General features: G+C 67.1%; 54 protein-coding genes (2 of these 54 cut by a window edge). 14 read left to right on the top strand and 40 right to left on the bottom strand.

What is annotated here, in order from left to right:
- From flgA to J8I82_RS14495, 3 genes are all read left to right on the top strand, one after another.
- Window positions 1-713, top strand: the 3' portion of a protein-coding gene (gene flgA, locus J8I82_RS14505) for a flagellar basal body P-ring formation chaperone FlgA (protein ID WP_209758546.1). It extends 64 nt beyond the left edge of the window; 713 of the gene's 777 nt are visible here — the last part of the coding sequence; its start codon lies beyond the left edge, outside the window; the stop codon is at window positions 711-713.
- A 184-nt stretch (window positions 714-897) separates the two neighbouring features.
- Window positions 898-1206, top strand: a complete 309-nt coding sequence (flgM, locus tag J8I82_RS14500) for a flagellar biosynthesis anti-sigma factor FlgM (protein ID WP_209758544.1) — start codon at window positions 898-900, stop codon at window positions 1204-1206.
- A gap of 7 nt (window positions 1207-1213) precedes the next feature.
- On the top strand, window positions 1214-1675 hold the full coding sequence (locus J8I82_RS14495; protein WP_209758543.1) for a flagella synthesis protein FlgN: 462 nt from the start codon (window positions 1214-1216) through the stop codon (window positions 1673-1675).
- Window positions 1676-2810: 1135 nt separating this feature from the next.
- Here the strand turns inward: J8I82_RS14495 and J8I82_RS14490 are convergent.
- The 7 genes from J8I82_RS14490 to J8I82_RS14460 all read right to left on the bottom strand — a co-directional run bounded on the left by J8I82_RS14490 (window position 2811) and on the right by J8I82_RS14460 (window position 11658).
- A complete protein-coding gene (locus tag J8I82_RS14490; RefSeq protein WP_209758540.1) occupies window positions 2811-3239 on the bottom strand; it encodes a flagellar protein FlhE in 429 nt (142 codons plus the stop codon).
- Complete coding sequence (locus tag J8I82_RS14485; protein ID WP_209758538.1) at window positions 3239-3955, bottom strand: RNA polymerase sigma factor FliA; 717 nt, start codon at window positions 3953-3955, stop codon at window positions 3239-3241. The genes J8I82_RS14490 and J8I82_RS14485 overlap by 1 nt, the downstream gene beginning before the upstream one ends.
- 102 nt (window positions 3956-4057) lie before the next feature.
- The gene (locus J8I82_RS14480; RefSeq protein WP_209758766.1) at window positions 4058-4852 is read right to left on the bottom strand and encodes a MinD/ParA family ATP-binding protein; all 795 of its coding nucleotides are present in this window, start codon (window positions 4850-4852) and stop codon (window positions 4058-4060) included.
- 11 nt (window positions 4853-4863) lie between these two features.
- Window positions 4864-7230 carry a flagellar biosynthesis GTPase FlhF gene (flhF, locus tag J8I82_RS14475; protein ID WP_209758537.1) on the bottom strand — a complete coding sequence of 789 codons (2367 nt, stop codon included), beginning with the start codon at window positions 7228-7230 and terminating at the stop codon, window positions 4864-4866.
- Between the two features lie 10 nt (window positions 7231-7240).
- Window positions 7241-9322, bottom strand: a complete 2082-nt coding sequence (flhA, locus tag J8I82_RS14470) for a flagellar biosynthesis protein FlhA (RefSeq protein ID WP_209758535.1) — start codon at window positions 9320-9322, stop codon at window positions 7241-7243.
- On the bottom strand, window positions 9319-10461 hold the full coding sequence (flhB, locus tag J8I82_RS14465) for a flagellar biosynthesis protein FlhB (protein ID WP_209758533.1): 1143 nt from the start codon (window positions 10459-10461) through the stop codon (window positions 9319-9321). Before flhB ends, flhA begins: the two co-directional genes overlap by 4 nt.
- 372 nt (window positions 10462-10833) lie before the next feature.
- Window positions 10834-11658 (bottom strand): PDDEXK nuclease domain-containing protein, encoded by an 825-nt coding sequence (locus J8I82_RS14460; protein ID WP_209758531.1) that lies wholly within the window; start codon window positions 11656-11658, stop codon window positions 10834-10836.
- 29 nt (window positions 11659-11687) lie between these two features.
- On the opposite strand from J8I82_RS14460, the gene J8I82_RS14455 reads away from it, so the two are divergent.
- Window positions 11688-12035 carry a P-loop NTPase family protein gene (locus J8I82_RS14455; protein ID WP_209758529.1) on the top strand — a complete coding sequence of 116 codons (348 nt, stop codon included), beginning with the start codon at window positions 11688-11690 and terminating at the stop codon, window positions 12033-12035.
- 403 nt (window positions 12036-12438) lie between these two features.
- On the opposite strand, the gene J8I82_RS14450 is transcribed toward J8I82_RS14455, so the two are convergent.
- The 19 genes from J8I82_RS14450 to J8I82_RS14360 form a co-directional block, all read right to left on the bottom strand.
- Window positions 12439-12729 carry a hypothetical protein gene (locus tag J8I82_RS14450; protein ID WP_209758526.1) on the bottom strand — a complete coding sequence of 97 codons (291 nt, stop codon included), beginning with the start codon at window positions 12727-12729 and terminating at the stop codon, window positions 12439-12441.
- A gap of 653 nt (window positions 12730-13382) precedes the next feature.
- Window positions 13383-14018 (bottom strand): protein phosphatase CheZ, encoded by a 636-nt coding sequence (gene cheZ, locus J8I82_RS14445; RefSeq protein WP_209758525.1) that lies wholly within the window; start codon window positions 14016-14018, stop codon window positions 13383-13385.
- Between the two features lie 18 nt (window positions 14019-14036).
- Entirely contained in the window at window positions 14037-14423 is a 387-nt protein-coding gene (gene cheY, locus J8I82_RS14440; RefSeq protein WP_209758523.1) for a chemotaxis response regulator CheY, read from the bottom strand.
- A gap of 92 nt (window positions 14424-14515) precedes the next feature.
- The gene (locus J8I82_RS14435; RefSeq protein ID WP_209758521.1) at window positions 14516-15589 is read right to left on the bottom strand and encodes a protein-glutamate methylesterase/protein-glutamine glutaminase; all 1074 of its coding nucleotides are present in this window, start codon (window positions 15587-15589) and stop codon (window positions 14516-14518) included.
- A 21-nt stretch (window positions 15590-15610) separates the two neighbouring features.
- Window positions 15611-16294, bottom strand: coding sequence for a chemoreceptor glutamine deamidase CheD (gene cheD, locus J8I82_RS14430; RefSeq protein WP_209758519.1), 684 nt, complete (start codon window positions 16292-16294; stop codon window positions 15611-15613).
- The gene (locus tag J8I82_RS14425) at window positions 16294-17217 is read right to left on the bottom strand and encodes a CheR family methyltransferase (protein ID WP_209758517.1); all 924 of its coding nucleotides are present in this window, start codon (window positions 17215-17217) and stop codon (window positions 16294-16296) included. Before J8I82_RS14425 ends, cheD begins: the two co-directional genes overlap by 1 nt.
- Before the next feature lie 32 nt (window positions 17218-17249).
- Complete coding sequence (locus tag J8I82_RS14420; RefSeq protein ID WP_029049986.1) at window positions 17250-17744, bottom strand: chemotaxis protein CheW; 495 nt, start codon at window positions 17742-17744, stop codon at window positions 17250-17252.
- 34 nt (window positions 17745-17778) lie between these two features.
- Window positions 17779-19848: a chemotaxis protein CheA gene (gene cheA / locus J8I82_RS14415; protein ID WP_209758515.1), complete on the bottom strand. Its 2070-nt coding sequence runs from the start codon at window positions 19846-19848 to the stop codon at window positions 17779-17781.
- Between the two features lie 73 nt (window positions 19849-19921).
- On the bottom strand, window positions 19922-20893 hold the full coding sequence (gene motB, locus J8I82_RS14410) for a flagellar motor protein MotB (protein ID WP_209758513.1): 972 nt from the start codon (window positions 20891-20893) through the stop codon (window positions 19922-19924).
- Window positions 20894-20918: 25 nt separating this feature from the next.
- Window positions 20919-21782 carry a flagellar motor stator protein MotA gene (gene motA, locus J8I82_RS14405; protein WP_209758511.1) on the bottom strand — a complete coding sequence of 288 codons (864 nt, stop codon included), beginning with the start codon at window positions 21780-21782 and terminating at the stop codon, window positions 20919-20921.
- 119 nt (window positions 21783-21901) lie between these two features.
- Window positions 21902-22507 carry a flagellar transcriptional regulator FlhC gene (gene flhC / locus J8I82_RS14400; protein ID WP_209758509.1) on the bottom strand — a complete coding sequence of 202 codons (606 nt, stop codon included), beginning with the start codon at window positions 22505-22507 and terminating at the stop codon, window positions 21902-21904.
- The gene (gene flhD, locus J8I82_RS14395; RefSeq protein WP_022537455.1) at window positions 22504-22821 is read right to left on the bottom strand and encodes a flagellar transcriptional regulator FlhD; all 318 of its coding nucleotides are present in this window, start codon (window positions 22819-22821) and stop codon (window positions 22504-22506) included. The genes flhC and flhD overlap by 4 nt, the downstream gene beginning before the upstream one ends.
- A gap of 528 nt (window positions 22822-23349) precedes the next feature.
- Entirely contained in the window at window positions 23350-24084 is a 735-nt protein-coding gene (locus J8I82_RS14390) for a DUF4088 family protein (RefSeq protein ID WP_209758507.1), read from the bottom strand.
- Between the two features lie 58 nt (window positions 24085-24142).
- Window positions 24143-26005: a methyl-accepting chemotaxis protein gene (locus J8I82_RS14385; protein ID WP_209758505.1), complete on the bottom strand. Its 1863-nt coding sequence runs from the start codon at window positions 26003-26005 to the stop codon at window positions 24143-24145.
- A 39-nt stretch (window positions 26006-26044) separates the two neighbouring features.
- Window positions 26045-27706 carry a methyl-accepting chemotaxis protein gene (locus J8I82_RS14380; RefSeq protein WP_209758764.1) on the bottom strand — a complete coding sequence of 554 codons (1662 nt, stop codon included), beginning with the start codon at window positions 27704-27706 and terminating at the stop codon, window positions 26045-26047.
- 128 nt (window positions 27707-27834) lie between these two features.
- Complete coding sequence (locus tag J8I82_RS14375; protein WP_209758503.1) at window positions 27835-28332, bottom strand: chemotaxis protein CheW; 498 nt, start codon at window positions 28330-28332, stop codon at window positions 27835-27837.
- A gap of 117 nt (window positions 28333-28449) precedes the next feature.
- Entirely contained in the window at window positions 28450-28857 is a 408-nt protein-coding gene (locus J8I82_RS14370; RefSeq protein ID WP_209758501.1) for a response regulator, read from the bottom strand.
- 214 nt (window positions 28858-29071) lie between these two features.
- Window positions 29072-31036, bottom strand: coding sequence for a putative bifunctional diguanylate cyclase/phosphodiesterase (locus J8I82_RS14365; protein WP_209758499.1), 1965 nt, complete (start codon window positions 31034-31036; stop codon window positions 29072-29074).
- A 126-nt stretch (window positions 31037-31162) separates the two neighbouring features.
- Window positions 31163-32944: a methyl-accepting chemotaxis protein gene (locus J8I82_RS14360; protein ID WP_209758497.1), complete on the bottom strand. Its 1782-nt coding sequence runs from the start codon at window positions 32942-32944 to the stop codon at window positions 31163-31165.
- 552 nt (window positions 32945-33496) lie between these two features.
- Here J8I82_RS14360 and J8I82_RS14355 point away from each other — a divergent pair.
- Window positions 33497-33805, top strand: coding sequence for an H-NS histone family protein (locus J8I82_RS14355; RefSeq protein WP_209758495.1), 309 nt, complete (start codon window positions 33497-33499; stop codon window positions 33803-33805).
- A gap of 81 nt (window positions 33806-33886) precedes the next feature.
- Here J8I82_RS14355 and galE read toward each other — a convergent pair whose 3' ends face one another.
- Together galE and J8I82_RS14345 are read right to left on the bottom strand one after the other, a co-directional pair.
- The gene (gene galE, locus J8I82_RS14350) at window positions 33887-34906 is read right to left on the bottom strand and encodes a UDP-glucose 4-epimerase GalE (RefSeq protein ID WP_209758493.1); all 1020 of its coding nucleotides are present in this window, start codon (window positions 34904-34906) and stop codon (window positions 33887-33889) included.
- Window positions 34907-35077: 171 nt separating this feature from the next.
- Entirely contained in the window at window positions 35078-36115 is a 1038-nt protein-coding gene (locus J8I82_RS14345; RefSeq protein ID WP_209758492.1) for a tyrosine-type recombinase/integrase, read from the bottom strand.
- A 240-nt stretch (window positions 36116-36355) separates the two neighbouring features.
- On the opposite strand from J8I82_RS14345, the gene J8I82_RS14340 reads away from it, so the two are divergent.
- Together J8I82_RS14340 and J8I82_RS14335 are read left to right on the top strand one after the other, a co-directional pair.
- Entirely contained in the window at window positions 36356-36784 is a 429-nt protein-coding gene (locus tag J8I82_RS14340) for a nuclear transport factor 2 family protein (RefSeq protein ID WP_284183073.1), read from the top strand.
- 70 nt (window positions 36785-36854) lie between these two features.
- Window positions 36855-37850: an NAD(P)H-dependent flavin oxidoreductase gene (locus J8I82_RS14335; RefSeq protein WP_209758490.1), complete on the top strand. Its 996-nt coding sequence runs from the start codon at window positions 36855-36857 to the stop codon at window positions 37848-37850.
- A gap of 75 nt (window positions 37851-37925) precedes the next feature.
- On the opposite strand, the gene J8I82_RS14330 is transcribed toward J8I82_RS14335, so the two are convergent.
- A complete protein-coding gene (locus J8I82_RS14330; protein ID WP_209758488.1) occupies window positions 37926-38486 on the bottom strand; it encodes a PadR family transcriptional regulator in 561 nt (186 codons plus the stop codon).
- A 350-nt stretch (window positions 38487-38836) separates the two neighbouring features.
- Here J8I82_RS14330 and J8I82_RS14325 point away from each other — a divergent pair, with 350 nt between their 5' ends.
- Window positions 38837-39064, top strand: coding sequence for a hypothetical protein (locus J8I82_RS14325; RefSeq protein WP_209758486.1), 228 nt, complete (start codon window positions 38837-38839; stop codon window positions 39062-39064).
- Window positions 39065-39183: 119 nt separating this feature from the next.
- Here the strand turns inward: J8I82_RS14325 and J8I82_RS14320 are convergent, their stop codons facing one another.
- Together J8I82_RS14320 and J8I82_RS14315 are read right to left on the bottom strand one after the other, a co-directional pair.
- Entirely contained in the window at window positions 39184-40326 is a 1143-nt protein-coding gene (locus J8I82_RS14320) for a hypothetical protein (protein WP_209758484.1), read from the bottom strand.
- Between the two features lie 109 nt (window positions 40327-40435).
- Window positions 40436-40981, bottom strand: a complete 546-nt coding sequence (locus tag J8I82_RS14315) for a GNAT family N-acetyltransferase (RefSeq protein WP_209758482.1) — start codon at window positions 40979-40981, stop codon at window positions 40436-40438.
- A gap of 265 nt (window positions 40982-41246) precedes the next feature.
- On the opposite strand from J8I82_RS14315, the gene J8I82_RS14310 reads away from it, so the two are divergent.
- On the top strand, window positions 41247-41483 hold the full coding sequence (locus tag J8I82_RS14310; protein WP_209758480.1) for a hypothetical protein: 237 nt from the start codon (window positions 41247-41249) through the stop codon (window positions 41481-41483).
- Between the two features lie 9 nt (window positions 41484-41492).
- On the opposite strand, the gene J8I82_RS14305 is transcribed toward J8I82_RS14310, so the two are convergent.
- Together J8I82_RS14305 and J8I82_RS14300 are read right to left on the bottom strand one after the other, a co-directional pair.
- Complete coding sequence (locus tag J8I82_RS14305; protein WP_280906962.1) at window positions 41493-42854, bottom strand: MFS transporter; 1362 nt, start codon at window positions 42852-42854, stop codon at window positions 41493-41495.
- A 76-nt stretch (window positions 42855-42930) separates the two neighbouring features.
- A complete protein-coding gene (locus J8I82_RS14300) occupies window positions 42931-44676 on the bottom strand; it encodes an IlvD/Edd family dehydratase (RefSeq protein ID WP_209758478.1) in 1746 nt (581 codons plus the stop codon).
- 225 nt (window positions 44677-44901) lie between these two features.
- Here J8I82_RS14300 and J8I82_RS14295 point away from each other — a divergent pair, with 225 nt between their 5' ends.
- The gene (locus J8I82_RS14295) at window positions 44902-45858 is read left to right on the top strand and encodes a LysR substrate-binding domain-containing protein (protein WP_209758476.1); all 957 of its coding nucleotides are present in this window, start codon (window positions 44902-44904) and stop codon (window positions 45856-45858) included.
- Window positions 45859-45871: 13 nt separating this feature from the next.
- Here J8I82_RS14295 and J8I82_RS14290 read toward each other — a convergent pair whose 3' ends face one another.
- The 5 genes from J8I82_RS14290 to J8I82_RS14270 form a co-directional block, all read right to left on the bottom strand.
- On the bottom strand, window positions 45872-46429 hold the full coding sequence (locus J8I82_RS14290) for a DUF3016 domain-containing protein (protein ID WP_209758474.1): 558 nt from the start codon (window positions 46427-46429) through the stop codon (window positions 45872-45874).
- A gap of 87 nt (window positions 46430-46516) precedes the next feature.
- Window positions 46517-47692, bottom strand: a complete 1176-nt coding sequence (locus J8I82_RS14285; RefSeq protein ID WP_209758471.1) for an L-rhamnonate dehydratase — start codon at window positions 47690-47692, stop codon at window positions 46517-46519.
- Between the two features lie 90 nt (window positions 47693-47782).
- Window positions 47783-48814, bottom strand: coding sequence for a 4-hydroxythreonine-4-phosphate dehydrogenase PdxA (locus J8I82_RS14280; protein WP_209758469.1), 1032 nt, complete (start codon window positions 48812-48814; stop codon window positions 47783-47785).
- 23 nt (window positions 48815-48837) lie between these two features.
- Window positions 48838-49806 carry a Bug family tripartite tricarboxylate transporter substrate binding protein gene (locus J8I82_RS14275; RefSeq protein WP_209758467.1) on the bottom strand — a complete coding sequence of 323 codons (969 nt, stop codon included), beginning with the start codon at window positions 49804-49806 and terminating at the stop codon, window positions 48838-48840.
- Between the two features lie 146 nt (window positions 49807-49952).
- Entirely contained in the window at window positions 49953-50900 is a 948-nt protein-coding gene (locus J8I82_RS14270; protein ID WP_209758465.1) for a LysR substrate-binding domain-containing protein, read from the bottom strand.
- Between the two features lie 155 nt (window positions 50901-51055).
- Here J8I82_RS14270 and J8I82_RS14265 point away from each other — a divergent pair, with 155 nt between their 5' ends.
- Window positions 51056-51985, top strand: coding sequence for a dihydrodipicolinate synthase family protein (locus J8I82_RS14265; RefSeq protein WP_209758463.1), 930 nt, complete (start codon window positions 51056-51058; stop codon window positions 51983-51985).
- Window positions 51986-52005: 20 nt separating this feature from the next.
- Window positions 52006-53580 carry an aldehyde dehydrogenase (NADP(+)) gene (locus J8I82_RS14260; RefSeq protein ID WP_209758461.1) on the top strand — a complete coding sequence of 525 codons (1575 nt, stop codon included), beginning with the start codon at window positions 52006-52008 and terminating at the stop codon, window positions 53578-53580.
- Here J8I82_RS14260 and J8I82_RS14255 read toward each other — a convergent pair.
- Together J8I82_RS14255 and J8I82_RS14250 are read right to left on the bottom strand one after the other, a co-directional pair.
- Window positions 53577-54503: a LysR family transcriptional regulator gene (locus J8I82_RS14255; protein ID WP_209758459.1), complete on the bottom strand. Its 927-nt coding sequence runs from the start codon at window positions 54501-54503 to the stop codon at window positions 53577-53579. The two genes, J8I82_RS14260 and J8I82_RS14255, sit on opposite strands and share 4 nt — an antisense overlap.
- Before the next feature lie 123 nt (window positions 54504-54626).
- Window positions 54627-55115, bottom strand: a complete 489-nt coding sequence (locus J8I82_RS14250; RefSeq protein WP_209758457.1) for a SixA phosphatase family protein — start codon at window positions 55113-55115, stop codon at window positions 54627-54629.
- Window positions 55116-55302: 187 nt separating this feature from the next.
- On the opposite strand from J8I82_RS14250, the gene J8I82_RS14245 reads away from it, so the two are divergent.
- Entirely contained in the window at window positions 55303-55962 is a 660-nt protein-coding gene (locus J8I82_RS14245; protein WP_209758455.1) for a dienelactone hydrolase family protein, read from the top strand.
- 116 nt (window positions 55963-56078) lie between these two features.
- On the top strand, window positions 56079-56401 hold the beginning of the coding sequence (locus J8I82_RS14240; RefSeq protein WP_209758452.1) for a phytoene/squalene synthase family protein. It continues 727 nt past the right edge of the window; only the first 323 of its 1050 coding nucleotides appear in the window; the start codon lies at window positions 56079-56081; the stop codon falls past the right edge of the window.

Genomic DNA, 56401 nt, shown 5'->3' with positions numbered 1-56401 from the left:
CACTGCTGGCGGCATGCCTGCTGTGCCTTGCCGGAGCCATCGGCGCCGCGCCGGCGCAGGTCACGACGGTCGCCATGCAGGCACCGGCCGCGAGCCCCTTCACTGAAGATCCCGCACGCGTTGCCGTGGAGCGCTTCCTGCTGCAGCAGACCGCCGGCCTGCCGGGCAAGGTCAGCGTGCAGGTGGCGCCGCCATCGGGCGGCCGCGCGCCGGAGTGCATCTCGCCCGACCCGTTCCTGCCCGCCGGTGCATCGCCGTGGGGCCGGGTCTCGGTCGGCGTGCGCTGCGGCGGCGAACGGCCGTGGGTGCGCTATATGCAGGCGCGCGTGTCGGTGCTGACCGACTACTACGTCGCCGCGCGCGCGCTGGGCCCGGGCGAACCGGTCAGCCAGGCCGATATCGAAGTGCGCCAGGGCGACCTTGCCACCTTGCCACGCGCGGTCATCACCGACCCGGCACAGCTTGCCGGCGCCATCGCCGCCAACCGCATCGCCGCCGGCTCGCCCATGCGCGCCGACCTGCTGCGCAAGGCCATCGCGGTGCGCCAGGGGCAGACCGTCACGGTGTCGGTCGAAGGCGAGGCGTTCCAGATCTCCAGCGAAGGCAAGGTGCTGGCCGACGCCGCCACCGGCAATACCGTGCAGGTTCGCCTGCGCAACGGCCAGGTGGTCAACGGCCTGGTACGCAGCGGCGACACGGTCGTGCTGCAATAAGCACTTCCGGTCGTCCGATCGTGGCTGACAGCCGGATTCAGATGGCACCGCCGGCATGCGAAAATGCCGCCGGTCCTGCCGTGCGGCGATATGGAGCACACCCTGGGGCCCACTCCTGGGGCACGTTCCCTAAAGATTTGCCCGCCGCGGCCGTAATGCCATAGGAAACCAGCAAGGAACGCCCGTGAAGATCAACCATTCCACCTCGTCCCGGCCCGCCGACGCGCCCGCAGGCGACGCCGCCGCCCGGCCCCAGCCCGCCCCGGCCAGCGCCGCCACGCCGTCTTCCGGGCTGAGCGTCAGCCCGCTGGCCGCGCAGGTGCGCGAGATCAGCAGCCGCCTGACGCAGGAAACCGACGACGATATCGATACCGCCAAGGTCGAAGAAATCCGCCAGGCCATCGCCGAAGGCCGGATCAAGATCGACCCGGGCAAGATTGCCGATGGCCTGCTCGCCAGCTTGCGCGAGCTAGGCCAGGCCGACCCACAATAGCCAAATCATGAGCCAAAGCCTGATCCAGTCCCTGCAGCGTGAAACCGAAGGCGTTGAAGCTTTCGGGCAACTTCTTGCGGAAGAGCGCGATGCCATCAAGCGCGGGGATTTCACCGCGCTCAGCGAGTTGCTGACGCGCAAGGTGGAAGTGGGTCAGGGGCTGTCGCGGCAGGTTCGGACGCGCGAGGCGCAGATGCAGGCGCTTGGCCTGCGAGCCGGCGCGGACGGGCAATTGCTTGGCCGGCAGATCGACGCCGGCGTGGCGGAGGCCTGGCGCAAGCTGATCTTTGCTGCGCGGGTGACGCGCGATGGCAATGCGCTGAATGGCGCTGTCATCAAGGCGCATCTCGATTTCACGCAGGAGGCCATTCAGGCGCTGCGGCAGCATAGTGGGGGCGATGCCGGGTTGTATGGGAAGGATGGGAAGGCGGCGGCTGGGGTGGGGGGTGTTAGTCTGGCGGCTGGGTGATTCGGTCTTATCCTTACGGATTATTGGCATCTGTTTTATGTGCCTTGCGGCTGGGCATCTGGCGGGTATTTGATATGCCCTGTTCCGCCCTGAAGGGCGGGTAACTCTTTGTCCGAGCGACAAAGAGTCACCAGAAAGCGCGTTCACTGCCCTGGGCGGGCGGCCACTTTTATCGTAGTTGGCGACGGCTTTCGTACGGGGCTTTGCTTCGTTGCAGGGCAAGACTGCCTGCCGCCGTGGCGCGCCACCGTGGCTCGGAATTGACGCAGTATTTGAACGAGCCCGGAGCTGTGCGTGGCCCCTGCTGCTGGCCGCAATGTAGGAACGCCTACGGCTGCGCTGCGCGCGGGCCCGAGTTGGGCTGCCGGGCTCAGCCATATAGCTATCGCTGGCGGGGTCCGCGACCTGCTCGCACGAATTGACTGGCTTCACTTCGTGGGGGCTCCGGCCCTCACCCCCGGCCCCTCTCCCGCAAGCGGGCGAGGGGAGCGAACAAGCGGTCGGCGGCAACTCCTGGGCTCATCGGCGATAGCGCCAAGCGAGCGCAGCGACGCGTTCCGTGCCCGGGTCCCTAACCTGAGATGCTGCCGGTGCTGACGAGGTCTGTGACCTGCCTGTGCGACTTGGCCGGCTTCGCTTCGTGGGGGCTCCGGCCCTCTCCCCCGGCCCCTCTCCCGCAGGAGGGAGAGGGGAGCAAACAAGCGGTCAGAACAGGCTGTTGGGTTCACGGCCGATAGCGCCAAGCGAGCGCAGCGACGCGTTCTGTGCGCGGACCCATGCCCGGAGATACTGCCGGCGCGCAGCGCAGCCGTAGGCGTTCCTACATTGCCGCCAGCGTCAGGGGCCACCCACAGCTCCGGGCTCGTTCAACAATCGCATCAATCCCAGCCACCGTGGCGCACCACGGCGTCAGGCAGTCCTGCCCTGCAACGAAGCAAAGCCCCGTACGAAAGCCCCCGCACACCACGATAAGAGTGGCCGCCCGCAGGGCAGTGAACGCGCTTTCTGGTGACTCTTTGTCGCTCGGACAAAGAGTTACCCGCCCTTCAGGGCGGAACCGGGCATATCAAATATCCACCAGATGCCCACCCGCAGGCACATAAGTCAAATGCGAAGCCGCAAGGCGCAAAAAATCCTACCGAAACCCAACAACCACCTCATTACTCCCACCCTGCAAAACCGGCACCAAACTCCCCCGCCCCGGCACCCGAAACGCAAACACAAACCCCTTGGTAGCGTCATCCCCGGAAAACGCGGAAGTCCGCCCCTCGGCCTGAGGCAACATCACACACCGCTGCGCATTGCAGAGATAAGCCTGCAGTTCCAAAGGCGGCGTCTGAGCGAAGCGATATCGCCACCTCACCGAAGTAATCACCCCTTCAGCCTGCGGCAAAACCCCCACCGGCTGAATAGGCGCGGAAACGACCCGCTGCCCCCGCCCCTGCAACGCCGGCCCATTGACCGACCCGGTCCAAGCATGCCGCGTCCCGCCTTCATTCGCCGCCCAGCCACAGGCAGACAACGCCATAAGCGCGAGACTGGCGCCGCGCGCCACGCCGGCCATCACAACAACCCACGCAACTGATTGCGCAACCGCGTAATCGCCTGCCCCCGGATCTGGCACACCCGTGACTCGGTCACATCCAGCACCGCGCCGATCTCCCGCAGGTTCAGCTCCTGGTCATAGCACAGCGACAGCACCAGCTTCTCGCGCTCGGGCAGCCGGTCGATGGCGCGGATCAGCGCCTGGCGCATGCCGCTTTCCATCAGCACCGTCAGCGGATTGCCGTCGTCGCTGCCGCCGAGATGGCGGTCGAGGAAATCCTCTTCGCCGGAGCGCTCGAAATCTTCGTAATGGAGCAACTGGCAGCCATAGACCTCGTTGAGCAGGACCTGGTATTCGTCCAGCGGCATTGCCATCGCCTCGGCCACCTCGGAATCGAGCGGCGTGCGTCCGAGCTTCTGCTCGAGCGAGCGCTGGGTGCGTTCGATGCGCCGCGTGAACTGGCGCAGGCTGCGCGACTGCCAGTCGTTGGCGCGCACCTCGTCGAGCATGGCGCCGCGGATGCGCTGGCTGGCGTAGGTCTCGAAGCGCGCGCCGTGGGTGTCTTCATAGCGCTTGGCGGCATCGAGCAGGCCGATCATGCCAGCCTGGATCAGGTCGTCGATCTGCACGCTGGCAGGCAGCTTGGCGGCCAGCTGCAAGGCGATGCGACGCACCAGCTGTGCGTGTGCCTTGACCACATCGGCCTGGTCGAGCTTTCCCTGGATCGTGTACATGGTGCAATTCTCGTGAATGCTGGATTGCTGGACCGGCGCGTCATGCGGCGTGCCGGCTGGCTCAGGGTCTGGTTCGTTGGTGAGGCATGGTTGGGGCGGCGCTCATGCCGGCACCGGCGTCGCGGCAGGGGCTGGCACCTCGGCGCGCAGCGGCCAGCCGCCGATGCTGCCGGCGGTGCGGCGCAGCGCGCTGGTCGCGGGCGCGGCCGGGAAAGCCTCGACCACGCAGCGGCCGAGCTGCACGCCGCGCGCCACCAGCGGGTCGGCCGGCAGCCAGCCGGCGCACAGCACTTCCACACCGAGGTACTGGCTGCCGGTGCGCACCAGGTTGCCCAGGATCGCCTGCACGGCGGCTTCGGCGGCGGCCATGTTGACCACCAGGTGGAAGCGGCGCCAGGCGTACAGGTGGTGCAGGCGCTTGATGCAGGCATAGGCGGCGGTGATCGACGCCAGTTCCGGGCGCATCACGATCACCACGTTGTGCGCGCTGCCGGCAAAGGGCGACAGCGCGCCGTCGGCATCGGCCGTGGCATCGACCAGCACGCTGCGGAAGGCCGACAGCGCCGCGGCCGGCACCTCAAGCCCTGCGCGCTGGCGGCCAGCCGGCAGCACTGAAACCGCCCCGCCGGTGCCTACGCCCACCGCGGCTTCCAGCGGCAGGCGTCCTTCCTGCACGTCGGCGAGCGTGCCGGCCGGGGTCGCGCCGGCAAGCCTGGTGGCGCGCGCCGTGGCGGGGTCTTCGTCGAGCAGCAGCACGCGCTCGCCCTGCATCGCCAGCGCGTGCGACAGGCCCAGCGCCACCGTGGTGGCGCCGGCACCGCGCTCGCTGGCGACCACGGCGATGCGGCGCGTGGTGCGCGGCGCCAGCATGCGCCGCAGGCTTTCTGCCTGGTCCATGGCGAGGGCGCTCACTGCAGGGCTCCCAGGGTATCGACCACCATCGCATCGGCCGCTTCCACGGCAGCGTCAGGTGCCACAGCCGCGCGGCCGGGATAGTTCTCCAGTACGTCGAGCAGCGCCAGCATGCGGCCCATGCCTTCATTGAGCACGGTGCCCGGCACCGCCGCACCGGCACGCACGGTGCGGCCGGCCAGCCGCGCCAGGAACGCCGGCGCGGTCGCGGTTGGCGCGTGTTCGAGGCGCAGCACCGACAGGCCAAGCTGCAGCGCCGCGAGTGCGGCACTGGCGGCGTGGCCGGCTTCGGCGTCCTGCGCGAAATGGTCGGCGGCATGGCGCAGCGTGCGCAGGCGGGTTTCGGCCGTGTCCGACCATGGCGTCCAGTGCGCCACCTGCGCCGCGTCCGGCGCCAGCACCGGGTCGCACAACGAATAGCGGGTATCGAGCAGCTCGCCGCTGGCGCGATCGACCAGGCGCACCACCACCAGGCAGGCATCGATCCCGCCTTCCGGGGCGCCCTTGCCACGCGCGGGGCTGTCGGGCACGCGCACGTCGGCGGTGGCGAGCCAGCGCACGGCGTCGCGCTCGCGCACGACGGCGTCGCCGACGGCGTGGAAGGTCAGCGTATCGGCGAGCGCATCGAGCTTCCAGGCGGCGCCTGCGCTGATCACGCGCACGGTCTTGCGCGCGCCCGCGATCCAGCGTTCTCCCGCCTGCTGCCAGCGCGCCAGCGTGGCGGCGGACGGCGTCGCGTCGACCAGGTTGACCACCTTGCGCGCGGCACTCATGGCCGCGCGCAGGTTGGCGGCCTCGGCATCGGCTTCGCCCAGCGGCTGGCCGGCGCGGCCGGCGGCGGTGACGGTGGCGGCCAGCGGCGTGCCGTCGCGGTCGCCCAGCCACAGCGTGTGCTGCAGCGGCTGCGGCGCCCGGCGGCCGGGCACGCTGACCGGCAGCGTGGCCGCCAGCGCCAGCACGTACTGGTCGCAGGCACGGTTCACGTCGCGGCAGACCGCTTCGCGCACCTGCTGCGCCATCGCGCGCAGCGCGGTATCGCCCGCGGTGCGCTGCTGCCACAGCGAGCGCGCCAGCTCGAAGCCCAGGCCCGCGTTGTTGAGCTCCGCGACGCATTGGCCAAGCGCGTCGGCGCTGTCGGTCAGCGAGCGCAACACGTCCTCGGCACTGCCCTTCCCACCGTTCCCGGCCTGCTCGTCCGCGACCGCCTGGCGGCGGCGGGCGGCATCGGCATCGGCAAAGACCGAGCCGCGGCGCGGTGTCAGGAAGGCGCGTTCGACCAGCGCGGCGCTGCTGGCCAGCTCCAGGTGCTCGGGCACGCGCTGGCCGGTGGAGGCGTAGAACACCGGCAGGCGGTGGCGGATCACCACATCGAGCACCGAGCCCAGGTGCGTGGCCTCATCCAGCTTGCTGATGATGCAGCCGTCGATGCCGCCGTCGTCCGGCGCGGCATCGTGGCGGTAGGCATGCACGACTTCATTGAGCGTGTCGCCGTGGCTGGCGCCGTTGAGCAGCAGCACGCGCTGCACTGGCGCGGGCACGCCGGCCAGCATGGCGATCTGCTCCGACAGGCTGCGGTCGCGCTGGCTCATGCCGACGGTGTCGATGATGACCAGGTGCTTGTCCTTCATCGCCGCCAGCGCGAAGCGCAGGTCGGCGGCGTCCTTCACCGCATGCACCGGCACGCCGAGGATGTCGCCATAGATGCGCAGCTGCTCATGCGCGCCGATACGGAAGCTGTCGGTGGTCAGCAGCGCCAGCTTGTCGGCGCCGTGGCGCAGCACGAAGCGCGCCGCCAGCTTGGCGGTGGTGGTGGTCTTGCCCACGCCGGTGGGTCCGATCAGCGCCAGCACGCCGCCCTGCGCGAACAGGTGGTCTTCGTCGCCCAGCACCGGCACCTTGCTGGCCAGCTCCTTGCGGATCCATGTCATCGCGGCGGGACGGTCGTAGCCCAGCGGCAGGCGTGCCAGCAGCGTACGCGCCAGCTGGCCGGAGAAGCCGGCTCCCACCATCCATTCGAACAGCGATTCGCGCAGCGGGTCGCTGGCGGCAACGCCGTGGCCCGCGGCGGTGGGCGCATTGCCGATGCCGGCAAGCTGGCGCTCCAGCATCGCGCGCATCGACTGCAGCTCGCCGCGCAGGTCGCCAATGGCTGCGGGCTCGGCCGCCGGCGCGGGCGGCACGGGTGGCACGTAGGCCTGCGCGCTGGCCGATACGCTACCCAGGTCGGCATCGCGCATCGCCACGATCTCGACACCGCCCTCTACGGTACGGTTGGACAGCACCACGGCATCGGGGCCCATGGCTTCGCGCACCTGGCGCATGGCTTCACGGCCGTTGGCGGCGACAAATTTGGCTACGCTCATGGTTATCTCCTCACGCGCCGATCATGGCGGTGATGCGGATATTGCGGTTGTCAGGCACTTCGGCGTGCGACAGCACCCTCAGCTGCGGCAGCGTGCGGCGCAGGAAGCGCGCCATCAGCGGACGCAGCTGCGACGGCACCAGCAGCACCGGGTCCAGCCCCATCTGCTCCTGGCGCGTGACCGCACCCTGGGTCTGCTGCAGCAGCGCATCGGCCAGGCCTGGCTCGATGCCGCCGCCGTTGGTCAGCGCGTGCGACAGCACCCGCTCCAGGCCGGCATCCAGGCCGATCACCTGCAGGTCGGCGTTGTTGGGGAACAGCTGCTGCGTGATGGCGCGGCCCATGGCCACGCGCACCATCGCGGTCAGCTCGTTGGGGTCGCTGATCTTGGGCGCGTGCTCGGCCACCACGTCGAGAATGGTGCGCATGTCGCGGATCGCCACGCCTTCGTCGAGCAGGTTCTGCAGGATCTTCTGCAGTGCCGTCAGCGAGATGGTCTTGGGCACCAGGTCTTCGGTCAGCTTGGGCGCATCCCTGGCGATGCGGTCGAGCAGCGCCTGCACTTCCTGGCGGCCGAGCAGTTCGGCCGCATGCATGTGGATCAGGTGATTCAGGTGCGTGGCGACCACGGTGCTGGCATCGACCACGGTATAGCCGTAGGACTGCGCCTGCTCCTTGATGCCCGCATCGATCCACACCGCCGGCAGGCCGAAGGCGGGATCGCGCGTGGCCGCGCCCGGCAGCGTGCCGCTGACCTGGCCCGGGTTGATCGCCATCCACTGCCCCGGCATGGCTTCGCCGCGACCGATCTCGACGCCCTTGAGCGTGATGCGGTACGCATTGGGCTTGAGCTCCAGGTTGTCGCGGATATGCACGACCGGCACCAGGAAGCCGATTTCCTGCGCCACCTTCTTGCGGATGCTCTTGATGCGGCCGAGCAGTTCGCCGTCCTGCGCACGGTCGACCAGCGTGATCAGGCGATAACCCACTTCCATGCCGAGCGGGTCGACCAGCGCGACGTCGTCCCAGCTGGCTTCGGCCGATTCCTGCGCCACCACGGGCGTGCGTTCCTCGCGCTGCCTGACCTCCTGCTGCGTCGCCGCCTTGCGCGACAGATAGCGGCCCATCCAGACCAGCGCGCCGGACAGCAGCAGGAAAGCGAAATGCGGCATGCCCGGGATGATGCCCATCAGGCCCATGATGCCGGCGGTCAGGTACAGCACGCGCGGGTTGGAGAAGAGCTGCCCGGTCAGCTGCTCGCCGACGTCCTGCTCATTGGCCACGCGCGACACGATCACGCCGGCCGCGGTGGAAATCACCAGCGCCGGGATCTGCGCGACCAGGCCATCGCCGATGGTCAGCAACGTGTAGTTGTGCACGGCGGTGCCGAAGTCCAGGTCGTGCTGCACCATGCCTACCACCATGCCGGCGGCGACGTTGATGAACATGATGATCAGGCCGGCCACGGCATCGCCGCGCACGAACTTGCTGGCACCGTCCATGGCGCCGTAGAAATCGGATTCCTGCGCCACTTCGGCGCGGCGCTTCTTGGCCGCGGCTTCGTCGATCAGGCCGGCGTTGAGGTCGGCATCGATCGACATCTGCTTGCCGGGCATCGAGTCCAGCATGAAGCGCGCGCCCACCTCGGCGATCCGGCCCGCACCCTTGGTGATGACCATGAAGTTGATCACCACCAGGATCGCGAACACCACGATGCCGACCGCGAAATTGCCGCCCACCAGGAAGTGGCCGAACGCTTCCACCACCTTGCCGGCGGCGTCCGGGCCGGTATGGCCTTCGAGCAGCACCACGCGCGTGGACGCGACGTTCAGCGACAGGCGCAGCAGCGTGGTAAACAGCAGCACCGCGGGGAACGCGGCGAAGTCCAGCGGCTTCTGCGTGTACATGCTGACCAGCAGCACCATGATCGCCAGCGCGATATTGAAGGTAAACAGCAGGTCCAGCACGAAGGCCGGCAGCGGCAGGATCATCATCCCCAGGATCATGATGATCAGCAGCGGCCCGGTGAAGGCCTTCATCTGGCCGGCCGAGCGCAGGCCAGGCAGGTTCAACAGCGAGCTCAGAGCGTTCATTCGCGGCTTTCCGGTACAGCGAGTTCATCAGGCACCTGCAGGTCCGACGGAGCTTGCGGCTGCGGGCCCTGCGAGTAGTGCCAATGCTTCAGTTGGTAGACCCAGGCCAGCACTTCGGCCACGGCGGTATAGAGTCCTGCGGGAATCTCGTGGCCCAGCTCTACGTGGCGGTGCAGAGCACGCGCCAGCGGCGGCGCCGACATCAGCGGCACGCGGTGCTCGGCGGCCAGCGCGCGGATGCGCGCGGCGACTTCACCGGTGCCCTTGGCCACCACGCGCGGCGCGCTCATGCGGCCTTCCTCATAGCGCAGCGCCACGGCGAAGTGCGTGGGGTTGGTCACCACCACGTCAGCCTTGGGCACCTCCGTCATCATGCGGCGGCGCGCCATCGCGCGCTGCTGCTGGCGGATGCGGTTCTTGATATGCGGGTCGCCCTCGCTCTCCTTGAATTCCTGCTTGACCTCTTCCTTGGTCATGCGCAGCTTCTTGAAGAACTCCCAGTACTGCCAGGGCACGTCGATGGCCGCCACCACCAGCAGCGACAGCGACACCACCAGGCAGCAGTACAGCACCAGGTCGACCATGCGCAGCAGCGCCTCCTGCACCGGCGCGTTCATCAGCGCGATGGCTTCCGGCAGGCGCTGCCACAGCACCCAGGCGCCGACCGCGCCCACCAGCAGCGACTTGGCCACGGCCTTGAGGAGCTCGACCAGCGAATGGGCGGAGAACATGCGGCCCAGCCCGGCGATCGGCGACATGCGCGAGAACTGCGGCGCGAACGCCTTGGCCGAGAACACCCAGCCGCCCAGCATCAGCGGCGCGGCCAGCGCGGCAGCGCCGAACAGCAGCAGCAGCGGCAGGAAGGCGAGCAGGCTGTCCCACACCATCAGCGCGAAGCGCGACAGCATGCGCGAGGTATCGAAGGCGGTTTCCCGCTCGAAGCGCAGCGCGCCCTGCATGACCTGGTTGAGGCTGCGGCCCATATGGCCGCCCAGCGTCCACAGCCCGACGACGCCGGCGATCAGCATGATGAACGTGGCCAGCTCGCGCGAACGCACCACCTGCCCCTCCTCGCGCGCCTTTTCCAGGCGCCGGGGTGAGGCGGGTTCGGTTTTCTCGAGATCGCTTTCTTCGGACATCCACGCTCCGTGCGAAGCGGCAAGCCGCTATTCGTCAGGAGGGATTATCGAAGCGTGGGGGGGTTCCCATTCATGGGAAAAGGCGGGGGAATTGGGTGTTGTTTGGGAAATGAGGGGTGATAGGGGGGTTAACGGCGGGGTGGTTGGGGGACTTTAGGGGGAAAGTGGAAAAACCGTCGGCTGGCGGGTGCCTTGAAGGAAGCCACTGCCCGTCGTGACGAACTCCTCTGGCCAGCGCTGTGCTTGCCTATCAGGCATCCTCAGCGAACCTGCCTTGGCAAAGGTTGCGCGAGCACGATGGAGGGGCGGTCTTCTGTGGGCCCGTGGGGAGACGACACCGATGTAGTAGCTGAGGATGGTCCGCGGCCAGCCTCACCCTGGATCGCCATGCTCCGGCCGTACGTCCAATTCCAGTTCTTGCGTCAATATTTCGACGCTCGGCAAGCTTTCCTGGAGTTCGGCAGGGAGTTCCGCAACAAACTGGTACTGAGCGACACCAATAGGATTGCCCATGCCGCGTAGCGCGTACTCCACCACCAACCGATTGTGCTCCTGGCATAGGAGCAACCCAATGGTTGGATGGTCGGCCTCGGTTTTCCTCTGCGCATCGACCGCGGATAGATAGAAACTGATTTGACCAGCATACTCTGGCTTAAAGGCGCCAGTCTTCAGTTCAATGACGATATAGCAGCGCAGCTTGAGGTGATAGAAGAGCAGATCAAGATAAAAGTCGTCGCCTCCAACTTCAAGGTGAACCTGTCGACCGACGTAGGCGAAGCCGGCTCCGAGCTCGAGAAGGAAGCGAGTTATATGATCGACCAGCGCTGCCTCCAGGTCTCGTTCGGTCGCGTCGGCACGCAAACTCAAAAAATCGAAAACGTAGGGATCCTTGAGCGTGGCGCGGGCCAAATCAGACTGTGGCAATGGCAACTGAGCAGCAAAGTTATTCGGCGCCTGCGCTGCGCGGTCGATCTGCCGGGTCTCGATCTGCGCCAGGAGTATTGCTCGGGACCAGCCATGGGTTAGCGCCTGTTGTGCATACCACTCGCGCTGCTCGACCGACTTGAGCTTCTGTAACAGCACCTGGTTGTGCCCCCAAGGCAATTGTCCAACAAGCTGTTGGACAATTGTCGGGTCTGGCCACGCCTCCGCGAAGGCGCGCATTGCCATCAGGTTGGAGCGCGACAGACCGCTCATATCAGGGAACGCGTTGCGCAAAGTCTGCGTTGATATTCGACTACGTACAGGCGCTGGCCGCAGTCACTGCTCCGCTCAATCCGTTCGTCCTTTACCTTTGGCAGGAGGATGTCGAAAAAGCTGTACGGACTGTCTGTGCGGAGCGTGGCGCCGAGTGGATCGAATATCAGATGAACTGGAAGCTCGCGGCCCCTTACTGCGTGCGCAGGGGTTACAAGGGATTAGAAGGGCTTATTCTCCTATATCGCGATTACCGTCGAATCACCGATGATTTGTTTCGCCAGCTACCATTAGCCAAGCTCGCGATTGAGAACTCTGCAAGGGACTGGCCAGCCTATGAGAGGCAAATTCTGCGCGAGTTGCGGCTGCCGGGTTGATTAGGTCATGGTGTCGACGCCAATTGATACGGTCATTTTGTGCAGTCATTGTATGACTGTCGATGCCGAGTAGACTCTTCCAACGACCGCTTATCGGCAATGTGTATGTCTCTTGAGGGTCCTTCTGCGACCCTCAGTCCCCACAAATCGGCAATGAACTTTCTTTTTCGAGAAAATAGCCAGGACGGGTCGAAATAACCGGCCCGTTTTCCGATCTGGCGCCCATCAGCAAACGTGCCTGGGACAGCGATCTTGCCTATGAGCGCTCGCCTGTTGTCGTTCTGACTGGATAGCGCCTCAGCCCCCCACCTCGTCAACAAACCGCCCGCTGGCGTCTGCCCGAAGATCAAATCGCCCAGGATGGGGCGGCAGCCGATTGCGCGGCTGCGCACCTGGCCCAACGTCAATCAGCCTGCAATACCTGGCCATGTAGTGCGGCCAGTTCACTCAACACCTGCGTCTCGTGTGCCAGGCTGGCCACGAGGGAAAGCAAGCCCTCCCAGGTCCCCTGGTCGAGATCCACCAGACCCAGGCTCGAGGCACCACGATCGCTGGCCATGAGCAAGAGCCCATGAAGCTGCGCCGCACGCTGCACAGCAAGACTCAGCGGATTCTCCCCCGGGCTGTGGGCGGTCACGAGCATGTCGGCGCCATTGTGTTCCGCTGTGATGCCGTGATGGCTATGGCTATACATGGCGCACCTCCGCATACGCGGCTAGCGCGCGCTGCTGCATTGTGCAGGTACTGGAGATTGCCAATCGCCCAGAATGGGCAAGTAAGGACTGAAGCATAGGAATTCCCCCCTATTCATACAGGTTCAGTCCCGCCCCCCGGTGCGAATCGGGGTGGGCGGGCGCAAGGCAGGGTTAGCAGACCGGGAAAGAGCCGAAAGCCGGCGAGCCCGAAGGCTCCCCTGCCAGGGCCCGCCCAAAGAAGGGGCGTGCGCAGGCACAGCGGACGTAAGGGTACCGCCAGAAGACGAACGTTCGGCTCTCTCTCCGGGCTGCTAAACCCGGTCGCCACGACGCAGCGACAAACCCAGTATGAAGAGGGGCAGCAAGCGCGAGTAGGGGCAAACTCTTAAAAAACCTTCATCGCCGGATTGCCGGGATGAAGCGGTGCGCAGGTGTTGATGCGGTTGACTTCGTGGATGCGTCGGCCCTCTCCCCCGCCCCTCTCCCGCTCGCGGGAGAGGGGAGAACACATGCGGGAGTAGGCAAGCTGTTGGGCTCGCGCGCGACAACGCTGTGCGAGAGCAGCAATGCACTCCGTGCCCGAGCCCAAGACTGAGACAGGGCGTGCGCGCAGCGCAGCCGAGGGCTTCCCACCACCAGCCCAACCAAAACCTCAGAACCCCAAACTCGCCAACAAATCATCCACCTGCGCCTGGTCCGACACCACGTCCGGCTTCCCCTCCGGATTCACCTGCGGCCCGTTCATCAGCGTCGACGGCGCCTGCACTTCCACGCGCCGCTCGGACGGGACATTGTCGATCAGCACCTGCAGCAGTTCCTGCTCCAGCGTGCGGATCATGTCCATCATCTTCTTGATGACCTGCCCGGTCAGGTCCTGGAAGTCCTGCGCCATCATGATGTCTAGCAGGTGGCTGTTGGTAGCGCGGGCCTGACCCGGCACCTCGGACAGGAAGGCGCGCGTGTCGAGCACAAGCGAGCGGGCGTCCGCCAGCTCCACCGGCTGCTCGAACCAGCCTGCCCAGCGCTTGTCCAGCGTCTCGGCCTGCTGCTCGATGTGGGACTGGATCGGCTGCGCCAGTTCGACCGCGTTCAGCGTGCGCTCGGCGGCCTGCTCGGTCATCGCCGCAATGTAGTTGAGCCGGTCGCGCGCATCGGGAATGGCCTGCGCGGCGCGCTCGATCTCCTTGTCCAGGCCGAGCTCGCGCATATTGTCGCGCAGCATCCGCGTCAGGTTACCGATGCGCAGGATCAGTTGCTCGGCTGAATCGTTGCTCAGCGTCGGAGTCATGGCAAGGGCTCCTTTGGATCAGCCGGCGAGCTTTTCGAAGATCTTGGTGATCTTCTCGTCCAGCGTGGCTGCCGTGAACGGCTTGACCACGTAGCCGTTGGCGCCGGCCTGGGCCGCGGCGATGATGTTTTCCTTCTTGGCTTCGGCCGTCACCATCAGCACCGGGATCTTGCCGATATTGGCGTCGGCGCGGATCGCCTGCAGCATCGACAGGCCGTCCATGTTGGGCATGTTCCAGTCCGAGATCACGAACTGGAAGCTGCCGTCCCTGGCCTTCTCCAGGCCGGCGGCGCCGTCCTCGGCTTCCTCGACGTTGACGAATCCCAGCTCCTTGAGCAGGTTGCGGATGATCCGGCGCATGGTCGGGAAATCGTCCACGACCAGGATCTTGATGCTCTTGTCCACTTTGAGGGCTCCAGGTAAATGCAGTGTTGGCTAGTCGGTCCAGCTTGTTGTTTCAGCTTGTTGTCTGGGCTTGTTCAGGTTTCCGGGTGTGTTCAGACCCGTTGCGCGCGCGTGCCGTACGTGGCCAGGCGCGCCATCACGCGCTGGGTCATCGCCGGCAAGGGCACGATTTCATGCACGCCGCCGGTGGCGATCGCCTCCTTCGGCATGCCAAACACGATGCAGGTGTGCTCGTCCTGCGCCAGGTTATAGGCACCGGCCTCGCGCATACGCAGCATGCCGCGCGCGCCGTCCTTGCCCATGCCGGTCAGGATCACGCCGATCACGTTCTTGCCGCCATGCTCGGCGGCCGAATCGAACAGTACGTCGACCGAGGGCCGGTGCCGGTTGACCGGCGCTTCCTGCGACAGGTGCGCGACATAGTTGGCGCCGCTGCGCGCCAGGCGCAGGTGCGAATCGCCCGGCGCGATGTACGCGTGGCCAGGCAGCACGCGTTCGCCGTGCTCGGCTTCCTTCACGGTGATGCGGCACAGCCCGTCCAGGCGCTGCGCGAACGAGCGCGTGAAGCCGGCCGGCATATGCTGCACGATCATGACCGCTGGGCTGTCGGGCGGCAGCGGCATCAGGAATTCCTTGATCGCCTCGGTGCCGCCGGTGGAGGCGCCCAGGATGATCAGCTTCTCGGTCGACAGCAGCGGGCTGCGCAGCATGGGCGCGGGGGCACTGGTGCCCGGCGCCGGCTGCGCCGCGGCACGCACGCGCGCGCGCGCTGCGACACGCAGCTTGTCGGCGATGGTGTCGGTGTATTCGATCAGTCCGTCGCGGATGCCGAGCTTGGGCTTGGTGACGAAATCCACGGCGCCCAGTTCCAGCGCGCGCATGGTGATTTCCGAGCCGCGCTCGGTCAGCGACGACACCATCAGCACCGGCATCGGCCGCAGCCGCATCAGGCGCTCCAGAAAATCCAGGCCATCCATGCGCGGCATCTCGACGTCCAGCGTCAGCACGTCCGGGTTCAGGCGCTTGATCAGGTCGCGCGCCACCAGCGGGTCGGGCGCGGTGCCAACCACTTCCATGTCGGGCTGGCTGTTGATGATCTCCGTCATCAGGCTGCGGATCAGCGCGGAATCGTCCACGCAGAGCACCTTGATCTTGGCGGCAGTCATAGGAATTCGTGCTCGGTTGGGTCAGGGAAGCTGGCGCGTGGAAGACTGCCGCGCAAACAGTTCGGGGGTGCGCTCCGGCGCGCGCGCCGGGGTCCTGGCCGAGGTAGAAATGGCCCGTGCCAGCGCGCGTTCATCGCGCGCCACCGAGACCTCGTCGTCCTGCCGCGTCAGGCGGCGCACCAGCGCCAGCCCGCCGATCGGGAAATAGCTGACGCGGCGCGCATGCGGGCCGCGCAGGTCTTGCGCCGCGACGCGGATCTCTTCGGCCTTGAGGTAGCGCAGCACGAAATCCGCGTTGCGGTCGCCGATGTTCAGCGTGGTCATGTTGGCCAGCACCGCACCGCCGCCGAAGACTTTGGCTTCAAGCCGCTCGCGCCGCGCGCCCATCTTGAGCAGCTCGTTGATCAGCACTTCCAGCGCGTAGCTGCCGTAGCGCATCGACGGCGACAGCATGCGGTCGGCGCTGCCGCTGGCGCCGCTGTTGCCACCTTCATCGTCGGGCAGCATGAAGTGGTTCATGCCGCCGACGCCCGCGACCTCGTCGCGGATGCACGCGGCCACGCACGAACCCAGCACCGTGGTCAGCACCACGTCCTCGCGCGTCACGTAGTACTCGTTGGGCAGCAGCTTGACCGCCTGCTTGCCGAACTCGCGGTCGAAGTAGGTGCGTGTGGCCAGCGCCTCGGGAAGTTGGGGCGTGCGCATCAGGGCCTTCCCGCCCTGGCGGCATCGGGCGCCAGTTCGTAGACAGTCTGCCCGCGCAGCTGGAACGCGCGCGTGACGTAAGAGAAGTTCTCCGAGTGGCCGGCAAAGAGCAGGCCGTGCGGCTTGAGCAGCGGCACGAAGCGCTCCAGGATGCGGCCCTGCGTCGGCTTGTCGAAATAGATCATCACGTTGCGGCAGAAGATCGCATCGAACTGCTCGCGGATGCCCCAGTCGGGCGCGAGCAGGTTGAGCGGATCGAACGTGATGGTGGCGGCCAGCTCGGGCTTGACCTTGACCGCGCCCGTGCGCGGGCCGGTGCCCTTCAGGAAGAAGCGCTTGAGTCGTTCGGGCGACAGCCGTGCGACCTGGTCGGCCGAATACACGCCGCTGCGGGCCTTGGCCAGCACCTGCGTGTCGATATCGGTGGCCAGCACGGTGGCGGCGCGGTCGCCCAGCGCTTCGGCCAGCGTGATGGCGATCGAGTACGGTTCTTCGCCGGTGGACGCCGCGGAGCACCACACGCTGTACGGGCGGCCGATCTTCTTCGCGTGCTCGGCCAGCAGCGGGAAATGATGCGATTCGCGGAAGAACGAAGTCAGGTTGGTCGTCAGCGAGTTGGTGAAGAACTCCCACTCGGGCGAGCGGTCATCCGCTTCCAGGATCGCCAGGTACGCGGCAAAATCGGCCAGCTGCAGCGTGCGCAGGCGGCGCGCCAGGCGGCTGTAGACCATTTCGCGCTTGTGGCTGCCCAGCGAGATGCCCGCGCGCCTGTGGATCAGCGCACGGATCTTCTCGAAGTCGCGCTCGGTCAGCAGGAAGTCGCGCATCTCGTCGCGCCGCGGGTTGGCGGCCGGCGCGGAGACTGCGCCCGCCAGGCCCTGGAGGCTGGCGGAAGCGCTGGCGGCAGTGCGGAACGGCGTCATGGCTGGCGTTTCAGGTTGCGGCGGCGCGTGCGTCAGGCCAGCTCGGCCTCGACCAGCGCCATCTCGGGACTGGTCATCAGCTTCTCGATATCGATCAGCACCAGCATGCGCCCGTCGACGGTGCCCAGGCCGGTCAGGTGCTCGGTCGAGATCGACACGCCGAACTCCGGCGCCGGCTTGATCGCCTCGCCGGTCAGCGTCAGCACGTCAGACACGCCATCCACCACGATGCCGACCACGCGGCCGGCCACGTTGAGGATGATGACCACGGTCTGGTGGTCATAGCGCACGTTGCCCAGGCGGAACTTCAGGCGCAGGTCGACGATCGGCACGATCACGCCGCGCAGGTTGGTCACGCCCTTGATGAAATCGGGCGCGCTCGAGATGCGCGTGACGGTCTCGTAGCTGCGGATCTCTTGCACCTTGAGGATGTCGATGCCGTATTCCTCCGAGCCCAGCGTGAAGACCAGGAACTCCTGGCCCGAAGCGTCGCTTCCGGGGGTATCGATGTGTCCGATGCCGGCCATGATGTGTTTTCTCTTCCTGTAGTGGGTCGGTAGGTCAGGCAAATGACGAGGCCGGCGACGAGGCCAGAGCCGGCTCCTGCCGGCGCACGCCGGTGCGCTGCAGCGCGCCGACGTCGACGATCAGCGCCACGCTGCCGTCGCCGAGGATGGTCGCCGCCGAGATGCACGGCACCTTGCGGTAGTTGGTTTCCAGGTTCTTCAGCACCACCTGGTGCTGGCCGATCAGCTGGTCCACCAGCAGCGCGAAGCGCTTGCCCTCGGCCTGCAGGATCACTGCGATGCCCTGCGTGGGTTCCTGCAGCGCATCGGCGACGTTGAAGACGCGATGCATTTCCAGCAGCGGCAGGTATTCGCCGCGCACATGCATGACGCGGTCGGAGTTGGCAGCGGTGTGCACGTCCTCGGCCTTGGGCTGCAGCGATTCCATCACGCAGTTCAGCGGCAGGATGAAGGTCTCTTCCCCAACCTTGACCGACATGCCATCCAGGATCGCCAGCGTCAGCGGCAGCACGATGCGGATGGTGGTGCCCAGGCCCGGGCGCGAGCTGATCTGCACATGGCCGCCCATCTCCTGGATGTTGCGCTTGACCACGTCCATGCCCACGCCGCGGCCGGAGACGTCGGTGACGACTTCGGCGGTGGAGAAGCCCGGGGCGAAGATCAGCTGCCAGACTTCCTCGTCGCTGATGTTCTCGGACACCGGCAGGCCGTTCTGGATCGCCTTGGCCAGGATGCGCTCGCGGTTCAGGCCGCCGCCGTCGTCACTGACCTCGATCACGATATTGCCGCCGTGGTGCTGCGCGGACAGCACCAGCTGTCCGGTCGGATCCTTGCCGGCGGCGGCGCGCTTGTCCGGAGTCTCGATGCCGTGGTCGAGGCTGTTGCGCACCAGGTGCGTGAGCGGGTCGATGATGCGTTCGATCAGGCTCTTGTCTAGCTCGGTGGCCTTGCCGTAGGTGACCAGGTCGATCTGCTTGCCGAGCTTGCTGGCCAGGTCGCGCACCAGCCGCGGGAAGCGCGAGAACACGTAGTCCATCGGCATCATGCGGATCGACATCACCGCTTCCTGCAGGTCGCGCGCGTTGCGCTCGAGCTGGCCCATGCCGGAGAACAGGCGGTCGAACAGCACCGGGTCGAGCGACGACGCGGTCTGCGCCAGCATCGACTGGGTGATCACCAGTTCGCCAACCAGGTTGATGATCTGGTCGACCTTTTCAGTCGGCACGCGGATCGAGCCTTCGCCGTGCGCTGCGGCTGGGGCCGGCCTGGCTTTTTCCTTTTCCTTTTCTTTATCGCGTGCGGCAGGCGCAGCAACGGCCGGGGCGGCCGCGGCCGCAACCTGTGCCGAAGCCGGCGCGGCCACTGGCGCAGGTGCCGGTGCCGGTGCGGTGGCCTCAGTCGCGGCCTCGATCACGATCTGGTCCATGTCGATCACGAAGCAGCACACCGCGATGATGTCGTCGGCGCTGCACTGGGTGTTGAGCCACACCACCAGTTCGCCGTTGACCTCCTGCTGCCCGGTGATCTCGCCGAGGTTGGCGAGTTCTTCGCGCAGCAGGGCCTGGTCGTTGGCGGAGACCTTGATCAGCCGGATCTTCAGCGCGCCGCCGGCCGCGGCTGCCGGCGCGGCAACAGGAGCCGCAACCGGAGCCGCAACCGGAGCCGCAGCGGGCGCGGGAGCCGGCGCTGCAGCGGGCGCCTGGCCGGCGGCTTCCTGCGCGAGCTGCTGCAGCACGGCGCAGATGCGCGCCAGCGTTTCCGGATCGGGTTCGGTGCCGTTGCGGTAGGCGTTGAGCTGGTCTTGCAACACGTCCTTGGTTTCCAGAAAGGTGTCGATGATGGTCCTGGTCAACGCCAGTTCCTGCCGGCGCGTGCGGTCCAGCAGGTTCTCGAAGATGTGGGTGGTCTCGGTCAGCGCCGCGAATCCGAAGGTGGCGGCTCCACCCTTGATCGAATGCGCCGCCCGGAAGATCGCGTTCAGATGCTCCGGATCGGGAGACTCGATGTCCAGGCCGAGCAGCAGCTGCTCCATTTCCACGAGCAGTTCTTCCGCTTCCTCGAAGAAGGTCTGGTAAAACTGTGTGATATCGATATCGACAGACATGGCGTCCTGACTCACTAGGTTGCGCGCTAGGCGCGGGCGCCGCCGGTGCGGCCGCGCCTGGTTGTTTGCTGCGTCATGGCTTGCGGCCCTGCGCTGCCGAAGCAGGCGCTGCCGAGGAAGCGGCCGCCAGACCGGCCTGCATCTCCTGCGCTACCTTGCCGGCCTGCGCCGTCACCGAGACCTCGGCGGCGCTGGCGTTCTCGGCCTCGAAGCGCGCCTGCGCCTTCTGGTTGAGCACCACGATGCTGATGCGGCGGTTCACCGGGGCCAGGAGGTCGCCCTTGTCCAGCGGCATGGTCGCGGCCAGGCCCAGCACGCGCAGCACCTTGCCCTCCTGCATGCCGCCCGCGATCAGGTCGCGGCGCGATGCATTGGCGCGGTCGCTGGACAGCTCCCAGTTGCTGTAGGTGCGCTCGCCGTTGGAATAGTTGGCCGCATCGGTATGGCCGGACAGGCTGACCTTGTTCGGCAGCTCGTTCAGCACCGGGCCGATCTCGCGCAGGATGGTTCGCATATAGCTTTCGACGGCGGCGCTGCCGGTGCGGAACATCGGCCGGTTCTGCGTATCGAGGATCTGGATGCGCAGGCCTTCGCTGGTGATGTCGAGCAGCAGCTGCGGGCGGAACTGGCGCAGCACCGGGTTGTTCTCGATGATCTGCTCGAGGCGCTGCTTGAGCGCGCGCAGGCGCTGCCCTTCCTGCAGTTCGTTGCGGCGCTGCTCCTCGCTCGGATCGTTGTCGCGCGCGCGCATGATCTCGCCGTCCTTGCGCATGGCGTCCATGCCGCCGCCCGGGATCACGCTGGGCGACTGGCTGCTTTTCTCGCCGCCGACGATGGCCACCTTGAGCGGCATGCGGAAATATTCCGCGATGCCTTCCAGCGTCTTCTTGTTGGCGCTGGACAGCAGCCACAGCACCAGGAACAGCGCCATCATCGCCGTCATGAAGTCGGCGTAGGCGATCTTCCAGCTGTGGTTGCCGTGCGGCCTGGCGTGCGATTTCGCCCGGCGGACGATGATCGGACGCATGTCATGTGCGCTGCTCATGGGGGTGCCTCCTGCCTTGCCGTGCTCAGTTCAGGCTCTTGACTTCGCGCACGTGGTCGTCGAGCTCGAGGAACGACGGCCGCACCGTGGAGTACAGCACCTTGCGGCCGAATTCCACCGCGACCAGCGGGGCGTAGCCATTCAGGGAGGCGAGCAGCACCACCTTGATGCACTCGTAGACCTTGACGTTCTCGGACACCTGCAGCTCGATGCGCGACGCCAGCGGCGAGATAAAGCCGTAGGCCAGCAGGATGCCCAGGAAGGTGCCGACCATGGCGTGCGCGATCAGTGCGCCCAGCTCCGCCGGCGGCAGGTCGGCCGAAGCCAGCGCGTGCACCACGCCCATCACCGCGGCGACGATGCCGAAGGCGGGCAGCGCATCGCCGACGCGCGACAGCGCATGGGCGGGGATCTCGGCCTCGTGGCGGAAGGTCTCGATCTCGTGGTCCATCAGGGCCTCGATCTCGAAGGCGTTCATGTTGCCGTTGACCATCATGCGCAGGTAGTCGGTGAGGAATTCCATCACCACCGGATCCGACAGGATGCGCGGGTACTGGCTGAAGACGCTGCTGGAAGCGGGATCCGCGATTTCCTTTTCCAGGAACAGGATGCCCTCGCGGCGTGCCTTGGACAGCAGCACGTACAGCAGCGACATGACGTCCAGGTACAGCTCCTTCTTGTACTTGGAGCCCTTGAACAGGCCCGGCAGGGCGCGGGCGGTGGCCTTGATGGCCTTGGTGGTGTTGGTGGCGATGAAGGCGCCGAAGGCAGCGCCCCCGATGATCACGAATTCCGCCGGTTGATATAGCGCGCCCATGTGGCCGCCGGTCATGGCGTAACCGCCAAGCACCGCGACAACCACGACGACATAGCCAAGAACTACTAGCACGATGGGATCCCCGTCAAAAAACGCGCGTCAGTCACGCACAATGGCCCGCGCACGGGCGAACGGGGAGTGGTCCGTCCGCCAGCGCTGCAAGCTTGCCGGCCGGCGGACCTCAACCAGGATCAGGCGTTGGTCTGCACGGCGGCGGCGTCTTTCGAGAGCTTTTTCACTTTCCCTGCGCGCGAGGGCGGACGGCACAGGCTGCACACGAAGTTCGCGTGCGGCTCATACGCGTGGGTGACGAACTGTCCGCCGCAACACGTGCAGCCGGACAGCTGCAGCATATTGCTCTCGAAGAACCGTACTAACGTCCAGGCACGCGTGAAACTTAAGACAATTTCGCCGCCAAGCAGCGAAACGTGCTCGAGGTACAGGCGATAGGCCGCCACCACAGCGCGGATGCCCACGGTCTCGCCTTCCTGCACCATGAACTGGTAGGCAGAGAAGAACAGCGACGAGTGGATATTCGGCAGCCAGGTGGTGAACCAGTCCGTCGAGAAGGGCAGCATGCCCTTGGGAGGCGAGACCCCGCGCAGTTCCTTGTACAGGCGGATGAGCCGGTCGCGCGACAGCGTGGTCTCGGCTTCAAGCACCTGCAGGCGCGCACCCAGGCCGATCAGCTCGATGGCGAGCTGGGTCTGGTTGGCATCCTGGAGAACGCTCTTGCGGGTGGCTGTGGAGGTGGCCGTGAAACTCCGGTTCGGCTCGGCCTTCAGCAGCGCGGTCAATTGAGTGACTCCACCGGCTGACGAGCAAGCAGGATCGCGGCGTGGATCTGCTGCATGTCATGGCTCTTGGCCGTGTGGGTGAGCGTGGACAAAAGCGCATGGTCGTCGAAGCGGAACCTGCACAGCACCATGTTGGATGCCGCGAGCTTGACGAGCTGCGCCGAAGTCAGCTTGCCAAGGATATCCGCGATTTCCTTGCTGACCCCGAGCCGAAACATGGCTTCGACCTGGTTTTCGCGCACGAGTCGTTGCGCGAGCAGCAGATAGGCGAGGTTAACCTCCCTGATCTCCTGGAGAACTTCACTGCTTTCCAATTTTTCCCCGCTACCAAAAACCCACCGTTGCCGCTTGTCCGGCGCTTACCGGGCCCGAGGGCTCCGGCGACCAGATCGTTGATTTGCGGCTGGGCGGGTACAACGTACGACTTAAAGGAACTGCGCCCGTGTCACACTGTTATCGGCCCCGTTACAAGTGTTACAGAGTGTAAGTGAGACTGGTACGTTTATATCGGCAATCCGCCCGCAATGCCAATCCCTACTTACGCGGGGGGGATGCAAATGTCGTACGAAACATACATGGCTGTGCGCAGTTTGTTACATCGACGGAACTGTCACTTGATTTCGATCAACGTTGTAACGCAATCGTCATAGCAGTCAAACGCACCAGGCTGCTATCCGGATGCCTGCTGGAATCCACTATTGACGAAGTGCACGCGGAGTGATCATTGCGTGCGGCCTGCCCTGCCCTGCCCTGCCCTGCCCTGCCCTGCCCTGCCCTGCCCTGCCCTGCCCTGCCCTGTCCGAAAACGGCATGTCCAAAATCCGCACGGCCCGCGCGCGCGTTCAGCCGCCGAACATGCGCCGCAGCCACGCCGCGAGGCGCGCAAAGACATCGTCGGGTGCGTCGCGGAACAACGCCGGGCGCAACCGCTCCACCTGCTCGAGCAGGCGCGCGGCTTCTTCCGGCTGCATCGAGCCATATTCGAGCGCCAGTCCCAGCATGCCGCGCAGCTCGCCGACGCGGGCGCGGCCCGTGGCCTCGTTGTCTTCGCTCTGCAGCGCATACATCAGGTCATAGGCGCGCTGGCGCAGGCTTTCGGCCAGCCGCCATGCGGGCGTGCGCATGCGTTCCTCGAGCGCGCGCACGTCTTCGGCCGAGGCCGCGACCTGGGTCGCCAGCGCTTCGGTGAAGGCGACATCAGCCCCGCATTCGGTCAGCACCTTCGCGGCCCATTCGCGCGCATGCGCAAGGCGCTGCGCCGCGGTCCAGTCGGGCTGCACCGCAAGGCCAAAGCCGAAGCGCTGCGCGTCGCGCATCAGCGCCGCCAGCGCGTTGGGCAATTGCTTGTCGAACACGCGCCGGGCCCACCCATACTCGCCGCCGGACAAGAGCCGGGTCACGGCGCGTTCGGTCAGCGGGCCATCGTGCTGCAGCAGCCTGGCGCGCAGGAAGTCGTTGAACTCGGGCGGCAGGAACTCGCGGTCGAGGCCGGTCGAGACGCCGATGAACTGGTCGAATTCCTTGCGCAGCCTGGCCGCATCGTCAGGCGGCAGGGCCAGGGTGATCTCGCTCGTCATAGCATTGCCATCCCGGGCCGCGCCGCGGCCCGTGGTTCCGGTAGTAGGCGCCGGTGGATCAGAATGCGCTCCAGTCGCCGTTGTCGGCGCCGGCCAGCGCGGGGCGCGACGCGCGTGGGGTGGTGAGCGGCTGCACCGGCTGTTTGTGATGCATCGGCTCGGCGGCGTGCGGCGCATCGGCTTCAGCGGATGCCGCCGCGGTCGCGGTCGCGGTTGCGGTTGTGGCTGCCCTGGCCGCTGCCGTGCGCTTGTGGGAGGCCGGCGTGACGACCTTCCCTGCCGCCTTGCCGCGCCCCACTGCGGAAACCGGCTTCGTGGCAGGCTGCGAGAACGATGCCTGCGCATCCCCCGCCGCCAGGCGGAACATCGCCACCGCGCCCTGCAGGCGGCCGGCCTGCTCTTCCATCGCGCCGGCTGCGGCCGCGGCCTGCTCGACCAGTGCCGCGTTCTGCTGCGTCACCTCGTCCATCTGCGCCACGGCCTGGTTGACCTGTTCGATGCCCGAGCTCTGCTCGGCCGAGGCCGCGCTGATCTCGCCCATGATGTCGGTCACGCGCTTCACCGCCTGCACGATCTCGTCCATGGTCTTGCCGGCCTGGCCCACCAGCGCCGAGCCGTTGTCGACGCGCTCGACGGTATCGCCGATCAGGCCCTTGATCTCCTTGGCCGCGTTGGCGCTGCGCTGCGCCAGGCTGCGCACTTCGCCCGCGACCACCGCGAAGCCGCGGCCCTGCTCGCCGGCGCGCGCGGCTTCCACCGCGGCGTTCAGCGCCAGGATGTTGGTCTGGAAGGCAATGCCCTCGATCACGCCGATGATGTCGACGATCTTCCGGGACGCATCGTTGATCTCGTCCATGGTCTGGACCACGCGGCCAACGACCTCGCCCCCACGCAGCGCGGTCTCCGACGCATTGGCCGCCAGCCCGCTGGCCTGGCGCGCGTTGTCGGCGTTCTGGCGCACGGTGCTGGTCAGCTCTTCCATGCTGGAAGCGGTCTCTTCCAGCGACGCGGCCTGCTGCTCGGTGCGCTGCGACAGGTCATTGTTGCCGGCCGCAATTTCGCGCGAGGCGGTGCCGATCGATTCGGCCGACTCCTTGAAATCGCGGACCATGTGCGACAGCTGCTGCTGCATCTGCTGCATGGCATAGACCAGGCTGCTCTTGTCGCCAGCGCGCGTGGCCACCGGCACGGAGAAGTTGCCGTCGGCGATGCGCTTCGCGATCTCGGCCGCGTAGCCCGGCTCGCCGCCGAGCTGGCGCGACAGCCCGCGCGCCAGGAACACGCCCAGCAGCACCGACAGTGCGACGCCGCCCAGCACCAGGGCCAGCATCCACACCCGGGTGGCGTCATAGACGCCGCGCGCTTCTTCGTTGTTGTCGCGGGCACGCTCGTCGCGGCGCTTGACCATCTTCGCCATCACGGCTTCCAGCGCATGGCTGTCCTTGAGCAGGTCGGCGCTCTCGGTGAACACCTGGCTCTCGAACTGCGAGGTATCGAGCGGCTGCTTGCTGACCAGCTCCACATACTTTTCCATGCGCGCGCGGAACGCGGGCGACAGGTCGAGGTACTGTTTGACCAGCGCCTTGCCTTCCGGCTGCTCGAAGGCCTTCGAAACCTGGCGGATGCGCTCGTCCATCAGGCCCAGCGACTTGGCGATCTGCTCCTTCTCGGTGGTGCGCTCGCCCATGGTCGACGCCGACAGCAGGGCGATCTGCGCACGGCTGGCGTAGACCAGGTTGATGTTGGCGTCCTGCACGGCCTTGAGTGCCTGCAGGTCGCCGTGATAGATCTTGTCGGTCCAGTCGGCCATGCGCCCCATGTTGACGACGCCCAACAGGCCCATGACGGCACCGATCACCGCGACCACCAGGAATCCGGCAACCAGCCTGGTCGTGACGCGCAATTGATTGAACCACTGCATAGCAACTCCCCCTTGTGACCCTTGTTACTGAACTTCGCACTAAGCCTGCGCCATGGACCGGACCGCCGCTTCGCGCTGCGCGGCCGGCAGGCGTTGCGGACGCCGCTGTGGACGAATCTCGGCCTGCATGCTGACGCGGAAGGTGGCGATGGCATCGCGCAGCCGCAATGCCTGCTCTTCCAGCGAGCCCGCCGCCGCTGCCGCCTGTTCCACCAGCGCGGCGTTCTGCTGCGTGCCTTCGTCCATCTGCGCCACGGCCTGGTTGACCTGCTCGATGCCGGCACTCTGCTCGGCCGACGCCGCGGTGATCTCGCCCATGATGTCGGTCACGGACTTCACCGCCTGCACGATCTCGCCCATGGTCTTGCCGGCCTGGCCCACCAGCGCCGAGCCGTTGTCGACCCGTTCGACGGTATTGCCGATCAGGCCCTTGATCTCCTTGGCCGCATTGGCGCTGCGCTGCGCCAGGCTGCGCACTTCGCCCGCGACCACCGCAAAGCCGCGGCCCTGCTCGCCGGCGCGCGCGGCTTCCACCGCGGCGTTCAGCGCCAGGATGTTGGTCTGGAAGGCAATGCCCTCGATCACGCCGATGATGTCGACGATCTTCCTGGACGCATCGTTGATCTCGTCCATGGTCTGCACCACGCGGCCGACCACTTCACCGCCGCGCAGCGCGGTCTCCGACGCATTGGCCGCCAGCCCGCTGGCCTGGCGCGCGTTGTCGGCGTTCTGGCGCACAGTGCCGGTCAGCTGTTCCATGCTGGACGCGGTCTGCTCCAGCGACGCCGCCTGCTGCTCGGTGCGTTGCGACAGGTCGTTGTTGCCTGCCGCGACCTGGTGCGTCGCCGTGGAAATGCTGGCCATGCCTTCCTGGATTTCATGCACCACCGACAGCAGGCTGCGCTGCATGGTCTGCATCGCCTGCGCCAGCGCGCCGATCTCGTCGTTGCCGCGATGCTCGAAGCGCGTGGTCAGGTCGCCCGCGCCCAGGCGCAGCGCAAAGTCCAGCATGTCACGCACCGGCCGATGCACGCGCGCCATTAGCATGGTGCCGGCCGCGAACGAAGTCGCCAGCGCCAGCGCGAAACCGCTCCACAGCCACGGGCGCAGCATCGCGGCGCCCGCCGGGTCCAGGATCTCGACCGCCGCCAGCGCCGCCACGAACCACACCAGCCCGCCCGCCTGCGCCCACAGGATGCGGCGCTTCAGGTTCATGCGCAGCGCGCGTTGCGCCAGGCCGGCGAGGCCGGTGCGCACCACGGCGCCGTCACGGATCGCCAGCCCCGCTGCGCGTCCCGCGCGGAAGCGTGCATACAGCGCACCGGCGGCTTCGACCTGCTCGCGCGAGGGCATCGAACGCACCGAGGTATAGCCCACCACGCGCCCGTCGATGCGCGTGGGCGTCACGGTGGCGTTGACCCAGTAGAAGTCGCCGTTCTTGCGGCGGTTCTTGACCAGGCCCATCCAGGTGCGGCCGGCTTCCAGGTTTTGCCACAGGTCGGCAAACGCCTCGGGCGGCATGTCGGGGTGGCGCACCAGGTTGTGCGGCGCGCCCAGCAGTTCCTCCGCCGCATAGCCGCTGGCCTCGATAAAGATGCGGTTGGCGAAGGTGATACGGCCCTTGAGGTCCGTGCGCGAGATCAGGTAGTCAGATGGTGAGAGCTGGTATTCGCGCTGCGTAACGGGTTGGTTGTTTCGCATGGATGACATCGATACTGCTTGGCCCGAAAAACCATGGCTGCCAGGCATGGCGCAAATCCGGGCGGTACGATCCGGCAGGCGTGGTACGCCAGCCGGACGGCGGGGGCAAAAATCAGGTGTGGCAGGGGTCAGGCCGCGGCGTCGAGCGCGGCCAGTTCTTCGGTATTGAGCAGCTTCTCGATATCGACCAGGATCAGCATGCGCTGCTCGACCGAGCCGAGGCCGCGGATGTAGTCGGTCGCCAGTTCGCCGGAAAAATGCGGCGTGGGCTTGATCTGCGCGGGCGTCAGCGTCAGCACGTCCGAGACGCCGTCGACGACGATGCCGGTGGTGCGCTCGTTGAGGTCGACGATGATGACCACGGTGTACTGGTCATAGCTGACATTGGCCTGGCGGAACTTGATGCGCAGGTCAATGATCGGCACGATGATGCCGCGCAGGTTGATCACGCCCTTGATGTAGTCGGGCGCATTGGCAAGCTGGGTGACCGACTCGTAGCCGCGGATTTCCTGGACCTTCAGGATATCGATGCCGTACTCTTCGCGGCCCAGCGTGAAGGCCAGGAATTCCTCGCCCGCGCCTTCATTCACGCCCGCGGCGTTGTTTGCCTTGTCGATATGCAGCATCGTCAGCCCCCATGTCTTGTCATGCCGGTTTCCTGGCGCAACGCGCCTGGGCGTGATTCCGCCCTCCAGTGTTTACGGCAGCAAACAGGGTGACTGAAGGCCGACGCGGCGCCTTCCTCACCCTTCCGACGAGGGGTGCAGGGGCGCCAGCAGCGCCGCTACGGCCTGCATCAGCGCATCGGGATCGAAGGGCTTGGGCAGGAAGCCCGAGGCGCCGGCGGCGCGTGCCTGCTCGCGGATGCTGCCGTCATGCTCGGTGGTCAGCATCAGGATCGGGATGGCGGCGTAGCGTGCGCTGGCCCGCAGGCGGCGGATCAGGGTCAGGCCGTCCATGCCGGGCATGACCTGGTCGGTGACCAGCATGCCGAAGGCGGCATCTTCCGCGGCGGCGGTGTCAGCCAGCGCATAAGCCTGTTCGCCGTCGGCGGCCTCGGTGACGTCGAACCCGCCGGCACGCAGGCATGCACCGATCATGCGGCGTAGCGAGGGGGAATCGTCGACGACGAGGATGCTGGGCAATGACATTGGCGCCTCCGTTGGCAGGGCTCGGTTGATCCGCCGAATGCTGAAGCAGTGCTTGGCGCCGGTGGCGCGCGGCCGGCGACGGACAGGCCGGCGCAGGGGCGCGCTGCAAGCGACGCGGGCCCTGCCAGCGTGGATATCGGCATGGCAGGGGCGACGCTTTAGCGTTTTTGGCGCTTTTTGGGCTGGTGGTTCAGCGTGCGGCGCGGCGAGGCGCTCAGGCTTGCTGCGGTCCGCGCAGCGCCTCGGCAAACCCCGACGCATCGAGCGGCAGCGATAGCAGGTAGCCCTGCACCTCGTCGCAGCCCATCTCGTTGAGGATTTCCAGCTGCGAGGCCGACTCGACGCCTTCAGCCACCACCTTCATGCGCAGCTCGTGCGCCAGCGCCACCATCGAGCCGACGATGGCGCGCCCTTGCGCATCGGTGTCGAGCCCGCCGATCAGCGTGCGGTCGATCTTGAGCGTGCCCACGCGCAGGCGCTTGAGATAACCCAGGCTGGAATAGCCGCTGCCGAAGTCGTCCAGCGCCACCTGGATGCCGAGCGACTGCAGCTCGGCCAGCGTCTCCAGCGACTTGCCGATGTCCTTCATGGCGGCGGTCTCGGTGATCTCCAGCGTGATCGCCGACGGCGGGATGTCGTGCTGGTGGATCTGCTCGAGCAGGTACTGCGGGAAATTGCGGCTGGCGAAGCGCAGCCCCGACACGTTGATCGCCACCGGCACGGTCGGCAGGCCGGCGTCCTGCCACTGGCGCACCTGGCGGCAGACGCTGGTCAGCACCCAGTCGTCGAGCTTGTCGATCTGGCCGGACTGCTCGGCCACGGCGATGAATTCGGCCGGGCTGACCTGGCCCAGCGCGGGATGGCGCCAGCGGCACAGCGCTTCGGCGCCCACCAGCGTGCCGCGGCGGGCATCGTACTTGGGCTGGAACTGCAGCGACAGCGCATCATCCTGGATCGCCAGCCACAGGTCGCGGCGGATCACGCGGGTGCGGCGGGCGCGCTCGCCGGCGGCGCTGTTGAACAGGCGCACCTGGTTCGAGCCGCTTTCGCGGGCCTCGGCCAGGCTCACGCGCGCGGCCTGCATCAGCGCTTCCGACGTCTGGGCGTCGCGCGGATAGATGGCGATGCCGATATTCACCCCGATCTGCATCTGCAGCCCGCGCGCGGCGATGAATTCGGCCAGCGAGCCCAGCACGCGCGAGCCCAGCTCCTGCGCGCGGCCGTGATGCACCAGCTCGGGCACGCCGACGGCGAACTCGTCGCGCGCCAGCCGGGCGAGGAAATCGTGCGGCTCCAGCACGGCCTGCGCGAGCGCGCCGGCGTCCTGCGCCAGGATATCGTCGGCGCGGATCTCGAAGACTTCGTCGACCTCGCGGTAGTCGGCAATATGGATCAGCAGCACGGCGCAGGCGGTGTCGGCGAGCCGCGCGTGGGCCATGGCCTGGTCCAGCCAGCGGCCGAATGCGACGCGGTCGGGCATCACGGTGGCGACGCTGTACTCGCCCACCGTACCCTGCCCGCGCGCGGTGGCGCGCACCGTGAGCCGACCGGGAATGCGGGCGCCGCGCCGCACCAGCCGCGGTTCGGCACCGCGCGGCAGGCCCATGGCGCCATCGTCGGCCAGCTCTTCGGCGGCGCTGGCCTCGTTGCGCGACGCCGGCAGCCAGCCGCGCGACTGCGCCCGGTGCAGCACGAACATCAGCGCGCACAGCGCGGTCAGCCCGCCTGCGAGCCAGGCCGGATGCGGCAATCCGGCGGCATCGATGCAGGCGCGCGCCGAGGGCGAACCTGCGCCGCAGGCCCGGCCCAGGTGAGTGCCGGCCGCGGCCACCATCCCGGCGCCGGCGACCACCGCCAGCACCGCCGCGCCGCGCCACAGGCGCGCGCCCTGGCGCAGCCACTGCAGCAGCAGCTTGCCGGCGGTGGTTGCGGCAGCTGCGGCGGCGAAGCTGGCTGCCATCTGTGCGGTGTCGTTGGCCGCCGGCACGCTGCCCGACAGCACCACCACCACCACGGGCAGGCTGACGGCCAGCTGCGACAACAGCGCCGCCGACCAGGTCAGCGTTCGCAGCGACCGGCTTCCGGCGCCCTCGTCCGCACGCCCGGCGCGGACGCCGAGGACGGCGGCCACGCCCAGCAGGGCGGCGAGCAGCAACAGGATGGTACTCAGGGCAATCATTGGGCTGCGCGGTGGTAAAGAAAATGCGCGAAGACGAACCCGACGCGGGGCAAACCTCGCATCATGGCATCTTGCGGTCGCCGTGTGAACAACACAATACGGGGGTCCCCTGCCGGGGACAGCTGTTTAGAACGCACTCCAGTCATCGCCGCTGCCGGCAGCGGCCGCCGCCGGACGCGGCGCGGGGCGAGCTGCATGGGTCGAGGCTGCGGCTCGCGCCACGGCAGCGCGCGGCGCGGCCGGTGCCGCAGCCGATGCACCAGCCGCTGCAGCCGCCGACGCGGCGGCTGCTCCGGAGCGGGCCACCGCAGCGACGGCATGCACGGGCGCGGTGCGCGAGGCCGAGGCCACGGCACCGCCTGCGAGGGTAAAGACCGAAACCACGGTCTTCAGCTTCTGCGCCTGCTCTTCCAGCGCACCGGCCGCGGCCGCGGCCTCTTCCACCAGCGCGGCATTCTGCTGCGTGACTTCGTCCATCTGCGTCACGGCCTGGTTGACCTGCTCGATGCCGGTGGTCTGCTCCAGCGCGGCCGCGCCGATCTCGTTCATGATGTCCGTCACGCGCCGCACCGCCTGCACGATCTCGCCCATGGTCTGGCCGGCTTCCGCCACCAGCCGGGTGCCGCTTTCCACGCGCTCGCCCGACTCGCTGATCAGCGCCTCGATCTCCTTGGCCGCCGAGGCCGAGCGCTGCGCGAGGCTGCGCACCTCGCCCGCGACCACGGCGAAGCCGCGGCCCTGCTCGCCCGCGCGCGCGGCTTCCACCGCGGCATTCAGCGCCAGGATATTGGTCTGGAAGGCAATGCCCTCGATCACGCTGATGATCTCGACCACCTTGCGCGAGGCGCCGTTGATCTCGTTCATGGTGTCGACCACGCGGCCGACCACGTCCCCGCCCTTGAGCGCGATCTGCGACGCCTCGTTGGCCAGCACGCCGGCCTGGCGGGCATTGTCGGCGCTCTGGCGCACCACCGTGGTCAGCGCTTGCATGCTGGCGGCGGTCTGCTCCAGCGACGAGGCCTGTTCCTCGGTGCGCTGCGACAGGTCCTGGTTGCCGCTGGAAATCTGCTGCGTGGCCGACGCCATCGAGTCGGCACCGGTACGCACTTCGGCCACGATGCCAGACAGGCTGGCCTGCATCGCGGCCAGCGCCTGCATCATGCGACCGATCTCGTTCTTCGAGATGCTGGTGATGCGCGAAGTCAGGTCGCCGCGCGCGATGCGCTCGAACACGGCTAGCGCTTCCTGCACCGGCGCGACGATGGCGCGGTTCAGCGCCACCGTGCACAGCACCGCGATCGCCAGCCCCAGCACGACCAGCGCAATCGACAGCGAGCGGATGCCAGCAAAACTGGCCTGCGCGGCGTCGAAATTCGCCTTGCCGGCGCTCAGCTGGAATTTCTGCAGCGCTTCATGAGCGGTGGACATACTGCGTTGCAGGTCGGGCAGTACCTTCCGCGCCAGGCGCACCGCCTCGTCCTGGTTGCCGGCCAGCGACGCCTGCTGTAGCGGCAGCACGCCCTGCTCGAGGAAGGCCTGGCGCTGGCGGCCGAGTTCGGCGGCGAGCGCCTTTTCCTGGTCGTTCATCGGCAGGCTGGTGTAGCGCTTCCAGGCCGCTTCGGATGCCTCCACGAACACCTTGGAGCGGTCCACGTTGACCCTGGGATCGTCGGGCTCGCCCTGCATCACGTTGCGGTCCAGCGCCAGGCGCATGCGGGTGGTGGCCAGCATGGCGTCGCTCAGCGCAATGGCCGAAGCCAGCTGGTTGGAATACGTGTCCTTGAGCGAGTCGTTGCTGGAGGAAATACCGTGCAAGCCGGCGCTGCCGACCAGCAACAGCAGCATCGACAGCATTCCCATGGCGCCCCGCAACAGGGTCTTGATCTGGATATTGTTGTGGAAAGACATTGTTGAAAGGAAAACGTAAGTATTCCGGAGGCACACCCGTGGCCCTCGTGACGGCAAGGCCGGCAGCCGCTTGATCCGCCCTGCCCGGATAACGGCGCGGCCACCTGGTACTTGAGCAACAGCGCCCGGGAGCGTGGCAAATGGCCTGGAATTAACCCGGATGTCGGATATACGGCACGCCGCGCGTCGCGGCAAGTAAGCAGACGCTTTATTCGCCGGACCGCATCGATAATGGCAATTTGATTTCCATCGGCGCCGGCGCGGCCCGGCGCCGATGGTTTGACCGTACAAGAGAGGTAGTACGTCGCCACGTTCCGGTTCAAATCCGGCGGGGCGACCGGAATGGTTCACGAAAGTTCACAGCAATATCGGCAGCAAGAATTTTCGCAAAAACCATGCTGGAATAGCGCCCCGGCATTTGCAGCGGCACGCTACCCCGTTATAATTGTTTTCAGCATTTCAGTTCACCGACAACGCAGCACTGCGCAGCCTTGCGCGACACACGCTGCACCGACACCCACGCATATCACCCCACCGGAAACCGAGGACGCAATGGCGACTTATCAGGAAATCGTTCAGAAAATCAGTGAACTGCAGAAGCAAGCCGAAGAAATCAAGGCACGCGAACAGGCTTCGGTGATCTCGGATATTCGCGAGAAAATCGAGCAATATGGACTGACCGCTGAAGACCTGGGTTTTGGCGCCAAAGCACCGGCCGGCAAGAAAGCGGTCAACCGCAAGGTGCCGGTGCGCTATCGCGACAGCGCGGGCAATACCTGGACCGGCCGCGGCAAGCGTCCGGGCTGGCTGACCCAGGCCCTGGCCCAGGGCAAAACCGTCGAGGACTTTTTGATTCGCTGAAGCGCGACGCCAGCGCCTGGCAAAACGCCACGGTTGCAAGCCGTGGCGTTTTTGTTTGATGTGTTTTGCCGGAGTTGCCGGTCAGGCGCCAAACCCCTGCGGGTTCATCGACTGCCAGCGCCACGAGTCCTGGCACATGCGCTCGATGCCGTGCTGCGCGCGCCATCCCAGCAATTGGTTGGCCAGCGCGGGATCGGCATAGCAAGACGCGATATCGCCCGGGCGGCGCGCCACGATCTCATAGGGCACCGGCCGGTCACTAGCTCGCTGGTAGGCCTCCACTACTTCCAGCACGCTGTAGCCGCGGCCGGTACCCAGGTTGACGGTCATGCCGCGACCGTGGTCGCGCAGGTAGACCAGCGCCGCCAGGTGGCCGTCGGCGAGATCGCACACGTGGATATAGTCGCGCACGCCGGTACCGTCAGTCGTGGGATAGTCGCCGCCGAATACCATCAGTTTCTCGCGGCGCCCGCCGGCCACCTGTGCCACGTAGGGCATCAGATTATTCGGAATTCCGCGCGGATCTTCGCCGATCAGCCCGCTTTCGTGCGCGCCGACCGGATTGAAATAGCGCAAGTAGGCAATGCGCCATGCCGGGTCTGATTTTTCCAGGTCGCGCAGGATTTGCTCGCCCATCAGCTTGGTCTGGCCATACGGATTGGTCGCCGACAGCGGGAAATCCTCAAGGATCGGCACAGATTGGGGATTGCCATAAACCGTGGCCGAGGAGCTGAACACCAGTTGTTTTACCCCGGCCGCACCCATGGCGGCGCAGACCGTCAGCAGGCCGTCGAGGTTGTTGCTGTAATACTGCAGCGGCTGGCTCACGGATTCACCCACTGCCTTGAGGGCGGCAAAATGAATCACGCCGCTGATGCGGTGTTCGGCAAAAAGCCGGTCCAGCAAGGCGCGGTCGCGCACGTCGCCCTGGACAAAATGCGGGGTCTTGCCGGTAATGGCAGTCAGCCGCTCGATCACCACCGGGCTGCTGTTGCACAGATTATCCAGTCCGATCACGTGATAGCCGGCATTGAGCAGCGCGACCCAGGTATGCGAGGCGATATAGCCGGTGGCACCGGTAAGAAGCAAAGTTTCGGGCATGGGAATAAGCGTCGGATTTCGATTCAGGGCGGCGGGGTCTCAAGCGCAATCGTGCCATGTCTGATGCCGCACATTGAGCCCGCGCAGGCGGTAGTGTCGCCTATTATCCACGATGAGTCAGCCGTGCCCGGTGAGCTGGCACAGACAGTTACAAGCATGGCGACGCAGCACTCAGGCTTGTGTGCCGGATTGTCTGTCGCTCGCCGGAATCACCAATCCCGCCCGGGCCTGCCAGGCCTCATACGCGCCGCGCAGTCGCCAGCCCGATTCCAGGTCGCGCATGCCCAGGCATTGCGCCACCTCGGCCGGCGTCGTGCCGGCCTCGAAATGCATGGCCGCGCAGGTATTGCGCAAGGTCTGCGGCGAGGCCCGCTCATGGCGGCCGGCCAGCACGCCGGCTTCGTCGAGCAGGATTTCCACACGCCGGTAGACCGAAGCCGCGTGCATCGGCCGGCCCGCCGGCATCGCCGGGAACAGCAGGCTGCCGAGCGTCCCTGACGCCTCGCGCAGCGCCAGCCACGCCCGCAGCGGGGCATGCGCCAGCGCGAACAGCGGCGCGGTATAGGCGCGGCCATTGTCGGGCCGCACCATGCGCAGCGCCATTCGGCCCGGGGCGCCGTCCTCAATGGCCTCCAGCCGCAAGGCGCGTGCTTCGCCCACCTTCAGCCCGCCACCCAGCAACACCGCCAGCAAGGCGGCATCGCGCGCGCGCTTCCATTGCGTCGGCGATGCCGCGCGGCATTCGTCTACTGTCGGCGGCATGCCGGCCGGCCCCAGGATGCGGGCCACCAGCAGGTCGCGCTCGCCCGGCAGCAGGAAGGCAGTGGGATCGTTCTCGCCCTCGGCCAGGTGCGCGCGCACCGCCTGGCTTCCTGGGTTGTGCATGCCCTCGCGCAACTGGGCAAGATGGTTGAAAACCCGTTCGATCAGCCGTGCATAGCGGTAGCGATGCGACTTGTGCAACTGCTGCGCGTCGAGGAATTCGCCGATCTGCTCCGCCGACCAGCTCAGCGGCGCCAGTCCGCGCTCGGCCGACCAGCGCAGCAATTTGCCCCACATGGCGCGGTACACCACGCTGGTGCCGTGGCGGAAACCGTGCCGCGCCAGCCAGCCGTCAAAGGCGCGCTCGGGATGGGCGCGCCAGGCGGCGAGGTCGGCATCAAACAGCGCGGCCTGGCCGGCCTGATGCGCGGTCGACTTAGTGGTCACTGACTTCTCCTGCCGGTGGCTTGTGGTTGCGGCGAGATCCGCCGACCCGATGTCGCCTATTGTAGTCAAGCCGTCACTGCGGAGCGCCTTCCCCGCGCGCGGGTTCTATGCCGGCTTGCGCAGGGCAGCATCGCGTGCTACCTTTGACCCACTATGCAACTGGTTGCATATGACGAGACAACAAGAACACAAACGCGCCGGCGCATGCCACGACCGCCCAGATAGTTTAAGGAGACTGCAGTGACCCAGCTGATTCCCGCCGCGCAGGCCTCGCTCGACACCTGGCACCAGTTGATTGCCACCAATTCGATGGCCGGGCTCGACGCCATCGTCGCCGACGAAGTCGTATTCCGCTCGCCGGTCGCACATACGGCCTACCCCGGCCGTGCCGCGATCGCGCTGGTATTGACCACGGTGAACCAGGTGTTCCGCGATTTCCGCTACCACCGCAGCTTTGTCAGCGAGGACGGCCACAGCGTGGTGCTCGAATTCAGCGCCACGGTCGATGGCAAGGCGCTCAAGGGCATCGACATGATCCGCTTCAACGATGCCGGCCATATTGCCGAATTCGAGGTGATGGTGCGCCCGCGCTCGGGACTGGAGGCGCTGGCCGCCGCCATGGGCGCGCGCCTCGCCAGCCAGAAGGATGTGCTGACCGGTGCCGCGTAAGCGGCCAGGCTGTCGCCCGCGCCCGCCAGATTCGTTTTTGCCTCACCGTACTATCCAGGAGACTTCACCCATGGCCCTCCCCGCCCTGCTGCAGAACCGGCTGTCGCTGCCGGTGGTCTGCTCGCCGCTGTTCATCATCTCCAACCCCGACCTGGTGATTGCCCAGTGCAAGGCCGGCGTGGTGGGCTCGTTTCCGGCGCTGAACGCGCGTCCGGCACCCAAGCTCGAAGAATGGCTGGACCGCATTACCACCGAACTGGCCGAGCACGACGCCAGGCATCCGGACCGTCCGGCTGCGCCGTTCGCGGTCAACCAGATCGTGCACAAGTCCAACGACCGTCTCGAGCATGACCTGGAGCTGTGCGTGCGCTACAAGGTGCCGATCGTGATCACCTCGCTGGGCGCGCGCAAGGAAGTCAACGACGCGGTGCATTCGTACGGCGGCATCGTGCTGCACGACGTGATCAACAACACCTTCGCACGCAAGGCCATCGAGAAAGGCGCCGACGGGCTGGTGGCGGTGGCGGCCGGCGCCGGCGGCCATGCCGGCACGCTGTCGCCGTTCGCGCTGCTGCACGAGATCCGGGAATGGTTCGATGGCCCGCTGCTGCTGTCGGGCGCGATCTCCAGCGGCGACGCCATCCTGGCCGCGCAGGCCGCCGGCGCCGACCTGGCCTACATCGGCTCGGCCTTCATCGCCACGCAGGAAGCCAACGCGCAGGACGGCTACAAGCAGATGATCGTCGACAGCAGCGCCGGCGATATCGTCTACTCGAACCTCTTTACCGGCGTGCACGGCAACTACCTGCGCGGCAGCATCGAGCGCGCGGGCCTGGACCCGGAGGCGCTGCCGCAATCGGATCCTTCCAAGATGAACTTCGGCTCGGCCAGCGCGAAGGCATGGAAGGATATCTGGGGCGCCGGCCAGGGCGTGGGCGCGATCAAGCGCGTGGTGCCGGCGGGCGATTTGGTGAGGCGCTTTGCCGAGGAATATGCGCTGGCGCGCAGGCGCCTGGGGTTGGGCGAAGCCAGCCAGGCGGGTGCCCGCGCGGTCGACGTGGCCTGAGCCTGACCAGGCCACAACAAAAAACGCCGGCAAGGCAGTCGCCTGGGCCGGCGTTTTGCTCTGGCGCGCTGCGCGCTACGCCGGCGGGCGCTCCAGCAGCGGCAGCAGGTCTTCGCCCCAGGCAACCCAGTCCTGCTCGAAGCGGATGCCCCGGCGCAGCAGCGTATAGCGCAACTGCTGCGCGCGGTCCATGTCGGGCGCGGAGAAATCCTTGCGCTCGATCGCCAGGTAGGTCTCGAGCCGCGCCTGGTGGAGCGCGATCAGCCGGCGCATTTCATCCCCAAGGCCGAGCGGCCCGATCGCGGCATCGGCACGCAGCTTGACCAGGATTTCCTCGCGCTGGTCGAGGCCGGCCCCGGGCGTCAGCACCCAGCGCACCAGTTCTTCGCGCCCGGCCGGCAGCACCCGGTAGACCTTCTTGCGGTTCTTGCGGTCGGTGGCGCCCTCGTTTTCCGCCGTCTCGCTCTCGTCGGCCGCGATCCAGCCGCTGTCAGCCATGCGCCCCAGCTCGCGGTAGATCTGCTGGTGGGTGGCATGCCAGAAATAGCCGATGGAGCGGTCGAAGCGACGCGCCAGGTCATAACCGGACGACGGCTTTTCGAGCAGGGAAATCAACAAGGCGTGCTGGGTCGACATGCGTCTGGGCATTGCCCGTCGGGGGGCGGTTGATGGTTCGGGAAATGCCATGCGGCGGAAGCGCCGGTCGTGCCGGTGCGCCACGGGCCGCAAAAACTGGCGCTATGTTAGCGCAATGCCCCACGCTGCCGGCAAGGCGTGATGCAAGCATCGCCGCAATCCGGCAAGAGTTGCAAGTGCGGACATAGATTCGGCAAATCTGGCAATTTCGAAATTTCTCGGCAAACAGAATTAAATAATGCTGAATGGCATTTTTGCGTTACCTGCCATACATTCCATACATTGAAACCCTGTGCGAGCAAGAAAAATCCGTCCCCGGCCGCACCATGCACCGAATCTGGAGTATGTCCATGACCGGAAAACCCATGCTTGCCGAAGAGCGCGACGTCGCCTGGGAAGCCGATGCCTGCGAACGCCGGCTCGGCCTGCTGCAGCCGCTGCGCGACAAGGCCCCGATCTATTACAGGTTGCCCGATACGCCTGACGGGCACCATATCAAGGAATACGCCAGCGGCCTGCGCCAGCTGGTACGTTTTGTCGGCGTCGAAGAACAGGTCGTCAAGTACAACCTGAACTGACCAGACGCCGCAGTATTTCCTGTGGTTGTCTCCTCCGAGCCCGATCCTGCGGGCAGGGACTTGAACCCGCGGTTGCCGCGGGTTTTTTCTTGCCGTGACGGTATCCGGATGTTCCCGCCTCAGAGCTGCGGCGCACGGCAGGCCGCGCCACCGGCATTGGCGGCTTCAGGCATGCCAAACACGGCCCGTGCCCCGCACTGCGAACCGAACATGCGCGCCTGGTCGTGCCCCACGCCCACCACTTCATATGCCTGGTGCCGGATCACCAGGCCAGGGCTGGCGAGGTAGCGCTCGTAGCGCAGGTAGCCACGCGCACGCTGCAGCCGCGTCGGGCCCTCGGCCTCGGCGCCGCAGGCCTTGTCGAGCACGCGGTGGTTGGGATCGTTGTCCTCGGTGCCGGCGAGATAGGTCACCTGGCGCCCGGCATAGCGCTGGTACAGCGCCATGCCGTCGGCACCTTTCGCGTATGGCACCATGTCCTGCACGCCGTAGCGGTATTTGTCGTAGTCCGGGCAAATGGCCTTGTCATACGGCGCGAACGACTTGCCATCGGCGCCAGCCGGCCGCACCGGCGTGAAATACAGATAGGACGACGGATTGGCCACGACGTAGCGCAGGTCGATGCCGCCTGCGCGGATGCGCTCGTCGACATTGTTCAGCACTGCATAGCGGTGCACGACCTGGGCGCCGCCGGAATGGCCGGCCACCGTCACCTTGCCGACCTGCGGCAGCCGCGCCTTGTCGGTGACGAAGGCAAGCAGGTCGTCCAGCACCTGCAGCGAACTGACAAGGGCCGGGCCGTCGACCGCGTCCTCGCCACTGAGCCAGCCCTGCACCGACCATTGCGGCATGCCGGTAAAACCCTTCTTCTGGTCAGGCGTGCCGGGGAAATTCGGCGCGAGCAGCAGCACCTCTTCCGGCTTGCGGCCGCTGGCCTTCAGCAGTTCGGCGCCGGCGGCATAGTAGTCGTCGCCATTGCGCTGCAGGCCATGCTGGACAAACACGACTTCGCGGATGCGTGACAGGTCGCCGTCGAGCCGGTGGTTGGCATAGACCGGGAAGTCATAGCCTGCGCCTGCGCCAAGATGCACTCGCTGCCAGTGCGGCGCGGCCGCCGCGGCATCGGCAGGCCTGGCCGCGGCGGGCGGCGCTGCCGTCGTGCCGGCGCAGCCGGCCAGGACCACAGTCATGGCGGCAGCGGCCAAGGCCTGGGACAGGCGCGCACGGGCGGGTTGCGGCAAGCTGGCGGTCGACTGGATCATGGCTGGGCCTCTCCGGTTGGCATGCCGGCGATGGTAGGCCAGGGGCAAGCAGTTCGGCAATGCCTGCCGCGCCCGCCTGCCCGTTATGCCAAGCCGCTATGCCAGCCCGTTACGCCAGCCGCCTGGCCAGCGCCGCCACGTCGGGCCAGGTCACGCGCCGCACCATGACGCGCAGGCCGGCCCCGTGGAAATCGTCCTCGAACGGTTCCGATGCCTCGCCGCCCAGCCGCTGGTAGAACTCGCGCGCCTGCGTATTGGCCTCGAGCACATAGAGGAACAGCGGCTGCCCCGGCCACCGCTGCGCCACGCGCTGCACGCAATGCGCCAGCAGCCGCTTGCCCACGCCCTGGCCATGGAAAGCCGGCAGGACATGCAGGTTGTCCAGGTAGATGCCGAACCGGGGCTCGGCCTCGGGCAACAGGCAGGCAAAGCCAGCGGCCACGCCATCGACCAGCGCCAGCGTGGCCTCCACGGGGCCATCCGCGCCCTCATGCATGCGCGCGCGCCAGGCCGCCAGCCGCTCCGGATAGGCCTGCTCGCGCAGGTACGCGTCCGGCAGCATGCCGGGATAGGTGTACTGCCAGCTGGCGGTGTGCATGGCGGCGAGCCGGTCGGCATCGGCGGCGGTGGCGGGAATCAGCGCGATATCAGGCATGGGGACGCGGGACGGGAGGGGACGGGAGGGGACGGGAAGGACACTGCGCAATCAGGACCGGGCGGCAAGGCGCGAGGCGCCCGAAGCACCGACCGTACGAGTAGCGCCATTGTGCCTGCGCCATGCCAAAGCTTGCAAAAGGCGGAGGAAGGGATTGCAATCGTGGTCTCCCGCACACTCCGCCTCCCACTGCCAGCAGCCACGGCAGCGGGAACGAAGGTTGCAGCAACCAGGCACAACCCGGCGCACGCAAAAGGAAGCCCTTATGTACATGGTCTACTGGTCCGAAGCCCACGGTTCCGGACTGACGCCGCACGCGCAGTCGTTTCCGAGCGAAGCGATGCGCGAGGCGCTGCACTTCACCGAAGCGCTGCGCCAGCGCCAGCATGCGGGCGAGCCGGTGAGCTTTGTCACGCTGTGCTCGGAAAACCCCAACTCGGTCGGCCGCGCCGGCGCGGCGGATCCGCCGCCCAACTATGAATGGAGGAAGCGGCGGCCGTGACGCCGGCGCTCAGGCGCGGGCCCGCGCTGCACCGGCCCGCGTCGCCGGCCGCAGCGCGGCGCGCACCACGAACGCCATCACCACCGCGAACACCAGCATTGCCGACAGGAAGTACAGCCCCGCGGCCAGGCTGCCGGTGGCGTCCTTGATCACGCCAATGCCATACGGCCCGAAGTAGCCGCCGAGGTTGGCCAGCGAGTTGATGGTGGCAATCCCCACCGCGGCGCTGGCGCCGGTCAGGAATTCGCCCGGCAGCGCCCACACCACCGCCTGGATCGAATAGATCGAGAACGCGGTCAGGCAGATAAACAGGAACTGCAGCACCGGCGACTGCACCCATGCGCTCAGCGCCATGGTGATCGCCGCCATCCCCGACACCACCACGATGTGGCCGTAGCGCTCGCCCTTGCGGTCCGAGTGGCGCGGCACCAGGTACAGGCCGATCACGGCGAACAGGTAGGGCACGGCCGACAGCAGGCCGGTCATCGCATCGGTCACGCCGAACTGCTTGATGATGGTCGGCAGCCATAGCGACAGCCCGTAGATGCTCAGCGGGAACGGCAGGAACAGCAGCGACAGCAGCAGCACGCGCTTGTCCTTGAGCGCCTGCAGCGGGTTGCCGTGCGGCTTGAGCGCATAGGCGGCCTGGTCGGCGGCGAGTTCGCGCTCGATCCAGGCGCGGTCGGCCGGTGCCAGCCATGCGGCACTGGCGGGCGATTCCGGCAGGATGCGCAGCGTGGGCAGGCACAGCAGCACCGCCGGCAGGCCGCTCAGCACGAACAGCGTCTGCCAGTTGGACATGCCGAACAGCCCCTGCGTCGACAGCACCAGGCCGGCAATCGGTCCGGTGATGATCAGCGCGATCGGCTGGGCCAGCACCAGCAGTCCGATGATGCGCGCGCGATGGCGCATCGGGAACCACTTGGTCAGGAAGTACAGGATGCCCGGATACAGGCCGGCTTCGGCCGCGCCCAGCAGGAAGCGCAGCACGTAGAAGCTGTGCGCGCCCTGCGTGAACGCCATCGCCATGGTGATCACGCCCCAGGTCAGCAGGATGCGCGCGAACCAGCGGCGCGCGCCGAAGCGCTCCAGCGCCAGGTTGCTCGGCACCTCGCACAGGAAGTAGCCGATGAAGAACAAACCCGCGCCCAGGCCATAGGCCGCGTCGCTGATGCCGAGCGCCGCGTTCATGTGCAGCTTGGCAAAGCCGACCACCGAGCGGTCGATATACGCCACCACGTAGATCAGCGCCAGGAACGGAATCAGCCGGCGCACCAGCATGCCGACGATGCGGGTCTCTTCCTGCGCCTGGGCGCCGGTCTCCTGTGCTGGGACGGCGCGCTCCAGCGGCGCGGTCTGTGTGCCTTGCATGGCTAGTCTCCTCTGTTCTTGTAAGGGGTCGCGCACGCGCCGCCGGGGCCGCGCGCATTCAATGCAATGGGATGGATCAGTGCGAGTGGCGCGGCACCTCGCGTCCGCGGCAGCCGACCAGGAAGTCGAGGTCGCAGCCCTCGTCCGCCTGCAGCACGTGGTTGACGTAGAGCTTGCGATAGCCGCCGTCGGCGGGCGCCTGCACCGGCTGCACGTCGGCCATGCGGCGCTCGAACTCGGCAGGGTCGATATCCAGGTGCAGGCGCCCGGCCTCGCAGTCCAGCTCGATCCAGTCGCCGTCGCGCACGATCGCCAGCGGCCCGCCGGCCGCGGCCTCCGGCGCCACGTGCAGCACCACGGTGCCGTAGGCGGTGCCGCTCATGCGCGCATCGGAAATGCGCACCATGTCCTTGATGCCCTGGCGCAGCAGCTTGGGCGGCAGGCCCATGTTGCCGACCTCGGCCATGCCGGGATAGCCGCGCGGGCCGCAGCGCTTGAGGACGAGCACCGAATTCTCGTCGACGTCGAGCGACTCGTCGACGATGCGCTCCTTGTAGTGCTCCAGGTTCTCGAACACCACCGCGCGGCCGCGGTGGCGCAGCAGCCTGGGCGTCGCCGCCGACGGCTTGAGCACTGCGCCGCGCGGCGACAGGTTGCCGCGCAGGATGCGGATGCTGCCGTCGCGGATCAGGGGCTGGTCCAGCGGGCGGATGACTTCGTCGTTGGTGATCGGCGCATCCCTCACGTTGTCCCAGATCGCCTTGCCATTGACGGTCAGCGCGCCCGGATGCGGCAGCAGGCCGCCCTCGCCCATGCGGCGCAGCACCGCGGGCAGGCCGCCGGCGTAGTAAAACTCCTCCATCAGGAAGCGGCCCGACGGCATCAGGTCGACGATGGTCGGCGTGTCGCGCCCCACGTTGCTCCAGTCTTCCAGCTCCAGCGGCACGCCGATGCGGCCGGCGATCGCCTTCAGGTGGATCACGGCGTTGGTCGAGCCGCCGATCGCGGCATTGACGCGGATCGCGTTCTCGAACGCCTGGCGCGTCAGGATCTTCGACAGCGTCAGGTCCTCGCGCGCCATCTCGACGATGCGGATGCCGGACATGTGTGCCAGCACGTAGCGGCGCGAATCGACCGCCGGGATCGCTGCGTTGTGCGGCAGCGACGTGCCCAGCGCCTCGGCCATGCACGCCATGGTCGAGGCGGTGCCCATGGTGTTGCAGGTACCGGCCGAGCGCGACATGCCGGCTTCGGCCGACAGGAACTGGTGCAGGTTGATCTCGCCCGCCTTGAGCGACTCATGCAGCTGCCACACCGCCGTGCCCGAGCCGATGTCCTTGCCGTCGAGCTTGCCGTTGAGCATGGGCCCGCCGGTGACGACGATGGCCGGCACGTCGCAGCTGGCCGCGCCCATCAGCAGCGCCGGCGTGGTCTTGTCGCAGCCGGTCAGCAACACCACCGCATCGATCGGATTGCCGCGGATCGCTTCCTCCACGTCCATCGCGGCCAGGTTGCGGGTCAGCATGGCGGTCGGGCGCAGGTTCGATTCGCCGTTGGAAAACACCGGAAATTCCACCGGAAAGCCGCCGGCCTCGTACACGCCGCGCTTGACGTGCTCGGCCAGCTTGCGGAAATGCGCGTTGCAGGGCGTGAGTTCCGACCACGTATTGCAGATGCCGATCACCGGGCGGCCATCGAATGCATGCTCGGGAATGCCCTGGTTCTTCATCCAGCTGCGATACATGAAGCCGTTCTTGTCGGCGGTGCCGAACCACGCCGTCGAGCGCAGCGGCTTGCGTTGCTTGTCCTTGGAATCCGACATGTTGTTCCTGTGGCGAGGGCCGCCTGGGCCGGCGGCGAAGATAGCAGGGACGACGGATCCAGCGGCATCGCATCATGGCGGCGCACCACGCTGTCTCCGGTCGTTGTTGTTTTGTCGGACGGAGTGTATGCAGCTCGCCGATATGCTACTAATGAAGAGTTCGGCATTTGCGATATCGATATCCGCATTGGTATTTACCCTATGGCAGCCCCCAACCTTTCCCCCATGACAGTTGCGGCTCCAGCGGCACCCGCCTGGCACAGCCACACCCGCCTCAAGACGCGCCAACTGCTGCTACTGCTGGCCGTCGCCGACGAAGGCAGCATCCATCGCGCCGCGGAACGGCTGGCGATGACCCAGCCGGCCGCTTCGAAGCTGCTGCGCGAGCTGGAAGAGATGCTGTCGGTACCGCTGTTCGAGCGCCTGCCGCGTGGCATGGCGCCGACGGACTACGGCCGCGCGATGATCCGGCACGCGCGCGCGGTGATCGGCAGCCTCAACCAGGCGCGCGAGGAAGTGCTGGCGCTGAAGGCGGGCCGGCTCGGCCATGTGGCGATCGGCGCGATCACCTCGCCCGGCGTGCGGCTGCTGCCGCCGGCGATCGCGCGGGTGAAGGCAAGCTATCCGGGATTGCGGGTCTCGGTGGAAATCGACAACAGCAACGTGCTGCTCGACCGGCTCGGGCAGGAAAAGCTGGACATGGTGGTCGCGCGGCTGTTCCCCGAGCACGACAAGGGCAGGCTGCGCTACGAGCCGATGGCGGAAGAGCCGGTATGCGCCGTGGTGCGGCCCGGCCACCCGATGCTGGCAGCGCCCGCCCTGTCGCTGGCCGACACCACCGACGCCGCCTGGCTGATCCCGCCGGCCGGCACGGTGCTGCGCCACCGTTTCGAGCTGATGTTCCAGCGCGCCAGCCTGGCGCCGCCGACCAATGTGGTGGAAACCGCCGCGCTGCTGTTCCTGACGCGCATGGTGACGCAGTCAGACATGATCGCAGTGCTGACGGCGGATGTCGCGCAGTACTACGCGGCGTTCGGCATGGTGGAGGTGCTGCCGATGGCCATGCCCTGCCATATGGACGACTTTGGCCTGATCACGCCGACCGACCGGCTGATGTCGCCCGGCGCACTGCTGGTCGCGGATGCGCTGCGCGAGACGGCGCAGCGCATCTACGCCGAGTAGTGCCAGCGTCGGATCATCCCTGTCCGGTCTGGCGTGCTGCGATCCGGCGCCTGACGGTCTCGTCAAACCAGCGGTCCATCATCGCCTTTTCATAGCGCAGCCTGTCGCTCTGGCTGTAGACGTTCACGCCCATGTTGAAATTCTGGTCGGAGATACGCTGCTCGCCGCTGCCGATCACGGCACCGTCGCTGCTGCGCAGTTCATAGCGCAGCGTCATGCGCGGCCAGGTGACATCGCGCACGATACGGACGTCATAGCCGCGCACGCGCCATGGCTCGAAGTGTCCCGCGAGATCGACATCGAGCACCTCGATATTCAGCGCATAGCCCGGCGGCAGGTAGCGCGCCGCCAGCTCGTCGAAGTGGCGGCGGATATCGTTCATCACCTGCGCGCGCTCGCGGTCGCTGCCGTATGCGCTGCGGTAGGCGGCATCGGTGTAAGTGTCGGAATGGGGGAAGGAAACGGTCAGCGTTCCGGCAGGCGGCGCGGCGAAGGCACTGATGGCGCCGATGGCACACATCAGTCCCATGGGCGCCGCGCAGGCGGCCAGCAGACGGCGGGATCTGGCCATGGCGAACTCCAGGACAAGGGCACTACGCCTCTTGATGCCTCTTGATTGTAGTGCGCCAGGGCCAGTCAGCCAGCGGCAGCCACTCCGTCAGCCGATGATATTGAACTGGCTGAAGTACTCCTCATTCAACTCCAGGCCCAGTCCCGGCAAGTTGTCGTCAAGCTGCAGGTAGCCGTTGTCCGGCGCCGGGTCGCCCTTGAAGATGTAGTAGAACAGCTCGTTGCCGACCTCGACGTCGTGCACCGGGAAGTACTCCGACATCGGCGAAGCGGTCGACGCCAAGGTCAGGTGGTAGTTGTGCATCTGTCCCGCGTGCGGGATCACCGGCACCGACCAGGCCTCGGCCATGGCGTTGATCTTCTGCGCCGCGGTGATGCCGCCGACGCGGTTGGTGTCGTACTGGATCACGTCGACGGCGCGACGCTCCAGCAGGTCCTTGAAGCCGTACGAAGTGAACTCGTGCTCGCCGCCGGAGATCGGGAACGGGCTCGCCTTCTTCAGTTCGACATAGCCTTCGATATCGTCGGCGATCACCGGCTCTTCCAGCCAGCGGGGATTGAACTCCGCCAGGCGCGGCAGCATGCGGCGCGCGTATTCCAGCGTCCAGCCCATGTAGCACTCCAGCATGATGTCGACGCCGTCGCCGACCAGCTCGCGCAGCAATCGCGCCTGCTCGATGTTCTTCTGCATGCCGGCGGGGCCGTCCTTGGGGCCGTAGCCGAAGCGCATCTTCATCGCGGTAAAGCCCTGGTCCAGGTAGCCTTGCGCTTCGGCCAGGAAGGCATCGCGGTCGTCGTTGTTGTACAGCTTGGAGGCATAGCACCAGATCTTTTCCTTGGTGCGCCCGCCCAGCAGCTTGAACACCGGCTTGCCCACGGCCTTGCCCATCAGGTCCCACAGCGCGATATCGACCGCAGAGATCGCCGCCATGCCGATGCCCTTGCGGCCCCAGGCGTGGGTGCGGCGGTACATCTTCTGCCACAGGTATTCGTTGTCGAAGGGATCCTGGCCGATCACTACCGGCGCCAGGTACTCGTCGACGATCTGCTTGGCCACGCGCGGGGCCAGCGCGCAGTTGCCGATGCCGACCAGGCCGGTGTCGGTCTCGATCTCGACCACCATCCAGCCGTGGAAGCGGAACGAGCCCATGGCGTCGCCGCGCTCGAACAGGATGTCGGTGGCGTTGGTGCAGAAATGCGCCTGCGGCGGCACGGTCTTGCCCTTCCATTCGAAGACGCGGGCGCGGACGTTGGTGATCTTCATGTTCAGCTCCTGATGGCAATGCGTTGGCGCGAACGCTCCCCGGCCGCGCCGGGGGCGGTCATGCTGGATCCGGTATGTATGGACGAGTGGCTAGGCGCTTGCGGCGGTGCGTGCGGCGGCGCGCCGTTGCGCACCCATGCGGCAGGCGATCTGGAACGCCTGCCGCGTGGCGCCGGGATCGGCGCGGCCCTGCTGTGTGATATCGAACGCGGTGCCATGCGCCGGCGTGGTGATCGGCACCGGCAGCCCGCCCTGCACCGTCACGCCGCGCGAGAAGCCCATCAGCTTGATGCCGATCTGCCCCTGGTCGTGGTACATGGTGACGATGGCGTCGAACTGCCGCTGCGACGGGCCGCCCTGCACCTTCAGGAAGATGGTGTCGGCCGGGAACGGGCCTTCGGCATTCACGCCGCGCCCGCGCGCCGCAGCGACGGCAGGCGCGATCACGTCGATCTCTTCGCGGCCGAAGGCACCGTTGTCGCCGTTGTGCGGGTTCAGGCCGCACACGGCGATGCGCGGGCTCGCCATGCCGGCGCGGCGCAGCGCCTGGTCGATCAGGTCGATGGCGGCGCCGACGCGTTCCGGCGTGATCATCGCCGGCACGTCCTTGAGCGCTACGTGCGAGGTCACACGCGAGGTCCACAGGCCGTCGAGCACGTTGAATTCGCAGAAATTGCCGTGGTAGCCGAGTTGCTCGGCAAACCAGTGCAGCTCGTCGCTGTGGTCCATGCCCGCGGCGTGCAGCGAGCTTTTATTGAGCGGCCCGAACAGGATCGAGTCTGCCTGGCCCGACTGCGCCAGCTGCAGCGCCAGCGACAGCGTGCCCAGGCTGTAGCGGCCGCCCTCGGCGCTGGACGCGCCGCGCGGATACGCGGGCTTGCCGTCCAGTTCCCAGTGGTAGAGGCGCGGCGCGCCTGGCGCGAGTGCGGGCGTATCGGTCTCGGCCAGCGCCAGCTCGACGCCCGCCACCTGCATGCCGCGGCGCCATTCGTCGCGGTCGGCGATCAGCAGGATGTCGGCCTGTTCGCTGGTGGCCGGGTCGGCCAGCAGGCGCGCGATCAGTTCGGGGCCGATGCCGGCGGGATCGCCCAGCACCATCGCGATTCGTGGACGTGAAGTCATGAAATTACTCTTGAAATTCAGGCTCAGTCGAGCTTGACGCCAAGCTCGGCGATCAGCTTGCCATAGCGCGCGTACTCGGCACGCGAGAAGGCATCGAACTGCGCAGCGGTCAGCGTGCCGGGTACGGCCCCCACGTCGGCCAGCCTGCGCACGGTATCCGGATCCTTGATCACGGTCGACAGCGCGGTGCCCAGCTTCTGCAGCGTGGCGGGCGGCGTGCCAGCCGGCGCATAGACGCCGTACCAGGCATTCATCTGGATGCCCGGCACGCCAGCCTCGGCCAGCGTCGGCACATTGGGCAGCAGCGCCGAGCGCTTGTCCGCGGTCACCGCCAGCGCGCGCAGCTTGCCGGCCTTGATATGGCTGATCACAGACGGCATGGTCTCGAAGCTCATGTCCACCTGGCCGCCCATCAGGTCGACCAGCGCGCTGCTGCTGCTCTTGTATGGCACGTGCAGCAGCTTGCCCTGGATCTGGCGCGCAAACGCGGCGCCGGCCAGGTGCTGGGTGCTGCCGACGCCCGACGAGCTGAAGCGGAACTTGTCCGGGCTGGCCTTGATCTCCGCGACCAGCGCCTTGACGTCGCGCGCCTGCACCTGGTTGTTGACCACCAGCACGTTAGGCACCGACGACACCAGCGCCACCGGCGCCAGGTCCTTGAGCGGGTCGAACTGCAGCTTGAGCAGGTGCGGCGCGATCGCCTGCGAGGTGACCACGCCCATCAGCAGCGTGTTGCCATCCGGCGCGGCCTTGGCGGTGATGTCCGCGGCGATGGTATTGGAGGCGCCGGGGCGGTTGTCGACCACGACGGGCTGCTTCAACTGTGCGGCGAGCTTGTCGGAGACGATGCGCGCCATCACGTCGGTGCCGCCGCCAGGCGCGGCCCCCACCATCAGGCGCACCGGCCGGGTGTCCTGCGCCCAGGCGCTGGTCGTCACTGCAGCGGCCACCGTGGCCAGGCCGGCGAGTGCGCCGGCAATCCTTGTCTTCATCGCTGTCTCCGATTTGCTGTCCGGCTCTGGTGGCGCGGATGAGCAGACTATATGGGCATCAGCGATTCGCTACTACTGACGTTTTTTGAACTGGCGATCACTTGGAGTTATACCTGGGTTATACCTGGGCTATGCCTTGGCCTGGGTTATGCCGCTAAGGCCGCCTTGCCCGCCTGCGCTTTCAGGATCGCCACCAGTTGCCGCGCGGAAGCGGACAAGGCGCCGCCGCGCCGCGTGACGATGCCGAAGGTTTCCTGCCGCGATTGCAGCGTCACGGGCAGGATGCGCAGCATCTTCTGGCGCACGAACAGCTGCGCCACGCTGGCCGGCAGCAGCGATACCAGCCCGGGATCGCGCTGGAGCATCGCCACGGTGATCAGCGCCGACGACGTGGAAATGGCATTGGCGGGGAAGCTGACCCCGGCATGGTCCAGTTCGCGCTGCAGCAGCGCATGCATCGGCATGTGCCCCGCGTAAGTGATCCAGCGATAACCGGCGAGGTCGCCGAAGTCCATCGCCCGTGCCCGGGACGCTGGATGGAGGTGGCCGACCACCACGGATACCTGCTCGTCGCCCAGCGGGTGGTAGTGGTACTTGCCGGGTTCGTCGCTGACCAGCGAGCGGCCGAGCACGAGATCGAGATGGCCGTCATCGAGCTGGCCGAGCAGGCGCAGGCTGGTGTCCTCGATGATCTCGAGCGCCAGGTCCGGATGCGCCTGTCGCAACTGCTCGAGCGCCGGCACCAGCACACCCGGTATCGCGCCCATGATCACGCCGACGGCGACGCGCCCGCCACTTCCCGCGCGGATGCCGGCCACTTCCTCGCACATCGCACCCAGGTCCGCCACCAGCTGCCGTGCATGGCGGATCACGCAATGGCCGAAGGCGTTGGGGCGCATGCCGCGCTTGGAGCGCTCGAACAGCGGCGCTTCCAGCATGCCTTCCAGTTCCTGCAGCGACTTGCTGGCGGCCGACTGGGTCATTGCCATCGCGGCCGCGGCCTGGTGCAGCGACTGGCGCTCGTCCAGCGCGATCAATAGCTGCAGCTGCTTCATGCGCAAGCGGCCGGTGAGAGTGTCCAGAGTGGATTTCATGCTGGGATTTGTGAGTAGCAAAAGCGATCACCAGATGGAAAGGTTTCAATATACAGCCCCACTGCCCTGCTCGTATATTGGCCCGACCTGATTGACTGCCCCGATTGACAACTCACAACCCGCGCTGGCCGCGTGCCAGCCGCAAGGAGGAGACCATGACCCGATCCCAGGCGCCCGTCTACCGCGGCGTATTCCCGGTCGCACCGACCATTTTCGACGAGCAAGGCGGCCTCGACCTCGACGGCCAGCGCCGCTGCATCGACTTCATGATCGACGCCGGGTCGCACGGCATCTGCATCCTGGCCAACTTCTCCGAGCAGTTCGTGCTGACCGACGACGAGCGCAGCGTGCTGATGAAGACCGTGCTGGAGCACGTGGACGGCCGCGTGCCGGTGATCGTCACCACCACGCATTTCAGCTCGCGCATCTGCGCCGAGCGCAGCCGCGCGGCGCAGGACGCCGGCGCCGCCATGGTGATGGTGATGCCGCCTTACCACGGCGCCACCATCCGCGTGCCCGAGCGCGGCATCTACGACTTCTTCGCCACGGTCTCCGATGCCATCGACATCCCCATCATGATCCAGGACGCGCCGGTCAGCGGCACCACGCTGTCGGCACCCTTTCTCGCCCGCATGGCGCGCGAGCTGGCCAACGTCTCGTACTTCAAGATCGAAGTGCCGCAGGCAGCGGCCAAGCTGCGCGAACTGATCGAGCTGGGGGGCGACGCCATCGTCGGCCCGTGGGATGGCGAGGAAGCCATCACGCTGATGGCCGATCTGGAAGCCGGCGCCACCGGCGCGATGACCGGCGCGGGCTTCCCCGACGGCATCCGCCAGATCCTGGATGCGTGGCAGGCAGGCGACGCCGAGCTGGCGGCGCAGCGCTACCAGCAGTGGCTGCCGCTGATCAACTACGAGAACCGGCAGGGGTGGCTGGCGACCAGCAAGGCGTTGATGAAGGAAGGCGGGGTGATTGCCTCGGACGCCGTACGCCATCCGCTGCAGCCGATGCATCCGGCCACGCGCGAGGGGCTGCTGAAGATTGCGCGGCGGCTGGATCCGCTGGTGCTGCGCTGGGCCCGTTGAACCTCAAGCAAGGACAAGACATGACGCTCTCAGGCGACCTCCTGATCGGCCGCCGCGCGGTTCGCGGCACCCATGGCACGCTGCACGCCGTCGACGCCGCCACCGGCGCCACGCTCGAACCCGCCTTCGGCGGTGCCACGCCGGCACAGCTCGACCAAGCCTGTGCGCTGGCATGGCAGGCCTTCGACACCTATCGCGAGATCGCGCCCGCGCGGCGCGCCGAATTCCTCGAAGCCATCGCCGCGAATATCCTCGCGCTGGACGACGCGCTGATCGACCGCTGCGTCGCCGAATCCGGCCTGCCGCGCGGCCGCATCGAAGGCGAGCGCGGCCGCACTGTCGGCCAGTTGCGCCTGTTCGCCGGCATGCTGCGCCAGGGCGATTTCCTGGAACTGCGCGTGGACCCGGCCCAGCCCGAGCGCCAGCCGCTGCCGCGCCCCGACCTGCGCCTGCGCCATATCCCGCTGGGCCCCGTCGCGGTCTTCGGCGCCAGCAACTTCCCGCTGGCGTTCTCGGTCGCGGGCGGCGATACCGCATCCGCACTGGCCGCCGGCTGCCCCGTCATCGTCAAGGCGCATCCGGCGCACCCCGGCACGTCCGAGCTGGTCGGCCGTGCCATCCAGCAGGCCGCGGCGGAGCTGGACCTGCCCGAGGGCACCTTCTCGCTGCTGTTCGACACCGGGCTGGAAATCGGCCAGGGACTGGTGGCGGACCGGCGCATCAAGGCAGTCGGCTTCACCGGCTCGCGCGCCGGCGGCCAGGCGCTGATGGCGATCGCCGCGGCACGTCCGGAGCCGATTCCCGTGTTTGCGGAGATGAGCAGCATCAATCCCGTGCTGCTGTTCCCGCATGCGCTGGCCAACCGTGCGCAAGCCATCGGCGCGGCCTTTGCCAGTTCGCTGACATTGGGCGCCGGACAGTTCTGCACCAATCCCGGACTGGTTCTGGCAATAGAAAGCGCAGGCCTGGACCAGTTCCTGGAAGCCGCGGCCGCAAGCCTGGCGGACATCGGCGCGCAGAGCATGCTGAGCGCCGGCATCCTGCGCGCCTACTGCAACGGCGTCGGCACGCTCGCGCAGCATGCGCAGGTACAGCTGGTGGCGCGCGGCCAGGCAGGCAGCACGTTGCAAGGGCAGGCGGCGCTGTTCAGCACCAGCGCCGAGGCCTTCCTGGCCGACCAGACGCTGCGCCACGAAGTCTTTGGTGCGTCGTCGCTGGTGGTGCGCTGCCGCGATGTGGCGGAAATGCGGCGCGTGGTCGAATCGCTGGAGGGCCAGCTTACCGCCGCGCTGCATATCGACCCCGCCGACCATGACACCGCGCGCACGCTGCTGCCCGCGCTGGAGCGCCTGGCGGGCCGCATTCTGGTCAATGGCTTCGGCACCGGCGTGGAAGTCGGACACGCCATGGTCCACGGCGGCCCCTGGCCCGCCACGTCCGATGGCCGCTCGACCTCGGTCGGCAGCCTCGCGATCGCGCGCTTCGTGCGGCCAGTCAGCTACCAGGACATGCCGGCGGACCTGCTGCCCGCCTCGCTGCGCCCCGACAGCGAGCAGCGCCACGCCTGGCGCCTCGACGGCAAGCTGCAGCGCTAGCGCGACAGCGCCAGCAGCATATCGATCAGCAGGCTCATCGATGCGGTCGGCGGGCGCCCGCGCCGCGTGACGATGCCGTATGGCCCCAGCTTGCGCGGCAGCGGCAACGGCAGCACCGCCAGCGCGCCGAGGCGGCCGTAGTACGCCGCCACCGACTCCGGCAGCACCGCGATCAGCTCGCTGTCGGCGAGCAGCGACGTGGTCATCAGCACCGCGGCGGTCTCGATGGTCGACGGCGGGGCCGGCACGCCCGCATCCTCGAACGAGCGGTCGATCAGCGCGCGCATCGGACTGGGCCGTGGCTGCATGATCCACGGGTAGCGGGTCAGCTCCGCGAACGTCAGCTTGCGCCGCCGCGCCAGCGGGTGCTGCGGCCCAACCACGATCGCCAGGCCCTCGTCGCCAAGCTGCTCGAACTCGAGGCTGCTACTGTCCCAGCCATCGGGCACGCGGCCCAGCACGATATCGAGCTGGTCGCGCTCCAGCAGCGGCACCAGCAGGTCGCTGGTCTCCACCTGCACCGCCACCTCCAGCCGCGGATGGTCGCGGTTCAGCCGCCGGATCACCTCGGCCAGCAGGCCAGGCGTCGGCGCCATCACCGCGCCGACGCGCACGCGCCCGATCTTGCCCGACTCGAGCGCCACCAGCTCGTCGCGCAAGCCGTCCATGTCGGCAAACACCAGCCTGGCATAGCGCGTGGCCGCCATTCCGAAGCGCGTCGCACGCAGCCCGCGCGCATGGCGCTCGAACAGCGGCACGCCCAGCAGGTCTTCCATGTCCTGCAACATCTTGCTGACGGCGGGCTGCGTCAACGTCAGCGCCTCGGCCGCCTGCCGCAGCGAGCCGCGCTCCTCCACCGCCAGCAGCAGGCGCAGGTGCTGCATCTTGAGGCGGCCGTGGAGGGTGCTGACGGGTGGAATCATGGGGTGGGACGACGGGCAGAAAAGCATGAAGGCAGGCTTTCGCCTGCGATCGCAAATTCTTATCGCTTCGCCCCGGATGGTCAAGCCGGAGATATCGCTGCAGCGCCCACGCCCGACCTTCGACTACGACTTCCCGGGCGAATCCAGCGAGACTTTCGACGGGGTGATGTCCCCGACATCCGCCCACGACTTGGTGTCGAAACGGAACCTGGCGACGGCACAGGTCGGCATGTCGGTGATCTCGCCCGACAGGCGCTGTGCGAAGTCAGTGAATTCGGGGTTGTGGCCGAACAACATCACGCTGCCAAGCTTCTTGTCGAGCGCACGAACAACAGCCAGCAGCTCATCCGCACTGCTGGCGTACAGGCGGTCATCGATCGCGATATCCTTGCGCGCATAGCCGAGTTCGTCGGCGATCAGGTGCGCCGTGGCCAGCGCGCGCACGGCCGGACTCGACACGAGCAGATCCGGCTTTACCTTGCGCTCGGCCAGGCGCTTGCCCATTTCCGGGGCATCGCGCTGCCCGCGATCGTCCAGCGGCCGCTCGCGGTCTGGCAAGGACGGGTCATCGCGGCTTGACTTGGCGTGGCGGACGAGAAACAGGGTCTTCATGGCCTCTCCTGATGCATCGGGACGTTGGTCGATCGCGGTCGATCGCTGGTGGATTGCTTGACGATTCCGCGCGTCAGCGGACCAGCAGGGGCGGCTGGCCTCCCCGCTACGCTCGCCCTATAGTGGACTGCGATGGGGCCGATTGCAACGCAGGCAGCGTCGAAGCGCCATCTTCCGGAGGGCGGCCATGCGCAGCAGCAGTGCAGATGCCATCGACGTTGTGATCCCCGCGGGTGGCGTGGCGTTGCAAGGCATGCTGGCCTTGCCGCCAGGCGCAGGCGCCCTGGTACTGTTCGCACACGGCACCGGCAGTTCCCGGCATAGCCCGCGCAATCGGTATGTGGCCGCCGAGCTCAACCGCTGCGGCATGGGAACGCTGTTGATGGACCTGCTCATGCCGGACGAGGACCAGGTGCAGGCGATCCGCTTCGACGTCGGGCTGCTGGCATCGCGCCTGGCGCAGGCGACCGACTGGCTGGTGCGGCAGCAAGGCGTGCCAACGAAGCTGGGCTACTTCGGCGCCAGCATCGGTGCCGCCGCGTCGATCCGTGCCGCCAGCCAGTCGCCGATCCCGATACACGCGATCGTTTCACGCGGCGGCAGGGTCGACCTGGCGGGCGCCGATGCGCTGGCGAATCTGCTTGCGCCCACCATGCTGATCATCGGCGGGCTGGATGTGAGCGTCATTGAACGCAATGAGTTCGCCTTCGCCCAGCTCAAGTGCCAGAAGAAGCTGGTGATCGTTCCCGGCGCCTCCCATTTGTTCGAGGAACCCGGAGCACTGGAATCCGTCGCCCGCCTGGCGTCGCAGTGGTTCGAGCGTTATCTGGGCAAAGCCTTGCCCTGAGTAGCGCCCGCGGATCCAGGACCTGCCCGTTGCGCCAAAGGTACAATGCCCGGGCCGGCCTGCGGCCAGGCGGGCCATGCCATTCCGCAAACCTCTCAGGGAACAGGACACCACCCATGCGCGAACCCAGCCGGGCGTTCCTCCTCGGTCCGCTGCTCAAAGGCGTCTCGCGTTCGTTCTACCTCACGCTGCGCGTGCTGCCCGCGCGGATGCGCGATCCGGTCGGGCTGGCCTACCTGCTGGCGCGTGCCGCCGACACGATCGCTGATACGGCGCTGGTTGCGCCGGAATGCCGGCTGGCGTTGCTGCTGTCGTTGCGTGACCAGGTCAACGGCAACACGGATGGCGCGGCGTCGGCGCTCCGCATCGCGACGGAGATGGCTCACCACCAGGAGCACCCGGATGAGCGGATCCTGCTCGAGTCGCTCGATCCCGCGCT

The sequence above is a fragment of the Cupriavidus consociatus genome (assembly GCF_017814975.1).
Taxonomy (GTDB): Bacteria; Pseudomonadota; Gammaproteobacteria; order Burkholderiales; family Burkholderiaceae; genus Cupriavidus; species Cupriavidus consociatus.
Note: the sequence above shows the minus strand (reverse complement) of the source record. Positions and strands in the feature narration are given on the sequence as shown.

Coding starts and splice junctions, on each gene's coding strand:
- J8I82_RS14495 (WP_209758543.1), top strand. CDS start 1,214: ATGAGCCAAAGCCTGATCCAGTCCCTGCAGCGTGAAACCGAAGGCGTT.
- J8I82_RS14490 (WP_209758540.1), bottom strand. CDS start 3,239: ATGGCCGGCGTGGCGCGCGGCGCCAGTCTCGCGCTTATGGCGTTGTCT.
- J8I82_RS14485 (WP_209758538.1), bottom strand. CDS start 3,955: ATGTACACGATCCAGGGAAAGCTCGACCAGGCCGATGTGGTCAAGGCA.
- J8I82_RS14480 (WP_209758766.1), bottom strand. CDS start 4,852: ATGGACCAGGCAGAAAGCCTGCGGCGCATGCTGGCGCCGCGCACCACG.
- flhF (WP_209758537.1), bottom strand. CDS start 7,230: ATGAGCGTAGCCAAATTTGTCGCCGCCAACGGCCGTGAAGCCATGCGC.
- flhA (WP_209758535.1), bottom strand. CDS start 9,322: ATGAACGCTCTGAGCTCGCTGTTGAACCTGCCTGGCCTGCGCTCGGCC.
- flhB (WP_209758533.1), bottom strand. CDS start 10,461: ATGTCCGAAGAAAGCGATCTCGAGAAAACCGAACCCGCCTCACCCCGG.
- J8I82_RS14460 (WP_209758531.1), bottom strand. CDS start 11,658: ATGAGCGGTCTGTCGCGCTCCAACCTGATGGCAATGCGCGCCTTCGCG.
- J8I82_RS14450 (WP_209758526.1), bottom strand. CDS start 12,729: ATGTATAGCCATAGCCATCACGGCATCACAGCGGAACACAATGGCGCC.
- cheZ (WP_209758525.1), bottom strand. CDS start 14,018: ATGACTCCGACGCTGAGCAACGATTCAGCCGAGCAACTGATCCTGCGC.
- J8I82_RS14435 (WP_209758521.1), bottom strand. CDS start 15,589: ATGACTGCCGCCAAGATCAAGGTGCTCTGCGTGGACGATTCCGCGCTG.
- cheD (WP_209758519.1), bottom strand. CDS start 16,294: ATGCGCACGCCCCAACTTCCCGAGGCGCTGGCCACACGCACCTACTTC.
- J8I82_RS14425 (WP_209758517.1), bottom strand. CDS start 17,217: ATGACGCCGTTCCGCACTGCCGCCAGCGCTTCCGCCAGCCTCCAGGGC.
- J8I82_RS14420 (WP_029049986.1), bottom strand. CDS start 17,744: ATGGCCGGCATCGGACACATCGATACCCCCGGAAGCGACGCTTCGGGC.
- cheA (WP_209758515.1), bottom strand. CDS start 19,848: ATGTCTGTCGATATCGATATCACACAGTTTTACCAGACCTTCTTCGAG.
- motB (WP_209758513.1), bottom strand. CDS start 20,893: ATGAGCAGCGCACATGACATGCGTCCGATCATCGTCCGCCGGGCGAAA.
- J8I82_RS14390 (WP_209758507.1), bottom strand. CDS start 24,084: ATGACGAGCGAGATCACCCTGGCCCTGCCGCCTGACGATGCGGCCAGG.
- J8I82_RS14385 (WP_209758505.1), bottom strand. CDS start 26,005: ATGCAGTGGTTCAATCAATTGCGCGTCACGACCAGGCTGGTTGCCGGA.
- J8I82_RS14380 (WP_209758764.1), bottom strand. CDS start 27,706: ATGCGAAACAACCAACCCGTTACGCAGCGCGAATACCAGCTCTCACCA.
- J8I82_RS14375 (WP_209758503.1), bottom strand. CDS start 28,332: ATGCTGCATATCGACAAGGCAAACAACGCCGCGGGCGTGAATGAAGGC.
- J8I82_RS14370 (WP_209758501.1), bottom strand. CDS start 28,857: ATGTCATTGCCCAGCATCCTCGTCGTCGACGATTCCCCCTCGCTACGC.
- J8I82_RS14365 (WP_209758499.1), bottom strand. CDS start 31,036: ATGATTGCCCTGAGTACCATCCTGTTGCTGCTCGCCGCCCTGCTGGGC.
- J8I82_RS14360 (WP_209758497.1), bottom strand. CDS start 32,944: ATGTCTTTCCACAACAATATCCAGATCAAGACCCTGTTGCGGGGCGCC.
- J8I82_RS14355 (WP_209758495.1), top strand. CDS start 33,497: ATGGCGACTTATCAGGAAATCGTTCAGAAAATCAGTGAACTGCAGAAG.
- galE (WP_209758493.1), bottom strand. CDS start 34,906: ATGCCCGAAACTTTGCTTCTTACCGGTGCCACCGGCTATATCGCCTCG.
- J8I82_RS14335 (WP_209758490.1), top strand. CDS start 36,855: ATGGCCCTCCCCGCCCTGCTGCAGAACCGGCTGTCGCTGCCGGTGGTC.
- J8I82_RS14330 (WP_209758488.1), bottom strand. CDS start 38,486: ATGTCGACCCAGCACGCCTTGTTGATTTCCCTGCTCGAAAAGCCGTCG.
- J8I82_RS14325 (WP_209758486.1), top strand. CDS start 38,837: ATGACCGGAAAACCCATGCTTGCCGAAGAGCGCGACGTCGCCTGGGAA.
- J8I82_RS14320 (WP_209758484.1), bottom strand. CDS start 40,326: ATGATCCAGTCGACCGCCAGCTTGCCGCAACCCGCCCGTGCGCGCCTG.
- J8I82_RS14315 (WP_209758482.1), bottom strand. CDS start 40,981: ATGCCTGATATCGCGCTGATTCCCGCCACCGCCGCCGATGCCGACCGG.
- J8I82_RS14310 (WP_209758480.1), top strand. CDS start 41,247: ATGTACATGGTCTACTGGTCCGAAGCCCACGGTTCCGGACTGACGCCG.
- J8I82_RS14305 (WP_280906962.1), bottom strand. CDS start 42,854: ATGCAAGGCACACAGACCGCGCCGCTGGAGCGCGCCGTCCCAGCACAG.
- J8I82_RS14300 (WP_209758478.1), bottom strand. CDS start 44,676: ATGTCGGATTCCAAGGACAAGCAACGCAAGCCGCTGCGCTCGACGGCG.
- J8I82_RS14295 (WP_209758476.1), top strand. CDS start 44,902: ATGACAGTTGCGGCTCCAGCGGCACCCGCCTGGCACAGCCACACCCGC.
- J8I82_RS14290 (WP_209758474.1), bottom strand. CDS start 46,429: ATGGCCAGATCCCGCCGTCTGCTGGCCGCCTGCGCGGCGCCCATGGGA.
- J8I82_RS14285 (WP_209758471.1), bottom strand. CDS start 47,692: ATGAAGATCACCAACGTCCGCGCCCGCGTCTTCGAATGGAAGGGCAAG.
- J8I82_RS14280 (WP_209758469.1), bottom strand. CDS start 48,814: ATGACTTCACGTCCACGAATCGCGATGGTGCTGGGCGATCCCGCCGGC.
- J8I82_RS14275 (WP_209758467.1), bottom strand. CDS start 49,806: ATGAAGACAAGGATTGCCGGCGCACTCGCCGGCCTGGCCACGGTGGCC.
- J8I82_RS14270 (WP_209758465.1), bottom strand. CDS start 50,900: ATGAAATCCACTCTGGACACTCTCACCGGCCGCTTGCGCATGAAGCAG.
- J8I82_RS14265 (WP_209758463.1), top strand. CDS start 51,056: ATGACCCGATCCCAGGCGCCCGTCTACCGCGGCGTATTCCCGGTCGCA.
- J8I82_RS14260 (WP_209758461.1), top strand. CDS start 52,006: ATGACGCTCTCAGGCGACCTCCTGATCGGCCGCCGCGCGGTTCGCGGC.
- J8I82_RS14255 (WP_209758459.1), bottom strand. CDS start 54,503: ATGATTCCACCCGTCAGCACCCTCCACGGCCGCCTCAAGATGCAGCAC.
- J8I82_RS14250 (WP_209758457.1), bottom strand. CDS start 55,115: ATGAAGACCCTGTTTCTCGTCCGCCACGCCAAGTCAAGCCGCGATGAC.
- J8I82_RS14245 (WP_209758455.1), top strand. CDS start 55,303: ATGCGCAGCAGCAGTGCAGATGCCATCGACGTTGTGATCCCCGCGGGT.